Consider the following 56754-nt stretch of genomic DNA (forward strand, 5'->3'; position numbering starts at 1 on the left):
GGACCGCGCTCACAGCGGCCTAAGACCCCGAGTCAACAAAAGCCGGGGCAGTCCCCGGGATCTCGTTGGTGGAGGGCATGGACCATGACTAGTGGATCGGCATGTGGGCATGGCGCTGGCTCGCTAATTCACGGTGAGGGGCGAGTTCGCGTGCACCATCGCCGAGGTCAGTTCCGGTCGGATGCTTCGTCCGGCCTCCGCCAAGGAGGACTGGCCGCCCGCGAGCTGGGGCGGTTCCTGGAGCGCCGAATACCCGGGATGCCATCCGAGGAATGCGGGTCGGCCTGCCGAACCTGACAGGCCGACCCGCTCCCGGAGCCCGCGTGCTGAAGGGCGACCGCTGCCTATTCATGGGTCATCCGGCCCCGTAGCACTTGGCCGCCCAGTATCTGTACACACACACCCCGTCCTACTGCCGACAGCAGAACGACTCAACCCGAACGAACCGGAATGGCCGCCAAGAGAAAAGTCATCATCAGCTGCGCCGTGACAGGCGCGATCCACGCCCCGAGCATGTCCCAGTACCTGCCGGTGACGGCGGATAAAATCGCCAGGGCGTCCCTGGAAGCAGCTACCGCCGGCGCCGCCATCGTGCACCTGCACGCACGGGACCCGAAAACCGGCCGCCCCTCGCAGGATCCTGCGCTGTTTCCGCCATTTCTGGAGAAGATCAAAGCCAACAGCGATGTCGTCGTCAACCTCACCACCGGTGGCAGCCCGACTATGACCGTGCAGGAACGGATGCGGCCGGCCTGGAGTTCCAGCCGGAACTGGCCTCCCTGAACATGGGTTCCATGAACTTCGGTCTGTTCCCGATGCTGGCGCGCTTCCAGAATTTCAGCCACGACTGGGAACCCGAGTACCTGGAAGGCAGCCGTGACGTTATCTTCCGCAACACCTACCGAGACATCGAGGAGATTCTTACCCGCGGGACGGAAAACGGAACCAAGTTCGAATACGAATGCTACGACACCGGGCATCTCTATAACCTGGCCTACTTTCACGATCGGGGACTTGCGAAAGGCCCCCTTTTTGTCCAGTCCGTCTTCGGCATTCTCGGCGGTATCGGCGGCCACCCGGAAGACCTGATGCACATGCGGCGCACCGCCAACCGGTTGCTGGGCAGCGAATACGAATGGTCAATTCTCGGAGCCGGCAAGAACCAGGTTCCATTGGCGGCCATGGGATCCTCCGTGGGCTCCCACGTGCGGGTGGGACTTGAAGACTCACTCTGGCTCGGGCCAGGCGAACTCGCAACATCCAGTGCCGCCCAAGTGGCAAAGATGCGCATCATCCTTGAACAATCCGGCTTTGACATCGCAACGCCGGACGAATCACGCGAGATCCTTCAGCTCAAAGGCAAGGACAACGTCAACTTCTAGCCTCGATTTTTCATAATGGCGCGACTGTCTGTTTTTCGGCGGATCCACGGTTGGCAACTAGTTGATTTTTCCGTCGAAGCTGATGGCGAAGGCGTTGAGCGTCGGCTTCCATCGTGCGGCCCACCGTGCCCTGCCTTTGCCTGTCGGGTTCTGATCAGTCACACAGGGTTCATGGGCCATATGTGGCAATGTTCTCCGAGTTCTCCGACCCCGAGTGGGACATGCAAGGATCGATTCTGGAACCAGAGGGACTTCTGCCACCGGAGTTAGAGATCTGGTGCCGGTTGTGGCGACCTTCGGCCCGTACCTGTGCCGCCCGGGGGACAGGTACGGGGCTCCAAAGCCCACCCGGTCCCAAGCTGCATGAACGTGGCGGAGTTCCACGCCCGGTGCCGCTCAAGTCAGTTCTGGCCGACCAGCATCGGCAATGCTCGTCTCCCGAGTGCACTTCCTGTTGGTTTTCCAAGCATGCTGCCAGGCAGTTAACAACGGCTTGCGGAAGTCGGGGATGGTCCAGTCCTACTTCGCCGTATAAATAAGCCATGCGCCTGACGTCCCGGCCCAAGCCCGTAGCTTTGTTCTCATTGCGCAGTTTCTTCGAAGACTTTCGGACCGCCGATTGAATCAAGGGCCCGGCGCATGCGGGTTTGGCTCTCTATAAGCCAATCAACCATTTCCGGCCAGCGAGCGGTGTCGGTGACGTGGTAGTCCGCCGGCCCATCAACGATCCTGGCGGCTTTACAACCGTCCATAAGGTCCCATTCCGCGGCGCGGCCGAGGGCGGCTTCGAAAATGTCCCGGTGCGCCATGGCTGCTTCGAAGCGCCGGGCGTTGAGGGTCGCATCCGGGTCTTCAAAGTAGAACTGGGTGATCATGCCCGCCCGCGTAAACGCCATCGAGAGCACCACACCACGTGCTCCGGTGGACGTATTGGCCCAGCTTTGCGTGCTCCGGCGGGCGCGGGTCCACGTCGGGTGCTTGGTACGGATTCGCTCGAGTGCGAGCGTCCAGAACTCTGCGTAGATGGCTGCTTTGCCGCCTGCCTCAGACGACGCCGATGTCGCGCGTCGCACCTGCTTCTCCCAGTCATTCGGCTGGGCGACCAACTCAAAGCTCGGTGCTGGCTCCGATCCACCGATTCGTACCACTTTGATGACCACGCCGAAGAACCGGGTGTTCTCATCGGTCCGCTCATTCAGCCAGTCGATTGCCGCTCGATGCTCCGGCCGGAATCCGGTTGTAAGCCAAATGATCGTTGTCGGGTCGGTTCCGGCGGCATAGGTAAGGATCTGGCCCAAGTGAGTATGGTCTGAGAATTCCAACTGGTTCTCGACGATGACAACGTCACCGGTTGCTTCGTCATACCCTTTCAGGTCGAGACTGAAGTCGCCGACCGGATGCTCGGCCGTTTCCAGGATGAGCTCCATCCCCAGAAGTTCACTCAAAACGTCGACATTCTGCAGCAGCCATGGCGTGAAGTGATGCGCCTCGTGCGGCCAAACCTCACGCGGCTGGACCTGAACAATGCGACCAAGCTGCGCCAAAGGGTTCACCGTCACGCGACCTCTTCCATAGATGAGATTGATTTCTTCATGGATTCTCCCATTGAAAAAGGTGAATGATGCATCGAAAATCGTATGCCGGTGCCAGTGTCTGCACGGCACCGGATGTTCTGCCGCCACCCGGGTACCTGATGGCCGGGCGCAGACGCGGCCCGGACGAGAAAGACTGGCTCCTGGCTCCTGGCTCCTGGCTCCTGGCTCCTGGCTCCTGGTATTAGGTGACTCGTTTTGGCCCGGTTCCGACTGAGAACCGGTCCTTGCCGCAACTGCCTGACATGCCATTTCGCCCTCCGGCACTCCTTGAGGCATTCCGAGCGACCAGCCGTCCATCTACGGGTCTTTCGCTGTGTCCGGCGATGCCGTGTGCGATGGTAAGTGGACCATCCATCTGGGGAGATATCGTCATGCCAGCTGTGCCCGAGGACCTACACGGAAGATTCGACGAGTGGAACGCGAAGGGTCGCCCGCCGCAGGAGGCGGAAAGTTCGCTATTAGGAAGGTCGCATGTCAACGCTCATGGCTTATCACGTCTTCCTCAGCGAACGATGACACCGAGTCAACAGGAACTGGGGCAGTGCCCGAAGGTGGGCAGGCAAACATAGCATGCCTAGAATCCCGCGGACCCCGGGTCAGTCAGCAGAATGAGGCAGGCCGGTCTGTTCTCCTATCGAATAAAGGGGTGCACGAGTGTCGGCCTCCGCAGGAGAGCCGGCCGTGCGTGCTTCTCGTCTCAGCAAGCTGAAGACGGGTTTGGCAGTGTCGGCTCCTTTCGGATATAGCTCTTGAGTTGTAGAACCTGGGGGTTGTATTATGGTTTAGGTGTGGAACGTTGACGTGGAGCTGGTGGAGCCGTGGCTGCTCGGGCTCGATCAGGACTCGTACGAGCAGGTGATCGCTGCGTTGGAACTTCTCGCCGAGCGTGGTCCGCAGCTTGGCAGGCCGCTCGTCGATACGGTGGTTCGTTCACGGCATAAGAACATGAAGGAACTGCGGCCCGGATCCAGCGGGCGCTCGGAGTTGCGGATCCTGTTTGCCTTCGACCCTGAGCGGCACGCGATTTTGCTCGTTGCAGGCGACAAAGCCGGTAACTGGAGCAAGTGGTACAAAACAAACATCCCAATTGCAGATGAGCTGTTCGATGATCATCTGAGGATTCTGAAAGGAGGATCGTAATGGCAAAGACTATCGAGGAAATCTTGGCCAAGCGGCCTGTTGACCGGGGGGCTGTGGACGCCCACAAGAAGCTCCTGCTTGATGAGGTCCGGGCCTACCGGCTTCGCGAGCTCCGCGAGGCATCAGAGCTGACACAGGTCGAGCTGGCTGCGCGTCTGCACGTCAGCCAGAACAGGGTGTCCCGCATCGAGCACGGCGACATTGACCGCGCCCAGGTCGATACATTGCGGAAATACGTCGAAGCGGTCGGCGGCCGGCTTCGTGTCGAGGTTGAACTCGGCGACGAACGGATCCAGATCGCCTGACCCGGCAGCCCGTTCCGATTACGTTTGAACAGCTTGGTCGTGTTCGCGAGAGGGTTCAAAAGTGAGAACAGGGGGTGTGTTGACAGTGTCAACACTCTTGCCGTCGGATCGGGTCGTACATCGGCCGGACTGGCTCGTACTCGGCATGTTTTCAGGAGTTCCCTTTGTTTCCAAGGCCCGGAATGCAGTTCGAGTCCCACCTCGGGCACAGCATTCCCCCCGTCGGAGGGGTTTTTGCTTTAACGTGTGTACAAAGCTTGTGACCGCGTGCCTCTGACGCTTGGGGTGCGGGCTGTTGCCTGGCCGCCGCGGTGGCCTATGAAGGTGTGTGGGTGGCGGGTTTAGGGTCCTGGCTGGTGGACCTTCCGCCTGCTGTGGGTGGGGTTATGCGGTTCCTCGTTCCGGTTCGGTCTGGTTGGTCGTGGATGTCCAACACCTGTTCATGGTTCAGGGTTCCAGGTAAGACATGATGAAACCGACTTTGGCGCGGAAGCTTCTTGGAAAGCCGCTTCGAGTCCTAAGGGGGAGCTGTGCCTGTCGGTTTGTCCTGCCAAAGGGGGTGTGGACACTGTCCACAATTACGTCTGCTTTATGGAAGTGTGCGGTCCGCCCCTGAGTCTTCGACGAACATGCCGTCAATGCGCGGGCGGGCTCGAACTTCGGAACCGTGTGATGCCGCTTGATGACCCCAATTTTGACCGGCCTCCCCTTGAACAGCTCCATTGCGATAGTGCCTGTTGTCCAAACTCCGCCGGGAGGTGATAAATCCGAGCCTCGAGATAAGAGCATTGAAGCAGTAGGGAGACAGGCTTAGTGCACGGAATCGGTACGCACCGTTCGAGAAATCTCTTGATCATCTCCATGCCCTCGTCTTCAGGAATTGCTCTTTTGGAGAGTCGGGGCGGGGCAGAATGCGAAATGTGTTCCGGGAGGGTAGGGCGTGCTTGTGCCATCTGGCAGGGTGAGGTGCGCTGAGGTTCTCTCGGGCACGGTGAAATCGATACGGAACTCCTCGTTGGCGATCTCCCACGCGACCTGGATGCGGCCGTGGGGGGAGATGAAGTGGAAGCTGGCCGAGGTGATGCCTCCGCCGGGGTGGGGTTCTATGTCGAAGCGTTCCCATCCGGCTGAGCCGGGGGCCTGCCGGAGGCCTACGAGGTATTCGTGGAGGAAGCGGATGACGGCTCCCTTGCTGTAGTGGTTGAGCGATTCGTGCGCGATACCGTGCTCGTCGACGCCTTCCCAGTCTTCCCAGACGGTGGTGGCGCCGCGTTCGAGCATGCCGAGCCACGACGGTGTCCCGCGCCGGAGCAGCAGTCGGTAGGCGAGGTCGGTGTGGCCGTACGCTGCGAGGACGGGAAGGAGCAGGCCGCTGGAGAGGAATCCGGTGCCGAGTCTGTCGTCGGCGTGGTGGATGAGCTGGACCAGGCGTTCGGTGGCCGCTTCCCTGAGGGAATCGGGGATGAGACCGAAGGCCAGGGCCCGGACGTAGGCGCCCTGGGTGTCCTCGCGGGTGTGCCCCTCGGGTGTGAGGAACTCAGTCTGCCAGGCGTCTCTGACGGCGGCCGCGATCCTGCCATAGTGATCTGCTGCTGCATCCCGGCCGAGAATTCCGGCGATCCGGCTGAGTGTCTTGGTGGTGCGGTACAGGAAGGCGGTGCCGACCTCGCCACGGTCCGCGCTCATGTAGGCGTAGGGATTTTCGGCCATGGGGTCGATGAGGGACCCGTCTGCCCGGCGGCGTTTGGGCTCGAGCCATTCTCCGTAGTGGAAGGGGGCATCCCAGATGTACTGCTCGTGGGGGAGCGGTGTCTCTGGGCGGGCGATCCGGGACGGGTGGCGGGCCGTCTTGGCGAGATGGAGCGCGTAGTCGACCCAGCGGGTCATCGAGTCCCAGCTTTCCGCGAGAAGCTCCGTGTCTCCGTACGCTTCGTAGATGGCCCAGGGGACGAGCACTGTGGCATCGCCCCAGCCGGCGGATCCGCCCATGACGCGCGAGGGGTTGCCGGGATGGTGCCGGATCCGTGCCGAGTCGGGGGAGAAGGCTGCGGGGAGCCCGTCCTCGCACTGGTCATCGCGCACGGACTGGAGCCATTTGCGGGAGAAGCCGTGGACGTCGTAGAGCATGGCGGCGGTGGGGGCGAAGACTTGGTAGTCGCCGGTCCATCCGGAGCGTTCGCGGGTGGGGCAGTCGGTGGGGACGTCCACGATGTTGCTGCGGAAGCTCCAGAGGGCCGCTTCGTGGAGTCGTTCCAGGTCCGGGTCGCTGCACGTGAACCACGCGCGGCGTGCGAGGTCCGAGTGGACGACGACGACCGTGAAGTCATCGATGGAGAGCTCGCGTCCAGGGTGCGACACGCGGACATAGCGGAAGCCGTGGACTGTGTGCCGCGGTTCGAAGATGCCGGGGCCAACCCCGGCGATGACGCGGTCGGTCTGGCGGAATTCGAGCAGCCCGCCTTGTGGTGTTTTCATGTTCAGGTGGGTGGTCGTCAGGTCGCCGCCGGCGTCGAGGTGCTCGCCGAACTCGAGCACCGTCTCCGTTCCTTCGGGCCCCAAGCTGGTGAGCCTGACCCATCCGGAGAGGTTTTGGCCGGCGTCGAGGATCGAGACCCCGTCCCGAAGCCGGGTCAGGGCCGCCGGCTTGCGTTCCTCGACGCGGCGCACGGGCGGGGCCGGTGACCGGGAAGGGGTAGGTGACGTGACGACGCCGACCCGGACCGGGCCGGGTTCGGCGCGGTCCGGATCGATGCGGAAGTCAGTGGTCTGACCCGTCATGAGGTCCGCCCGCACGATGGGGCTGGGCAGGGTGATCCAGTCCCGGTCGGTCCCCAGGGTCATTCCCGCACCGGATCCGAGGTCGATTTCGAGTTGGGCGAGGGCGGCGGTGGTGTTGCCCCAGACGTTCCGGCGCTGGGCGCCGCTGTTCCTGCCGCGGACCCAGCCGTCGGAGAGGACGACGTCGATCCGGTTGCCACCGGGGATGAGGAGGTCCGCGACGTCATACTTCTGGGCGTACAGGGTTTCGTCGTAGCTGGTGGAACCGGGTGCCAGTTCGATGTCTCCCACCCGGATGCCGTTGAGGAACACCTCGTAGACGCCAAGGGCGGTTGCGTAGAGCGTCGCTGCGGCGGGACGGGCGGGAAGGTCGAATGACCTGCGGAGGATGTAGGCCCCGCGCTCGTCCTGGCCGGCGGCTTCTTCGGACTCGGCCGGCGAGATCCAGGCGGCCGTCCATTTGACGAGCGCTGTTCCGGCGGGGGCCGGCGCCAGGTCCGGCGGGGTGATGAGCGTGTTGCCCATGGGTGTTTCAGCTCTCTTGTCGGTTGGCATTTTGGGGTGGCAGGTCGTTGCTCAGCGCACGGATTTGATCTTCAGGAAGATGATGAGGCTTCCCAAGAGAGCCAGCGCGGCGCCGGTGAGGTAGAGGGCGGTGTAGTTCTTCTCGGCCCCGGCCGCCCCCAGGACGATGATGAAGGGCGCCAGGAGGGGTGCTATTGCGCTGGGGATCCGTTGTGCGAATCCGACGACGGCGAGGTAGCGTCCGGCCTGTGCCCGGTCCGGTAGTACGGCGAAGATGATGGCTTGGTCCACCGCGCTGAAGAGGGCGATTGCGCACTGCATGATGAGTGCGCCGACGAGCAGGGTGATGAAGGAATGGGCGTAGGCTTCGGTGATGCCGCCGGCGAGGAAGAGCAGGCCGCCGAGAAAAGCGAACAGCCTGCGTCGACGGAGCTTGTCGGAGAGGAACCCGCCGGTGAGGGCGCCTGCGGTGGCGGCGACGATGCCGAGCATGCCGATCAGGGCGACGGTTCCGGCGACTTCCTTGATGGGAAGGCCCAGGCGCTGGGCGTAGAAGAAGCTGCCGAAGGTGGTGTTGAAGTAAAGGCCCATGAAGAAGATGAAGCGGCCCAGCCAGTTCCAGCCGAAGTCCGGGTGCTTGCGGGGGCTGAAGGTGTAGCTGGTCAGGAGGGCCTCGACGGTGACGGTGCTGTTGTGGACGAGGCCCACGGAGCTGCCTTCGCGCTTGACGAGCGAGAAGAGAGCCACCAGTGCAAGACCCACGAGGCCGGGGACAAGGAAGACGAGCAGGGTGCTGGAGGAGACGGCGTAGGCGATGCCGATTCCGAGGACGGGGGCGATTTGGGCCGACAGCCCGCTGAACGCCGAAATCTTGCCGCGCTGTTCCTCGGGAATCCGGTCGGCCTGGAGGTTCAAGATGGCCTGGCCCGCGGCCGCCCAGCCGAAGAGTCCGAAGACCCAGCCGAGGCCGATGAGGAGCACGCTGGGTGCCAGGGAGATGCCGAGGAGTCCGAGGATGCCGAGGAGGGCTCCGCCGATCATGAAAGGGGTGCGGCGGCCGAGGCGGGAACGAAAACGGTCGCTCCAGACCCCGACGAGGGGACTCGCGGCGATGGAGATGAACTGTGCCGTTCCGGTGACGTAGCCGAGCAGCTCTTCGTGGCCTGGGGCGAGCTGGGATATGCGGACGGCAAGTGAGTAGGACATCGGGACGATGAACGCCATCGCGACGCCGAAATTCGCCAACGATATCAGCGTCAGGTAGCTGGCACTGGCCTTCTTCAGCGCCGGCGCCTCGATGTCCGGGATACCGGCGGGGGGTCCTTGCCGGGAACCTGCGTCCGTGAGGACCGCGGATTCCGCTTCTTTGGGTGGTAGGTCCCCGTAGCTGGGCTTGACCATGATGACTCCTTTGTCTGGGTACGATGTGCGCGACGTATTTTTTGCTGCGGCAGGGATTGGTGACTGGTGGGGTGGGGGCGGCGGCGATGCCGCCCCCACGGTGAGCTTGTGGCTGCTATGAGCGCTGGGCGCCTGCGGGCATGGACAGCGCCGGTTCCTGGGTGAAATCAGGTGCCGCGGTTTGGTGCTGCCCGTTTTGTGCGGTGATTGAGCCTGGCTTGCGGCCGTGGAGGCCCGTCCATCGCTCGCGGAGCGCGAACGCGGCGGTCTTGGGCCTGCGGTCCCGGGTGAAGATGCCCTTCTTGTTCCCGTCCACACGGTGGATCGCGGGGCCGGTGCCGAAGTCGGCGAAGTTCCAGACGTGTTCTCCGACGAATGAGGGGATCCGGTCAAAGACACGGTGGTTCATGGCGAGGAAGCCTGCTTGGAATTCCTCGGTCCACGGGGTGTCCAGGACGGAGTGGAGGCCGGCGATGGTGTCGGCGCCGTATTCGCTCATCATGATGGGCTTGCCGTGCTTCGCGGCCCAGCGGCGCAGATCGGCCTCGAGGAGCTTCTCGGCGGTCTCGAGATCGCCGGTGGCGACGTACCAGCCGTAGTAGCGGTTGAGGGAGATGACGTCGACGAGGTCCGCGAGGCGGTCGTTCTCGCTCGTGGCGAAGATGACCGCCGTCGTGGTCAGCGGGCGCGTCGGGTCGAGCTCCCGGGTGAGCTTGATGAGCGGTTCGAAGTATTCCCTTGCCCCGTCCTCGTTGGAGGAGGGTTCGTTGGCGACGCACCACATGACGACGCTGGGGTGGTTCTTGTCCCGGTCGATGAGCTCACGTAGATGCTGGGCGTGCGCGGCCTGGGTCTGGTCGTTGATTGTCTCCGGGGAGAACGTGGGCCGGGGCGGCTGTCCCGTCAGTCCGGCCTCCACGGCGAGGTTGAGTCCGACGGCGGCGGTCTCGTCGATGACCACGATCCCGTGCCGGTCCGCGAACTCGATGACTTCCTCGGCGTAGGGGTAGTGGGAGGTGCGGAAAGAGTTTGCGCCGGTCCAGTCAAGGAGGCGGAAGTCGTGGACGAGGTAGGCGTTGTCGTGGCCTTTGCCGCGGATGGCGGTGTCCTCGTGCTTGCCGAAGCCGGTGAAGTAGAACGGCTCGCCGTTGATGAGGAACTGTTCGCCCTGGACGGCGACCGTGCGGATCCCGACGGGGAGTTCGTAGGCGTCGACGACGTGCCACCCGTCATGGATCTCGACCTCCAGGCGGTAGAGGTATGCTGCTCCCGGCCTCCACAGCACGGCGTCCTCGACCCGGAGCGTGCCGGAGTGTCCTTCGCCTGTGGCGACCGTGTTCCCTGTCTCGTCGATGAGCCGCACACTTGCGGGGGCCGGTTCGCTGGTAGCCAGTCGGTAGCTCACTAGCCCGGTGCCGCCGTCGACGACGTCCGTGGTCACCGTTATATCGGTGAGGTGCGACCGGGGGGTGCTGTAGAGCCAGACGGAGCGGGCAAGGCCGGCGTAGTTGTAGAAGTCGTGGAAGTGCGTCTGCCTTTCCTGCCCGTCGGCGCCGACGGTCAGCTTCCCGGGCGGGATGGTGATGTTGGTGAGCCGGTTGTCGACGGCGACGGTGAGGCGGAATTCCGTCCCGGGGGCAATGAGCCCGGTCAGGTCCGCTTCGAAGGGCGTGTATCCGCCGACGTGCTCCGCAACCAGAGTGTCATCGACGTAGACGGCAGCGGCGTGGGTTGCGGCGTCGAAACGGAGCACAATGCGCTGGTCCGACCAGCCGCGGGGGACGCGGACCGTGCGTTGGTACCAGACCAGGCCGACATGGTCGCGGATCTTCTGCTCGGCGAACAGGTCGTTGTAGCTGGCGGGGACGGCCGCTTCCAATCGGGTTTCGAGCCGTGACTTCCACGGCTCCGGGCCGAGCGTGCCGTCGAGGGCGAACAGCCACAGGCCGTCGAGGTTGACGAGTTCACGGGTGGCGGTTGCCAGGGGCTTCAGCATTGAAGAACTCCTTGAGGGTCAGTGGGCGAGGGCGCTGAGCGCGCCGGCCCGGGCGACGGATCCGAGCCAGGCGAGGCTCGGCTTGGGGGTGCGGACGAACGTCTGCCGGTCGACGCTCACGAGTCCGAAGGTGGGCTCCCAGTGGCCCCACTCGTAGTTGTCCAGAAGCGTCCAGTGCAGGTATCCGCGGACATCGATGCCGTCCGCGATGGCCTCGGACACGTGCTGGAGCGCTTCGCCGGTGTAGGCGATGCGGCGTTCATCATCGGCCGTGGCGATGCCGTTCTCGGTGATGAGTATCGGGATCCCGCCGGTGACTTCGGCGGTGTGGCGGATCGCGATGCCGATCGCGTCCGGACGGTACGCGGTACCGACCAGGGTGTTTTCCGGGCTGGCCGGGTGCGGTTCGATGCCGTCTTCGTTGACCCATTGGCTGGAGTACGACTGGACGCCCACGAAGTCATCGCCGGCTGATCCGTGGAGGTAGAGGTCCTCCCAGACGTATTCAAGTTCCCGTTTCTTCTCTTCGGCTCCGGGGCGTGCGACGAACGCCCGGTTCGCGATCGTCCAACCGACCTTGGCGTCCGTGCGGGCGCGGACGATGTCGCGGGCGGCCCGGTGCGCCTCGACCAGGCGGGCGCCGATCTGCGTATCCGGCGGGGAAAGCTGTGGCCGGGGATCCTGATCCACCGTAGGACTCTGCCAATCCTGCTGGGCGTCGGGGGCGGCCGTCATCATCCGGCGCATGGTCGCCATCATGGCGAGCATGTTCGGTTCGTTCATCGTCACGACCCAGGGGACGCCGTCCAGGATCGTGGTGGCCTCGGTGACATAGGAGGCGAACCGTTCGATCGCCCTCTCGCCGAGCCATCCTCCCTCGTCGGCGAACCACTGCGGGGTGGTGAAATGGTTCAGGGTCACGACCGGGGTGAGCCCGAGTCCGAGGGCGCTGTCGATCATCCGGCGGTAGTGGGCGAGCTCGGCGCGGGAGAAACGGCCAGGGAGCGGCTCGATCCGGGCCCATTCGATGCCGAAACGGTACGCGGTCAGGCCTGCGTCTGCAAGGAGCTCCATGTCCTCGGCGTACCGGTGGTAGCTGTCGATGGCGTCGCCGCTGGGTTCCATCCCGGGGACGGTCTGCTCCTGGAGCCACCAGTCGCTGTTGATGTTGTTGCCCTCGATCTGGTGAGGCGCGGTGGAGGCGCCCCAGAGGAAGCCGGGTGGGAAGTCGTTCATGGCAGTCTCTTTCTCCGTGGCAAGGCCGCGGATTCGTTGTTCATGGATTCATGGTTCGGATGATGTGGATGAGGTGCAGCCGCGGGCGGAGCGTCGGGTCCGCCGTCGACTTTTTCGGGGCTATCAACGGATTTGGGGAGATGCTTCACACCGAACCGCAGGAAGTGTTTACGCGATTGCCGCGCCGCACTTTGGATCGTTTCAAACTAAGTCCGGGCTGATTGCCCGGCTAGGCGGCTGACCAACCGCCGTCGCTGGGCAGGATGGCTCCATTGATGTTGAGTGAGTCCTCGCTCAACAGCCAGGTGATCGCTGCGGCGAGCCTCTCCGCCTCCGCGACGGGGGAGCCGATGGCCTGCATCAAAGGGAAGATCCGGCTGGCGGCGAATTCGCTGAGGACCGCTGCTTCGATGTTCGTGGCGACCGCACCGGGCGCCACGGCGTTGGCCCGCACGCCTTGGGGACCGTACATGAATGCCGTGTTTTTGGTCAGTCCGATGACCGCGTGCTTCGATGCCGTGTAAGCGGCACCTGCGGCGGAACCGCGGAGGGCTGCTTCGGAAGCGACGTTCACAATCGAACCGCTTCCTGACTCGATCAGGAGCGGCAGGGCGGCCCGCGTCAGCCGCATCGGGGCCGTGACATTGACGCGTATCACCCTGTCCCACGTCTCGTCGTCAAGCTCGCCGACGGGAAGGAAACCATCCATGATCCCCGCGATGTTCGCCAGCCCGTCGAGACGGCCTTCGCAAGCATCGGCGATCGCGTCGACCGTTCGGCTGTCGGTGACGTCGCCGACGACGGTCCTGACGTCCGCTCCGGGGAGTGATGTCTTGAGGTCGTCGAGCCGATCGGCGACCACATCGGAGACGATGAGCCGGGCGCCCTCTTCGGCGAGCCGGACGGCGGTGGCTCGCCCGATGCCGGAGCCGGCGCCCGTGACGATGATGGTCTTTCCGGCGAACCGGTCTTCAGCGGTCATAGTGATTCCTTTGCGTCGTTGCAGTTGATCGCGGGTCCACGTGCCGGCGACACGGGGAACAGGTGTTGCGGTGCGTTGCTCAGATCGTCGCGATGAGATCTTCGATCTTCTTCTTCGTGTCCATGGCGGCTTCGCCGGTGAGGGCGCGGAATCCCTGGGCGACTTCGTTGGCGAAGTCGAACGAGGGGTCCACGAGCCACTGCGCCCGCAGGCCGCTCCAGAGCGCCATCATCTGCCGTCCCGTGCCCATCGGGTCGAGCCCGGGACGGGCACGCCCTTCGCTCTGGCGCCGTTTCACGGCCGCAGCGAAGGCGAGGACGGCGTTCTCGTTGTGCTTCTTCATGTACTCGTGCGCCGGGTGCTCCGGGTCCGGGGCTTCCGCCTCGAGGGTGAGGAGGAGGCGGACAGTGTTCCCCTCCAGAAGCACCAGGCGCGCCGTCCCCGCGGGATCCCAGTCACCGGAGACAAGCTCGGCCGCCACGGACTCGGCCGTCATGCGCGAACCGATTTCCTCGTCTGCGAGCTCCATGGCCGCGACCAAGACGTGGTCGCGGGTCGGGAAGTGGTACATCAGCGCGGTCTCACTCATTCCCGCCATCGATGCGACCTCCGCGGTGGTCAGGGCCTTGTGCCCCTTCCCGCGGATTATCTCCAGCGCGGCCCGGGCAACAGCCGCGCGCCGCTCTGCCGTCTTGGCGTAACGCCCTCGTGTCTTGGTGGCCTGTTCCATGTGACCCACGTTACGTGAATTCTGAAGAGGCCACAAGATATTTCTTCGATTAGGTTGAGACCATCGAAATTGCCATCGCATTGGCAGTTCAAAAGTTGTAGTCCTTCAATTTTTGCGCCCAAGATCTGTTGTGCGGCGAGATTCGAGGAGAAGATCATCGGTAACGCGTGGGTCGCGGTGTCGTGGTTGCGGACCCTGCCATTTTGACTGTCTGGTACCGGACCTCCGTCAAGTTTGGGTGTCGGTCTGATATCCGGACAGCGGCTGGGCCGATGGGTCCGATCATCTGAGGATTCCGAAAGGAGGATCGTAATGGCAAAGACAGTCGAAGAGATTTTGGCCAAGCGACCTGTTGACCGCGTTGCTGTGGAAGGGCACAAGAAGCACCTGCTCGATGAAGTCCGGGGCTTCTGGCTTCGGGAGCTCCGTGAGGCATCGGACCTGACGCAGGTCGAGCTGGCTGCGCGTCTGCGCGTGAGCCAGAACAGGGTGTCCCGCATCGAGCACGGTGACATTGACCGGGCCCAGGTCGATATGCTGCGGAAATACGTCGAAGCTCTCGGTGGGTGGCTTCGTGTCGAGGTTGAACTCGGCGACGAACGGATCCAGATCGCCTGACCCGGCAACCCGCTCCGGCATGTTTGAACAACCGACGTAGGAGGCCTTATACGAGGCGATGGGCCGCAAGGGCTAAATCGCAGCGTTCGCTCCGCGCAACGAGGGCCTACCCCTGCGACGGGATCCGGTGCACCGAGTCCTCGGACTGGCCGCGAGGGACCGTTCAGAAAGAGGACGGCATGGATGGCTGGGAGGGTATTCCCTTCAATCTTCGATCACCTGTTTGGGCCCTCCGAATCGGACAGAGGGGCGCTACCGGCCTCCCCAGGCGGCAATGGCGCGTTCGACATAGGTTGTGACGCTGGCGTGTATGTCGGTTTCGGGGTCGAGGAGCCATTGCAGGCCCATGCCGTCCATCACGGCAGTGAATAACCGCACTTCAATCTCAATCTGCGCGGGGGAGAGGTGAACAATGTCGCCAGCTTCGACCGCTTCCTGCAAATGCCCGGCGAGGGTTGCCAGGTTCGAGGTGTAGCGCTGGGTGATGAACGCGTGGCCCGGGTGGGCCGGACTGGAGGCTTCGGCCGCGATAGTGGTGAACAGTTCGAGCAGGCCGCGGTTGTCCCGGTGGGCGGCCATGACCTCTGGCAACCGCCGGAAGTAGTCCAATCCACTGACATCGATGAGGCCGTTCTCCACGGTCCGTCGGTCCCATTCCTCCAGCACGGCCGTGAGCAGGCCTTCCTTGCTGCCGAAATGCTGGATCAGGGTGGCGTGGTTGACGCCGGCCAGCTCGGCAATCGTGCGGAGGGATCCGCCGGCGAAGCCGTGTTCGCCGAAGACGTCCATCGCGATGCCGATGAGCTGCTCGCGTCGGCGGACGCCTGTGCGGTAGGGGCCCCGTGTTCTGGTCTCTGCGGCTTCTGGCATGTCACTACTTTCTCATGACCATTGCCGAAATGTAACCAGTCGGTTAGTGTTTAAGTTCCACACGGCTCGTAGCCGCACGGGACCTCCTGACGGAACGCCGCACGCGTCAGCCCAGTCCCGAGACTCGCAGATGGGAATCCTTTAGATGAAGTACTCCGTTCTCGGACCGACCGGCGTGCGTGTTTCCCGCATCTGCGTGGGCACGGCGACTTTCGGTGTGGCACCGAGCGCACACGAAGCCGATAGCGTCGTGGGAGCGGCTCTGGATCTGGGCATCAACTTCTTTGACACCGCTGATGTCTACGGCTCGACCTCGACGTTCGACCGGCCCGGCGCTCCGCCGGCGGCAGAGCGGGCGTCCGCCGAGGAGATCCTCGGCCGCTCCCTGGCCGGCCGGCGGGATGAGGTGGTGCTGGCGACCAAGTCGGGGGAGCGGAGGTTCGATCCGGATGCCGGTCTCTCGCGCCGGTACATCATCCAGCAGGTCGAGCAAAGCCTGCGCCGGCTGCGCACTGACCGCATCGACCTCTATTACGCGCATTTCCCTGATCCGAACACGCCCCTGGAGCAGACCCTTGCCGTCTACGACGATCTGATCCGGCAGGGGAAGCTGCGGTATGTCGCTTTGTCCAACCACCCGGCCTGGCAGATGGCCGAGGCCCTGTGGATCGCCGATGACCGCCGGCTGGTCTCCGCACCCGTGGCTGCGCAGGTGATGTACAGCCTCCTGGACCGCAGCGCCGAAAAGGAGCTCGCCGCCGCGTGCGTGAGGTTCGGTCTGTCGATCATTCCCTATGCGCCGCTGCACGGCGGTCTCCTTGCCGACCTGTCGGTCCTGGACCGGCCGATCGCCGGAGGCAAGCGCTACGGCGGGCCCGGATATCCCGACGCCGAGATCGCCGTCGCCCGCCAACTCGACCAACTGGCCCGCGGGTGGGGACTGGGGATGCAGCAGGTCTCGCTGGCCTGGCTGTTGTCGCGCCCGGCCGTGGCATCGGTGATCGTTGGAGCCGAGACCGCCGACGAGCTCCGCGCCAACGCCGCCGCAGCAGATGTCGAGCTCACCCAAGAACAGCTCAATACGGTCTCGGCGCTAACTGCCGAGACCCGGTCCTGACCGGAAGATACGAGGAACTTCGGTGAAGTACTCACGCCTCGGCCACACGAGTGTCAGGGTCTATCAATGACCGAGTTGTGCCGACTATTCGATGATGCCGGAATCAAAGGGGCTTCTTGAAGAAGGTCGCGGCGTCCTCATAAGCCAGCGCACTGTAGAACCCTCCTGCCCGCCGGCTCGCTAGAGAGACATAGGCAGCGCCTTGCTCCCGCCCCCACAACTCGGCCTCAGTCATCAAGGCCTGCCCCACCCCCTGTCGTCGCACTTGCCCGGCCACCATAACTTCTTCGACCCAGGCAGTAATACCTTCAAGCAATGGCAGGGCTTGGCCACTCGCTACGACAAACTCGCACTCACGTATCGCGGAGGAACGGTTCTCCGAGCAGTCAGCATCTGGCTAGCCGCTTTAGGAGACACGCCCTAGGCCACTTTCGGGGGCGCCGGCACAGTTCGGCTTCAGGATTTGGAACTGGGTCGTCCAGGAATATGGCTGAGGATAGATTTGGAGAAGCCACCGTCGACACAAATGTCTTGGCCGGTGACATAACCAGACAGCGGACTCACAAGAAATTCGATCACGTTCGCAATGTCGATGGGATCGCCAATTCTTCCCAGCGGGATAATATCTTCCCTTGCCTTCTTGATTTGGGGATCTTCATACATTTTTTCCGTCATCCGGGTGTGAGTCATGCCGGGGGAGACCACATTCACACGGATTCCGTCAGGGGCCCATTCCAACGCGAGTGTCTGCGCCAACATCGTCAACGCAGCCTTGCTGGGGCTGTAAGCACCTGATCCAGCATGGGGTTGTTGGCCGGACATGGAGGAGGTGAAACAGGCGGCGCCGTTGCTGTCCTTCAAGTGCGGGTAACTCGCTTTGGCAAGAAGCCACGCGCCGCGGAGGTTGACGGAGAACATTCCGTCCCAGTCCTCAAGGGACAAGTCACAGATGGCAGCAGGGCTGGCGATTCCGGCGTTTGCTACCAACGCATCCAGGCCACCGAACTCCGCTACCGCAGCCTCTACCAGTTGACTTGGCACGTCGGGATCCCCGAGATCACCTGCCAGTGCGATGGCGGTACCACCCATGGACTGGATTGAACGAACAACCTGCTCTTGGCTGCTGTTCGATTTGTGTCCACATACGGCAATCATCGGGTGCACACCCCGGGCCAGAGCGGCCTCCGCGATTCTCACGCAGGTAGACGCGCCTATGCCGGTGCTTCCGCCACTTACCAAAGCTCTCATTGCACACATTTCCTTTTACCTGGGTTTCATATGAAGTCATTCTTAACTGAAGAGGGCCCACGGGCTGTAGAGCCATCCGTCTACACCATAAAAGTGGCAGTGGAAACTGATTTCATTATCTTTAGACACACATCGACTAGCCCGTCGCAACCTCGACCCAGGGGCTAAGACCCCAGATCCCAGCCTTGATTCTTAAGATCCTGCATTGCCTTATCGAATTCCTGCACGGGGTTCTCTTCGCGAATGATTTCAAGGACTACGTTATTGACGCCGCAGGTTTCCCTTACGGCTGTGCCCAATCCATTCCAGTCGATCACTCCGGTGCCGATTGGATCATGGCCCCAGGTTTCGGTGCCCGTATCAGAAATATGGACAAGTCCAATTGCTTCGTGGTGGGAGAGCAAGCCGTTTACGGGGTCTTCTCCTATGTAGGCAGCGTTGGCGACGTCGTACACAATCTTCACTGCTTCGTCGTTGATAGTGCTTACAACGCCTGCCAGATCCTGGATGGTAGGCGTGAAGCAGTAGGGAGTGTTTTCAAAGAGCAGTCGTGTGCCGGCCTGCTTGGCCAGCGGAATCAGATTTTCCAGACTCTCGTACATCCACCCGTAGGTCTTTTCGAGTGAAGGTGAAATCATGGGGCGTCTTGTGCCGGGGGATATCACGACTTCGGGGACATCCCAGGCCGCAGCCACGTCAATCACCGATTTGATGTGCTCGATGCTTTTGCGACGCATGTTGGCGCCCGGGCTGGCCAAGTTGATGTCATATCCACCGGCGTTCAGTGACCTGATGGTTGCGCCGTACTCAACGAGCCTCGCGCGAGTTGCCGAACGCTCAGGGGCGGTTATCTCATCCGGCCAGCAATGTGGCGAGCTGATCGGAACTTCAAAAGTTCTGTACCCACTGTCGACCAATTCAGCTATGGCATCAATCGCCGTAGATGACCATAGATAGGAAAATGTGTTAATGATCATTTGGTTCACGTGAAGGCATCCTCTCTTCTGTTCTTCGCCTATTTGTAAACGCGCTACGAATTTTGGTCCCTGCCGAGGGATCGCAAGCGCGAGCCAGGCGGCTCGACGAGGCCCGGGGGACACGCCCCCTTTTGCTTGGTCGAGCCGCTACGGCGGCTTGGTACCAGCGTGCCTACTAGGAACGCCTAGCCTCGTCGGTGGCATGCGAAGGAGCCACCAGCAGGTGCTCGCCTTCAAGTACCTCAGCGTCAGCAAGCGCCACAGTGGCACGGCCGGTACGGCTGCCGGTCTCGGGCAAGGTGAAGTAAACGACGAGGCACAGGGCGACGACGACAATCATGTAGACCGCGACAAGCATGGGCTGTCCGGCGCCAACGAACGCAGCGGCGATCAGTGGCGCTGTGCCGCCGAAGACGGCGATGACGATCTGGTGTGCAAATCCGATCCCGGATACACGTACCGACGCCGGAAACAGCTCGGCCTGAATGGTCGGGTAGACGGCCTGCCAGATACCGAGAACTACCCATCCCGAGGCTGATACCAGAACGTAGACACCAAAGCCGGGCTGGTTGAGCAGGAGCAGGAGAGGGTAGAAGAGGACGATCATGCCGATGGCACCGACGATGGGGAAGATTTTGCGCCGGCCGAGCCGATCGGACAGCGCACCGCAGATCGGCACGATGACAACGAGCAAGGCCAACCCGATAACATTCCCGGTCAGCGTGGATGCCAGGTCCCGGCCGGTGGTCAGTTTGGCGTAGGTGGGAAGGAAGGTGGCCCAGGTGTAGTAGGCCACGGCCGGGGCAGAGAGTGCAGCCGCCTGCAGCAGCGCCTTGGGATGTTCGCGAAGCAGGTCCATCAGGCGGGCCGCTGCGGACTTTTGATCGACAAGGGCCGTTGCCTCAAACTCGGGGGTCTCTTCTGCCCGTGCCCTCAAGATCAGGCCAACGACGCCGAGGATGCCGCCCGCGATGAACGGGACGCGCCAACCCCAGGCGGCCAGGTCCGCTGGGGCAAAGGCTGATGTCACCATTGCTGCGGCGCCGGTAGCTGCGAGAGTCGCCAGGCCGCTCGCCGTATTGGAAAATGAACCGAACAGGCCCCTGCGGTTCGCGGGGGCGTGTTCGACCATGAAGGCGATGGCGCTCTGCGCCTCACTGCCGGCCGAGATTCCCTGGAGGATGCGTGCCACCAGGAAAAGAATCGGTGCGGCATAGCCGATGGTCGCAAACGAGGGTGTGAGGCCGATGATCAGGGCGCCGACCGCCATTCCGGAGATGGACAGCGTCAGGATGCGCCGCCGGCCGAAACGGTCGGCCAGTGGGGAGACGATGACTCCGCTGAGCGGGCGCACAACAAAACCTACTGCGTAGGTGAGCAGTGCTGCGACTAGGGATGCGAACGGGGAATCGCCTGGAAAAATCTGTCCCGAGAACACAGCCGCGAGCAGGCCGTAAATGTACCAGTCGTACCACTCCACGAAGTGGCCAATCGTTCCTGCCACCATATTCACGTTGCGGCGAGGACGCTTGGACACGTCGGGATACTCCGAAGGGTCCGGCCTGCCGACGGCTTCTTTTGAGGTCTTCATTGAACTCTCCATATTTTCACATTTGCTGCGGAGGGGTAATGGGGTGAGGGCGCTTAATGCTTGCCCGAAATTTGCTTTTACTGCGGCTCTCTAACTCGTCAGCACGACCAATGAGATCGGTTGCTGAGATCGGTTGCAATAACCTTACGAGTGATGAAAGTCGGTTGTCAACGTCTTGTTGAAGTGGTCGTTCCGAATCTGGGCCGCGCCGGCGTCTAGCAGGCGGCGACGCTATCTATGCTCTGGAAGCAGGCCTCCCGAACAGAAAGTAGGGCATCAGACCTGAGAAGGGCTGCTCTTGGACCTCGGGTCAAAGTGAAAGATGGCCAGGTCCGGCAGTCACGCATCTGCCGGGAGCGGTGTTTCGTTGTTGAAGTCCAGGTACTCCACCCCGGACCACGCGCATTCGAGGCTTCCGTAGGTGCACCAGTATTCGTCCCAGTGCGAGAGTTTCCATTGGTCTCGTTCCAGGCCGCGGCGGGTAAGCCGTTCCCGCAGAAGATTCTGGGGAACCCTTACCCGCACGACTGTGGTCTGGGAAGGTGGCCAGTGAAATTTCTCTGCTGCGCGGGTCAGGAAGTCGGGTACCTGAAAGTAGGCGCCGAATGGGGCATCGATCACTACCGACCGGCCGAGGCGCAGGTTCGCTCCAGTCACGTCCATGAGAGTGTCGTATTCGAGGGGCAGCAGGTTGTCGCGGTAGTAGTCGTTGGATTCCCGGTCGGTGGGGTCGTGTCCTGTTGCTTTCAGGGCGAACTCGACAAATCGTCCGCATACCCTGTCCTTGTCCAGGTAAGCGGCATCGTTCTCTCTTGCCGTTTTCTGGGCAACTGTCGTTTTACCTGAGCCGGCCGGGCCAATGACGATGAAGACGCTGGGGGCGGTCATCGGCGGGCCTCTGCCACCGCTGACAGGAACTCCTTGGCGGCTTTGGTGACGCGGTTGAAGTCGCCATCCGGCAGCCATGCTTTAGTCACGTAGCTGCCGACGCCGACACCTGCGACGCCGGCGGCAAACCATTCGCCTACGTTCTCAAGGGTCACGCCGCCTGCCGGCATGATCGGCAGATGGGCGAGTGGGGCGAGGACGGATTTGACGTAGGGGATGCCTCCGGCTTCCGTGGGGAAAAGCTTGAGGATGTCGGCACCCGCCTCGGCGGAGTTGACCAGCTCAGTTGGCGTGTAGGCGCCGCTGACGGTGGGTATCTGGTACCGGTTCGCTGTCCGGATCATTGCCGGGTTCAGTTGAGGGCTGACCAGGAAGTCGGCGCCGGCGCGGATGCACTCGTAGGCCGAGTGCTCGTCCAGTACCGTTCCGGCGCCGATGGCTACTCCGTTGGGCCCGTGCTTGGCGGCGAGCCTGCGGATCACATCGACCGCCCCTGGGATCGAGAGGGTGATTTCAAGGGCTCGGAAGCCTCCGGTGATGGCGGCTTCTGCCACGCGTTCAGCCACTTCAGCGTTCTGGAGGCGGACGATCAGGACGGCGCCGGATTCGTCGATGGTCTGCAGGGTGCGAAGTTTCTTGTACATGCTTGCCTTTCTTGCGCCCCGGCGTGTTGATGTTTCCTATTGCCCGGGCAATGTTGAAGTGTCGTTGACAAACTTTCCCACTATCCATAGTGTTATTGCAACCGATCTCAGCAACCGATCTCATACAAGGGGGTATTGCGGTTGACTCACGTACGCACAATCATTCTGGGTGCTTCCCATTGGCATGTTCCGCTTTGCGCGCCGGCCATTGCCGAAGAGCACGAGGTGATCGGAGTCGGTGACGACGACGTATCCCGCGTCCAGGTGCAGGACCTGGCGGAAGGATGGGGGGCGCCGGTTGAAGCCGACTGGCGGAAGCTGGTTGATCTCCCCGACGTCGGCCTCGCATATGTCTTCGGCCCCCATGACGGTATGGCCGAAAAGTGTCTTGCGTTGATCGAGCGCGGTATTCCGTTCGTTGTGGAGAAGCCGTTGGGCACTTCCCTTGAAGAGCTTTCCGCCGTGCGTCAAGCCGCCGAGGCAGCCGGCGTGCCTGCCACCGTCCCCCTGGTCCAGCGCGGTGGACCCACAGAGCAATGGCTTGCCAAGGCAGGCCGGCCCACGTACCAGCGAACCTCGTTCATTGCCGGCCCGCCAGCCCGGTATCTCGACAATGCCAATCCCTGGATGCTCGATCCTGTCAAGGCTGGCGGGGGTTGCCTGGCCAATCTGGGCCCACATTTTGTCGATCTGTTCCTTAGGGGCACGGGTGAGACCGTGGCCGGTGTGGACTCCCGGCTCTCATCGGTTCTTCACCACGAGGGTGTTGAGGATCATGCCAGCCTGATCATCACGACGCCAGAGGGACGCGAAGCCATCGTTGAGGTTGGCTACGCATTCCCTGAGTCGCCGCTTAAGCGCTACTGCAGCTTTACCTCGGTCGGTGAGGCAGGATTCGCATCCGTTGATTCGGACGGCACAGCTACGTTCACGGCACTGGACGGCACCACGGAGGTCGACAAGATCAATGTGGACAGCGACCCACTTTATGCTCCGTTCGTGCGGAGCGTCGCCCGGACGCTGGATGATGGATTCCTGGGCCTGACTACGTTGGCCCAGCTCGAAGACGTCATGCGCCCCATTTGGCAGGCCTATGACAACCAGCACGGAGGAAGAGAACATGTCTGACTTGAGTATCGACGTCGTTGCAAAAGCTGCTGGTGTCCATAGGTCAACGGTCTCCCGGGCTTTCTCACGCCCCGAGGCGGTGAAGAGCGAAACACGCGAGCACATCCTTCGGGTCGCCGAGGGACTCGGCTACACGATGAGTCCACTCGCCCAGGCGCTTCGCCGGAAAACCAGCACGTTCATCCCGCTGATCGTCCCTGACATCACCAACCCGTTCTTCGCTGAACTTGCCAAGACGATGACGCAGGCGGCGGACGAGCGCGGCTACCAGCTGCTGCTCTGCGTCACCAATGGTGACCCTGCCAAGACCGATGGATACTTCACCGCCATGCAGGCCATGTACGCCCCCTTCGGAATTGTGGCTCCATCGACAAAGGTCGATACCGAGGCCATGAAACGCTTCGACTTCGGCCATAAAGTCGTGGTGATCGACCGCGTGGAAGGTGACGACTCCGTTCCCACAGTCACCGTCGACAGTCGCCAGGGAATCAGGCTCGCACTGGACCACCTGCACGCGTTAGGGCACACCTCGATTGGCTACGTATCCGGCATTGCCGGGACGCACACCGCCCAGGACCGGATGGACGCCTATTTGGAGCTGTCCGCCGAGAGCGGCAACGCACCTGTCGTGCTGGACAGCGGGTCGGATCTGGATGCGGGCACGCGCGGTGCAGAACATTACCTGGAGATGGACAATCCTCCAACGGCAATCATCGCCGCCAATGACATGGTGGCCTTTGCGGTCATTTCGGCGCTCGGCCAACGTGGAGTACGGGTACCGGAAGACGTGTCGGTTATCGGGTTCGACGGTCTCGCTCTCGGCGCCCGGTTCAACCCTCCTTTGACGACGGTTCGCCAGCCGATCGCCGACATGGGACACATCGCCATTGAACTGGCTGAGAAGCAGAACGCGGATGGCTCCGTGGACCACATCGTCCTCGAACCTGAGCTTCTGGTCCGCCGCTCCACCTCTGGACCACGCAAATGACCAGGGCGCAGGAGTCAACGCTCCGGCGCCTGCCGGGCCTTCAGCACACAGACCACGTCGGCCTGACGGTTCCAAACCTTGACGAAGGCATCCGGTTCTTCGTCGAAGTCCTCGGAGCCGAAGAGCTCTACCGCTCCGAACGCGGGCCCGATGAAGAATTCATGCCCACAAACTTCGACGTCCCGGCAGATGCCAAGCTCACGCTCGCAATGTTGCGCCTGCCACCAAACCTCAACATCGAGCTTTTCGAATGGAGCAGCACTCAGCGGCGTGATACCCCGCCGCGGCACTGCGACGCCGGCGGCCACCACCTGTGCTTCGTCGTGGACGACGTCGACGAAGCGATCGCAGTGCTGCAGGCAACACCGGGAGTACGGGTGCTCGGAGAACGCAAAGAAGTTGCCGGCGACAGCCCGCGAGTAGCCGGCAACCGCTGGACCTACTTCATCACCCCATGGGGATTGCTGATGGAAATCGTGGACCGATCCCGCGTCGCAGCCCCGCCCCCGCTGGTCGGTCCCGCGGACTGGGCAACACCTCCAAACACTTCAGAAAGGACATAAACAAATGCGGCTAGCCGGTCACACACTAGGCACCCCGGACCACACGGTTCCCCAAGCACTTGATCTCTTCCGAGCCGCAGGGCTCGATGCAGCCGAAGTCATCTACCAGGATGACTACAAATCAGGGTTGCCATTAGGTGACCGGCGTGCTGCGGCGGAGGCAATGAAAGCGGCCGATACCGCAGGGATACCCATCGTAGGTCTGACGCCTTACACGACCGCCATCAACTCACTGGACGACGCGGAATGGCGCACAGCAGTTGATGAATTTCGTGGCGCCATAGAAACCGCACACGTGCTCGGCGCTGACCGGGTCCGTGTCTATGCCGGTTCCTGGCACCCTGGGGACAACGACCACGCGGCGCGTTGGGCAAAACTGCGTGAAGCATTGGAGACCCTGGCGCCCGAAGCTGGCCAGGCGGGCGTTCGCCTCTGCGTGGAAAACCACTTCGGCACCATGACCCAGACCGCGGCGGCCACCGCTGCCCTGGTCCGGGAAATTGACCATCCGGCGGTCCGCGTTCTCTATGACCAGGCGAACCTGACCTTCACGCACGACGAAACGTTCGAACAGGCCTTTGCTGTTCAAGGAGATCTGGTCGGTCACGTGCATGTGAAGGACCTGGTCTTTACGGATCCCAACGCAGCCTTCCGCGCCACGGAAACGGCCCGGGTCAACGCTTCCGAACGGGCTGTCAGGTCGCGCGTGGTCGGAGGCGGCGTCGTTCCATGGTCCGACATCCTCGCCGCGTTGCTGCAGCACGGCTACGACGACGTGCTGAGCATCGAGCTCGAGTACCGCTGGCATCCTCAAGACCTCCCCGCGCCCGAGGACGGATTCCGGGAATCCGCCGCCGTCCTTCGCGCCATGCTCTCTGACCTGACTGAAGTAAGGAACGCCTGATGAACACCAACCGTCTACGCGTCGGAGTTGTCGGCGCGGGCAATATCGCCACCATTGCCCAATTGCCCACCCTCGTGCAACGTGCCGACGTCGAATTGGCCGCCTTGGTGTCCCGCCGGGATGACCCAAGCAGCCTGGTCAGGCGCTGGGGATTCGGCGCCGCCTACAAGACCGTGGAGGACATGGTGGATTCGCAGGAGCTGGACGCAGTCTTCGTGCTGACGCCACGTTCCGAGCACGCCCACGCCGTCCAGCTATGCCTGAGACGTGATGTCGACGTGTTCTGCGAAAAACCCTTGGCTCCGGCAACCGATGAGGCAGAACGTCTGGCAGACCTCGCCGACGAGCGCGGCCGCATCCTGATGGTCGACTTCAACCGCCGCTACGCTCCGGTCTACACTGCCGGCCGGGAAGTTTTCGGTACCAAAGGCGCCACCTTCTGCGTCGCCCAGAAAAACCGCCCCGGCTCCGAATACCGTGCAACATTCGAAAATGCCATCCATATGGTCGATCTCCTCCGCTGGTACTGCGGCGGCGAACCCGAGCACGTCGCCGCCCACGCCGCTGGTGACGACCCCTGGGAAGAAGACGGCGTCGCAGCAACCATCCGCTTCAGCACCGGCAACACCGGGGTCCTCATGGCAGCCCGCACAGCAGGAGCCTGGAACGAAAAACTTGACGCCTATGGCGGCGGTAAGACCGTTGAAATCAGGGCACCCGAAACGGTCTCGACCACCGTCAAGGGAGTCACCACATCCCGGGAACTCAGCGCCGAGGCGTTTGGCTGGGCCACCGCGACAGACACTCTGGGCTTTTCTGCCGCCGTTCACCATTTCCTCGACCGGGTCGCCGACCGGGCGCAGCCGCTGACCTCAGGCCGTGAAGCTGTCCACACCCAACGCCTGCTCGACCGGATCCTCGCCGCATCGGGGCTCCCGACAGAGGAACAAGCCGGCCGGGAATGGGCCAGCCACGCAGTGCACGGAAGCTGAACAACCAAGCTCGCCCATCCCTCGGGTTAGGTCTTGCACCGAGAACTGTTGAAACCACGGCCTCCACAAGCCGCTGAGCATAGGGAGGCACAAAATAGCTCCAAACCGCCTCCACCAGAGCAACCCGAAAATCGGGGGAGCGGGACGACAACCGCTGCGCGGCCGGCTCACCCCTCTCGTTGGTATCCTGCTGGTCGCGTTCAGCGCCAGACAGGCGGTTTCGGCGGTATCCCCACTCCTTGGTCCAATAAGCGGTGACCTACCCCTCGACGCCGTGACGACCGGGATCCTTGGTATGCTGCCGACCGCCGGCTTCGCAGCGATGGGCTTCCTGGCTGTCCCTCTGATCCGCCGTACCCAGCCCGAACACCTGCTGCTGGTGTCAATCCTGCTGACAACACTCGGCCAGATCGGACGCGCACTGGGGTCGACTACCCTCGCCTTTTTGGTGTTCACCTGTGTCGCCATGATGGGGATCGGGGTGGTAAATGTGGTGATTCCGCCGCTGTTGATGAAGTATTTCCCCGATAAAATCGGGATCCTCCCTGCCCTCCACGTGACACTCCTCGCCGTCAGCACCGCCGTGGCCGCCCAAGCCGCCATACCCTTGGCGGGTATGTATGGCTGGCGGTTCTCCATCGGTATCTGGGCGGTAATCAGCGCCGCCGCAACGGTACCCTGGCTGACGGTCCTTGCGGGCAGGCGTACGGCTGCCCGCGTCAGGAAACCGCCAACCAGCGAAGTACCGCCGCCCCGCACCAGCGTGATCAAGCCCTGGAGATCATCGATTGGCTGGGGTACGGCACTAATCTTCGCGGGTTGCTCGAGCAACACGTTTGCTGCCCTTACATGGCTTCCGGTTGTTCTTATAGACAGAGGGATGAGTCCGGGAACCGCCGGGTTTATGTTGGCGCTCTATTCCATCCTCGGCCTGCCGGTCGGCCTTGGTGTGCCTTTTGCTGTGGTAAGGATGCCTCGCCCGCTACCCATCGCAATCCTGTTCGTCGTCACGTTCTCGGCCGGCTATGGAGGCATCATCTTTGCTCCGATAACTTCTGCCGCAGTGTGGGTAGCCATCGCCGGGCTTGGTCAGGGCGCATACTCCTTCGCGTTTACCATGATCAATAAGCGAGCACGAACACAAACCGGGTCGGGGGTACTGTCCGGGTTCGCCCAGGGAGTCGGCTACACCCTCGCAAGCCTCGGCCCATTCCTTTTTGGTCTCCTGCATCAGCCAGGGGACCACTGGCTACCCTCGTTCGGCATGCTCGGAGCCTGGCTCCTCGTGCTTACCGTGGGAGCCCTGATGATCAACAGACCGCGCGTGCTTGAAGATGCACTCCCGGGCGAGACCGCCAGGCACTCAACAGAGCAAGACACTGACGCGGTGCCCGGCTCCAGCTGCTCACAAAGTCGACATCATCTTCGCTGACAACCCAGAACGCCAGTACTCCAAAGCCTGAGCCAAATAATTCCTTGACAGACCCTTTTCGCCATCCTATGTTTATTGCAACCGATCTCAGCAACCGATCTCATTTCTACTGATATGAATGCAACCGATCTCAAAGGAGAGACGCAATGATCAAAAGTGCAGGTTCTTTGACTGCTGTTGCCCTGGCCGCGGCACTGCTGACAGGCTGCTCAAGCAGCAATCCGGGCGACGCCGGCAACAACAGTGAAGCCGGTCCCGTGACGTTGACGTACTGGGACTTCATGGACCCGAGCCAGAACAACCCCCGGTCCGCGGCGCTGAAGCAGAACATCGAGAACTTCGAGAAGGAAAATCCCAACATCCATGTCCAGCTTTCGACGGTTTCCTTCGGCGACATGATCAGCAGGCTCCCGCAGGCGGCAGCAGCGGGTCAGACGCCGGACGTTGTGAAGATGTACGCACCGGTGGTTCCACAGATGGCTGCCGCCCAGGTCTATCAGCCGCTTCCAGGGGAGGCCAAGCAGATCACCGACTGGCTGCGCCCGGTGGATAAGCTGGCGGACAAGGATGGAAAACAGGTAGCCGTGCCGTACGACTACCGCACCTGCACCCTCTATTACAACGACAAGATCCTCAAGCAGATCGGAGCGGCAGTACCCACGACATGGGACCAGGTCGCGGACGTAGCTGGAAAAGCAGCAGCCGCCGGTTATACGGGGTTTGGGACGGGATTCTCCGGCGTCGACAACTCGGCGATCATCTCGACCTTCTTTGATTGCTTCATGAGTCAGGTGGGGCAGGAAGTCTCAGGTCAGGACGGCAAAGCCACCTTCAACACTGAGAAGGGCAAGGAATTCGCCGACTTCCTTGTCAAGCTCAAAAAAGCCGGAGGCATGTCCAAGAGTGTGGTGGGGGACCAGTACTCCACAGTCAATGACGGTCTCCAAAACGGCACTGTGTCGATGGCCGTCCTTGGAACTGAACGCCTGTTGACCCTGCAGAAGGCGAACCCGGACATCAAGTCCTCCACCCTGCCCAAGACCTCAAACGGCTCGGATACCGGATCGACATTCGGCTGGACGCTTGGCATCGGTGCCGGGAGCAAGCATGCCCAGGCCGCTTGGAAGTTCATTGAGTACATGACCGGCCCGAAAGCCGGGGCAGTCATGGCAACCGGAGGTGACGTACCCACTCGCTCCGCGACCTTCAAGGATCCCTACTTCACCACTCTCGGGGCCAAGACCGTGCTGGACGTCAGTAAATTCGTCGAGCAGCACAGCGAGCCACACCCCTACCCGGACAACTGGATTGCTATCGCGGGGGGCCTCGCCGGCGCCGGCCAGGAGCTGTACCTCAACAACCGTTCAGCGGACGAGTTCATGAAGATTGCCCAGGACGCGGCCAACAAGTGAGCCTCGGTCCGGACTGGAATAACGACGGAACAGCCCTGGCCCCAGGAAAGCGAACCTCATGTCAGTGACACAAGTACAACGCACAGCGCGGAGTATCAAACCCCGAATCCGGACTTCCCGGAAAGACCGCGCTGTCTGGCTCTACGTCGTCCCGGTCGTAGCGGTCTTCCTCTTCGTCTTCGTCGGGCCCCTGGTCTTCACAGCCTGGACTGCCCTCCACGAAACCACGTACTACCAGATCAAAGAATTCTCCGGTCTGAATTCGTTCACGAAGCTCTTCTCAGACAAGGACCTTCCCAAACAGATCGGCACCACCCTTGCCTTCTCACTTGGTGCGCTGGCCATCGCCGTGCCGCTGGGGTTTGCCTCTGCAATGGTCTTGAACAAGATCATCCGCTTCAAGCGGACGGTCCGGAGCCTGTTCCTGCTTCCTTGGCTGATGTCCCAAGCCACCGTCGGCACACTGTGGCTGTGGTTCCTCAACCCCAACTACGGTCCGGGCACGGCCATCACTAAGGCTCTTGGTTTCGGACCCACGGACGTGTTCTCATCGCCTGGTTCGGCCCTTGTGGCCGTGACCCTCATCACCGCATGGTGGTCTTACCCCCAAGCCATGGTCCTCTTCCTCGGGGCTCTGCAGACCGTTCCCATGGAACTTTACGAGAGCCTTCGCGTCGACGGAGGGAATGCCTGGCAGGGGTTTGTGAACATCACGCTGCCCTTCCTCCGGAACACCATCGTCTCGGTCGTGGTCGTCCTGATGATGCTTTATGTGCAGATGGTGACCATCATCCTGGTCACCACGCGCGGCGGCCCGCTTGGCGGTACCGAAACGCTCTCCATGCGCGTATTCAACAAGACGTTCCAGAACTTCGACCTGTCGGGAGCTTCGGCAACGGCCATCCTGCTCTTCGCGATCAACATCGCCCTGACCCTGGTAGCAATCCGCTTCCGACGGAAGGACACCCTGTGACTGCCACTATCCCCGCCCGACGCCGACGCCCGGGGCAGATTCTGCAACGGTTACCCATTTGGGCCGTTATTACCGTGACCGCTGCCCTGGTGCTGCCACCCATCCTGTGGATCTTGTCGACGTCCCTGAAGACTGAAGCCAATACGGTGGCTTTCCCGCCGGTATGGATCCCCGACCCGGTCTCCTTCGGCAGCTACGGCGGGCTGTTTACCTCCGCCAATATTCGCTTCTTTGCGAACTCACTCATCTACGCCGTCGGGTCAATCGTCTTGGCCTTGGCTGTGTGCATACCTGCAGCGTATGTCGCCACCCGCTTCCGCGGCCGCCGAATGGAGGCCCTCATGACGGCAATCCTCGTGCTGTCCATGGTCCCTGGTGTCGTCGTTTTCATTGCGCTCTATTCGATGTTCGTCAAAACGTCCCTCATCAACACCTACCCTCTGCTGATCGTGGTCTACACGGGCATCATCTGCGGACAAACGATCCTGTTCCTGCGGAACTTCATCGAAAACATTCCGGTTGAGATCGAGGAAGCAGCGGCGATCGATGGCTGCAGCCGGCGCCAAATCCTCCTGCGGATCGTATTGCCCCTGATCCGTCCTGGTATAGCAGCCGTTGCAATCTTCATCTTCGTGTTCGTCTGGAACGACTTCCTTGTCGGAACCGTCCTCGCAACAACCGAGGACATGAAGACCGTGCAGAACGGCATCGTCCGCTACATCTCCACCGGCTTCGGCAACTTCTGGGCCTCCTTCGGCGCCTTCGTCATCGTCGCCTTCGTGCCCGTCCTGGGCATCTTCGCCATATTCCAACGCTGGTTCATCGCAGGCCTGACCTCGGGAGGCGTCAAATCATGACCGTAACGGAACAGGCTCCCCGGGTCGCCGTCGTTGGAGCAGCCGGCTGGGCCGGATCACGACACGCACGAGCATTCGCCGCAGCCGGTGCCAACGTCGTCTTCCTTGTTGACAAGGACCACCGCGCCTACCCACTCGCCCAGGAACTGGGCGCAGTGCTGCTACCCAGCACAGAGACACTCCGCCCCGAGGACCTGGACCTAGTCGTCGTTGCCCTCCCAACCACCATGCAACCGGACGTTTGCGCAGACCTTCTCAGCAGGGGATTGCGTGTCCTGACCGAAAAACCGGTAGCCGCAGACGCAGAGGGCGCCGCCGTCCTGGCCGCTGCATCCGGCGTCAGCGAACGCCTCATGGTCGGGTACACGCTCCACCAGCACCCCGCCGCACCGGTTGTCTCTCAATGGGTCAGGGACCACGACGTGGTCGCCGTGTCCGTCCGCTCCGTGGCCCATAAACAGAAGGTCGACTCGTGGCGCGCCGACCCGAAGGAGGGCGGCGTCGCCGTCATCAACGGCATTCACGCCATCGAACTAGTCTCCTCCTGGTTCGATGGCGACCCGAGAGTACTGGCCACCAGCGCCAGCAGCAGCCTGTACGGCTCGCCGGTACCAGAACACGTCGTCGCCACCCTCGAATTTCCTGAGGGCACGGTGTTTAACCTTCAGAGCTACTGGTCTCCCTGGCAGGAGTCTCAAGGTCTCAACCAAGGGGACTGGAGCCTCACCATCGATGTCCTGGCAAGCACCGGCCGGATGCTGTGGTCCAACGATTCCCTCCACGCGTGGGAACGGGACGGCAGCCAGTACGAGAAGACCTTCGATCCCTCGGACCTCTTCCTTCGCCAGGCCGAGTCGGCTCTGAGGTTCTGCTCGGGTGAAACCCCTGCAGTCACATTCGCCCAGGCACTCCGCGCCACCGAAATCGCCGATGCCCTCCTGGCAGCTGTAGCCTCCCGAGCTAAGGACGAGCTCGCCCCGTAGCATCATCAAACCTGACCACATGGCGACCGGCCGAACCGAGCAATCTCAACTAAGGAAATGAACATGAAACGATCACCTCACACTCCAGCCGCGGGGGGACCGCGGTGCACCCACATTCATGGAAGCGATATCAAATGAGCCTCAAAGACCAGGTGGTTCTGGTAACCGGATCCAGCGGCGGAATCGGCGACGCCGCTGTCAGCGCACTCAAAGCTGCAGGCGCCATCGTCGTTGGCGCTGACCGTTCCCCCAAAGAGGACCAGCCCTTGGAGGCGTTCTACCCCCTCGACATCACCTCGGAACAGCAATGCGCAGCCGCAATCCAGGACATCGCATCCAAACACGGCCGCATTGATGTCCTGATCCACGCAGCGGGAGTGCTCGGCCCCACCCCCGGCATTATGGAGACAACAACCGAAGAGTTCGACTCCATTCTGAGGATCAACGCCTCCGCGACCTTCACGATGGTGCGGGAAACAGCCAAATCGATGCTCGAGTCCGGCACCGCCGGCGCCATCGTGGTCCTGTCCTCCGTTGCGGCCAAGGAAGCACGCCTCAACTACCTGCCGTACAACGCGAGCAAGCTAGCGGTACTTCACATCATGTGGTCATTCGCCGAGCTGCTCGGGCCCAACGGCATCTCGGTTAACGCCATCGCACCAGGCCCGGTGAACACACCCATGTGGGCACAATTCGCGAAAGACTCCGGACCGGACGCGGCTGCCAACCGGGCGAAGCGGGCCGCACAACTGCCGATGCGCCGGTTCGCCGAACCCGACGAAGTCGCCCGCGCCATCCTCTTCCTCGCCGATCCCGACAACCGCTACATCACAGGCGTTTCCCTCGATGTGGCAGGCGGAGCACACCTGGGAATCGGAACCTGAAACCAACCGGCACGGGGCTTCTCACATGCCGTCGCCCAGCGCTGCTATGCCTATGCCCCCAACCCATCCAATATCAACGCTTCAAGGCTGGTCTCATCTCCTGGAAAGTAATTCAACAATCGGAGACGAGTAGGAAGGCCTTGACCCAAGGAGACACTTAATGCGACATCATCACACTGCCCTGCACGTAACGGATATGGAGCGCAGCGCGCGATTCTACGTGGATGGCCTTGGACTGACCCGCTTGGATGCGTGGACGTCGGGACCATACATCGGCGAACTTTACGGCCGTCCCAACGTAAAGGTCAAAGCCATGCTTCTCGCTACCGGTGACGGAGCCTTCCGGCTGGAACTTGCCCATGCCGAGCCTCTACTGCCCGCAGTCGACCCATCAGAGGCGCAGCCGGGCACAGCACACCTTGCCTTCACAGATATCGACGTACGGCAGGTTTACGCCAAGATGACAGCTCTTGGTTACGAGGCGGTATCCGAACCCGTTGCCCCGGCCTCAGGCCCGATTGCAGGCGGGTGGCTGGTCTACCTCCTCGATCCAGACGGAAATCGGGTGGAGCTCATTCAGGCGCCCGACTGGCAGGGAAGCGACAAGTCTTGAGCCATCGGGACCCAGAAGAACATGCCCGGAATCCTCGGACGCCAGGTGAGGATATCGGGCCGTAGACGATACGCAAGAAAACAGGGGCTACTTGACGGTTCGGACGAAAAGCCGCCGTCACGCATCAAACCTCTAGGCGCCCGCTCATGGTGCCGGTCCAAACCTTTGAAGGGAACCTCGTGAGTCCAGCAGCCCGATCCATGATTCCCGAGCAGAGGCACCAGGAAATCCTCCGCCTCCTGCGGCAGGAGGGCATTCTGAGTGTCCGCGGCCTCACGGCCTATATGAATGTCTCTCACATGACGGTCCGTCGTGACATCACTGCCCTGGAGTCCACTGGCCAAGTGAGCTCAGTCCGTGGTGGTGTTCGGCTCACAAAGCAGCACGGCCAGAAACCTGCAGGGGAACCCAAACTTCGGGCCCGACCCGGAGCCCCGCGCGAAAAGGCGATTGCCAAGCTCGCAGCCCAATCAATAAAGGATGACATGGTTGTCTTCCTCGACGCCGGCACCGCGTGTCGATCACTCGTGCCCTTCCTCGCCGCGCGCCGGCACCTTACCGTAGTAACCAACGACTTCCACATCGTCACAAGCTTGTTCGCCTACCCGAACATAGAAACCATCCACACTGGCGGAGCAGTGGACCCGGCGAGCGCTTCCAGTCAGGGGCCCCTCGCCACCGAAGCGCTCAAATTCGTCAACATTGATTTGTCCTTCCTCAGCAGCCGGACGTGGAACATTTCCAGGGGCCTCATGGCACCTTCCATGGACGAAATCGAGGTAAAACGGGCAGCCCTCAAAGCGTCGTCCTCGAGGTTCCTACTCGCGGACAGCACCACGTTCGGCACCGTCTCCCTTTTCAACGTTGCACCTTTGCAGATGCTCGATGCTGTCGTAACCGACGATCGACTACCACTAGACGTGCAAAACAATATCCGACAACTCGGGGTTACCGTCCGCTTGGCTACTTTCGGCGAAGGAGGCCCAAGTCCACTCGCGTACGCAACCGAAAGGGGGCCCGGTGGTAACGCGCGATCCTGAGCGGCAGGCGTCACAGGGCAACGGCGGTGCCGGTATCAGTCATGTTGTCCGAGCGCCCGGTTGGCGGGGGAAGATAAGCAGCGTGCTCGTGGCGGTGGCGAGGAGTTCACCGCTGGCGGTGCTGAGGCGCCCTTCGGTGAATATCACCCGCGGGCCGGATTTTACGACTGACCCCTCCGCACGAAGTTCACCCTTGTTGAGCGTGATTGGTCGCAGGTACTTGACCGCCAGATCGATAGAGGTGTAGCCGATCCCGACTTCCAAGGTACTGTGTGCTGCGCAGCCGAGCACCGTGTCGAGGAGCGTGCAGGCCAGGCCGCCGTGCACCATTCCGAGGGGGTTGTAGTGCGCTTCTCCCGGCCAGCACTGGAACTCGACGTGTCCGTACCTCGCATCGACGAGATCGAAATTCATGAGGGAAGCGATCGGCGGCGGCGCAATGCTGCCGTCGCGGAGGCCGGAAAAGTAGTCCAGACCCGACAGCCGTGGCAGCTGTTCGAGCGCGATTGCCGGATCAATCCAGGTGAAGGTTTCCGACCGTTCCGCTGGGTTGTTGGTTGACATGAGGTTTCCTCCTAATTTTTGGTGAGCCCGTAATCGCCTCGCTCGAGCCCATGGAACAACCACCGCGCGACTTCCCAGGGGAGGCCTTGGGGCATCTCAGCCCTTAGCCCAGAACCCGACGGCGGCCGAACGGGTACGTGCGTGTACACCGGCGAGGCTCGTGAGGGCGCAAAGGCCCGCTCACCGCCTACGGATGCGTTAGATCCGCTTCTGGGATTTTCGGGTTCGGCTGTGACTCGGCAGACTTGGTGCGGTTTACGCGGGCCACCGAGCGGAGCAACACCAGGCCGAAGCCCGCTGCCGCCCAAAGCGCGAGGACGCCAAGCGATGACCATGCGGCCGTTCCGTTGAAGTAGCCGTAGTCATTGACGGCTCGGACCGCTGCGCCGGGGGGAAGAATCGCTGAGACCGCTTGCCCCCACGAGGGCAGGATGTCGTAGCCGATGGTCGCTCCGCTGACGGCGTTGCCTACGATGGTTAGCGTGATGACTGCTAGGGCGATCCCCGCAGCTCCCAGCCAGGCGCCGAGCGCCTTGGTCGTGAACGCGACCGACGCGGAGAGCAGCGCGAGAGTTGCCGCGAGCAGCGGCCACGGGGCCGTCAGGGCTCCGAGGATGGGGCCGGCGATTGTTGCCCCGACGACGCCGATCAGTACGGCGAATCCGCCCATGGCATACAGGCGGTGGCGCAGCCTGATCTTGTCAGCGGCCCCGGTGAGACCTTGCGCCAGAACAAATGACGAGAGTGTGACGCCGAATACGACGTAGAAGGCAGATAGCCCTCGGCTGTCGTACTGCGCCAGCGGCACGAGGTCTTTCTCCTGCAGGGTAAGCCCGGCATGGTCCGCTACGCCATGGACCAGAGCGCGGGCCGCTCCGCTCTCGCTGAGGCCCTTTGCGCCGGCGTAGTCGAACTGCAACGTGGTTGGCGCGGTCAGGGCCACCGCCGCAACCGCGTCGCCATTTTGAACCATCTGGGTGCCTGCGCTGAGCGAGGTGACCTCGGTCACCGTGACGGCGTCGCCCAGTCCCTTTTGAGTTGCCGTGGCGAGCGGTTCGCCCACTACAGCCAGCGGCAAGTGCAACGGTGCGGGGCTGCGCTGAATGCCGACGTAGATGGCGATGAAGGCCGTACCAATGATGAGCCCGGTAAGAACCAGGGCTATCCACGCGCTGTGCTGAGTTCCGGGAGCGGCATTCCCGGCCCGGGCTGGATGGGGAAATGACATCTTCAGGGCTTCCTCGACTAGAATGGTTTGAATATCAAACCGAGGCAATCGTACAGGAGGCGGTTTGAAAAACAAACCATCGAAAGACTCACTCGCCGTTGCTCTTGGCGCGATCGATGACCGGTGGTCGCTCCACATCGTTCGCGCGCTGGCGTTCGGCGCGTCGCGGTACACCGAAATATTGCGTGCCGTGGGAGCGCCAAGGGACATCCTTGCATCGCGTTTGAAAAAGCTCACGGAGTCCGGGATCGTCCAACAGCGGTTGTCGGAAAGCAGCGGGGGCTCCGGGTATGAACTCACCCAAAAAGGAAGGGATTTGGGCCAGGTCATCTTGGTTCTGAAGCGCTGGGGTGACGCATACCGGGACGCGGACGTTCCGGTAGTCGAGTTTGTGCATGATGCGTGCGGCGAAATGTTTGTGGCTGAGGTGCGCTGCGAAGCTTGCGGAAGGCCTGTCAAGTCAGGAGAGCTCTCTGTCCGCCACCCGGAGGAGGCCTGCTAGCCGGCCAGCGATCGGACGCGGGGTGCCCGCCCGATCGCCGCCGAACACACCACGCCACGCAGCCGGAATTCACGGCTTGTGAGCGCCGAAACAAGCGGCTGGTGAGGCGAGCTCGAAGGCCTTGATCTCACCCTCCAATTTCATCGAGAAAAACGGGACGTCGTGCAAGAATCCGTCCAGTGGGGACCTGCCGGTCTGGGGATCCCGACGATTCGCGCTCGAATGGAGTGACAGCGTACGGCTGAATTGTTGACGGCTTCCTTCGCAGCGTTCGGCCTCTTATGGCCTTTGGGGCACTCTTTCCCGCAGGACCCGGTGGGCACTGCAGCACGGTGCCGCCATTAGGACAAGGACGTGACGCCCAGTTTCCGCACCGTGGCTGTGCCGCCTTCGACGTACACGTCGGTGCCCAGGTTCCCGGACCGGGGGAACACCAGATCGCTCAGCACAACCCTGCCGTCTTGGGCGAAGACCTCCACCGAGCACTGGTCGATGATTACTTTTAGCCGAAGCGCGCCGCCGTCGAGCTTCACTGGTGCGGACTCAGCCGACGAGAACTTATCGTGGAAGGCGGTGTTTCCGGAGTTGCGGCGGTCCAGTGTGAGCCGGCTCGTCAGGGCATCGAAGCTAAGGACCGTTGCGGCGCTCCCGTCCGGTGCGCCGAGAAGCCTGAACGCAATGTGCCGTGCCGTGCCGGGCAGGATCTCGGCCTCGATCAGCTGGGCTGATCCGGGCGTCGCGTCGGGCAGTTGCAGCAGGGAGTTGTGAAGTAGTTCCATGTTCTGGATGGTGCGGGCCGGCTCCCCGGAGTCCAAGGTCAGCACGGGGCGCTGCACCAGGCGCGGGAAACCGTCCACCGTCGCGAGCTCGATCTCGCGGGCAAGCGACATACTGGAGCGCCACGGAGTCGTGGGCAAGGAGTTGGCGTAGTCCCAGTTGTTCATCCAGCCGATCATGATGCGGCGGTTCTCCGGGGCGTTGCTGAAGGAGACGGCGGCGTAGTAGTCACGTCCCCAGTCGAGCCACAGACAGTGTCTGAGATCTACGTTCCCGTCGGCATCGGTTGGAACGAGCGAATCAGGGTCGGCGGTGAACTGCACGCCGTCGAAGTCGCCGACGAAGTATTGCCCTCCGGAGCCGCCGGCCACGGCGCCCGGGTTGATATTGACCACCAGGACCCATTTGACGTTGTTCGGGTCTCCGTCGACGGGGAGCGGGAAGAGGTCGGGGCATTCCCATTCGCCGTCGCTGGCGTTGGCTGGGCCGAAGGTGCTCAGGTATTCCCAGTCCTTGAGGTCGGCCGAGCGGTAAAGCACAACCTGCTGGTGCTGGGCCTCCACCGCCACCATGATCCAGCGGGAACCGGCCGGTCCCTCGTAGCGGAACACCTTGGGGTCCCGGAAATGGGCCGAGCCGCGGCCAAGCACGGGGTTGCCTGCGTATTTGCTCCAGGTCATGCCGGCGTCCGTTGAGAACGCGAGAGACTGGGCTTGTGTCCCTTGGTGCACCGAGCCTTCCTTGAAGGCGCTCGTGTAGATGGCCACCAAGGCCGGATCTTCTGCTGTGCCGAATCCCGACGTATTGCCGTGGTCCACCACGATGCTGCCGGAAAAGACGTCTTCTTCCTCGTTGCAGGCGATGGCAACCGGGTGTTCGGTCCAGTGCAGAAGGTCGGTTGAGGTGGCGTGTCCCCAGGACATGTTGCCCCAGACGTTGTCGAAGGGGTTGTTTTGGTAGAAGAGGTGGTAGACGCCCTGGTGCCACACGAGTCCGTTGGGGTCGTTCAGCCACGTGTTCTTGGCTGTGTAGTGAAGTATTGGCCGCATGGTGGGGGCGGTTTCTTCGGCGCGGCCCCCGGCAAGGTGCGCTGTGGTTTCAGTCATCGGAGTTCTTTCGGGACGTCTGGGCCACTTCCAGGGATCGGATCAGTTCCGCCCGCGTTGGCGGGTTCGCTCCGTGCCGTCCGACCGTTATGGCCGCAGCGAGCGAGGCGGCGGTTCCCAGCCGGGTGAGTTTGCCGTAGCCGAAATCGTCCTCGGGGTCCTCGATGAGGCCGGCGATAAGCGATGACATGTAGGAGTCGCCTGCGCCGACAGTATCCTTGACGAGCACTGGTGGTGCCGGCACTTCGATCTCGGCAGCATTCGAGCGCAGATAGGATCCGGATGCGCCATCGGTGATGATTGCAAGTTCCGTCCCGAGATCAAGCAGCCGTCGCGCGACGTCGTCAGGAGACGTGCGCGGGTAAAGCCACCGGGCATCGTCCGAACTGAGCTTCACAACGGTAGCCAGGGCAACTGTGTGTTCGAAAGTCCTGAGCGCTTCAGTGTGGCTGTGGAGCAGTGTCGGGCGGATGTTGGGGTCGTACGTGATCAAGCAGCGGCGGGAGAACTGATCGAGCAAGGACCGGACTTGGGTTGCTCCGGGCTCCGTGAAGGAGGCCAGCGACCCCGTATGCAGCACCTTCGGGAGGAAAGTGGGGCTGATGTGGGGGAGGTTCCATTCGAAGTCGAATTCGTACTCTGCGGAACCGCTGCTGTCCAGAAGCGCCCTGGCTGTGGACGTGCGGTTGAGGTGTTCGGCTCCCGGGAACAGGCGTACTCCTGCGGTGTCGAGGTGTTGTTGGATGCTCCTGCTGCGTTCATCCCTGCCCAGTGCGGTGAGAAATGCGGTGCTGACGCCTAGCCGGCCGAGTCCGAACGCGACGTTCATCCCTGATCCACCGGGGAACTCGACGGCCCCTGCAGCGGTGTCAATGATGTCGATTAGGGCCTCGCCGACGACGACGACATCCGTTTCAGGGCATGGGGGAACTGGGGTGCTGTGCATTCAAGGTCCTTGGAGGTTTGGGCGCGTCTGTTTCTGGACGCGCTCGAGGTCAGGTGTTGGGGCGTGTAGGTGAGTCCGGTGCTGCTCTGCTCGAAGCGTCCTGATGTTTTGGGGAGGCGACGGAATCGCGAAGGACCAGGGGACAGGGGAGAAGGGTCGGGTGAGCGGCGAATAGCTGCAGGTCGGTTTTTCCCTCGATGGCGTCGATCAGGTTTTCGGTGGCCCAGGCGCCCATTTCGTAGTGCGGAAGGGCGACGGTTGTCAGTGCGGGGTAAATGTTTTCGGCAATAAGTTGTTGGTTATCGAAACCGACGATGGAAATGTCGTCCGGAATCCTGAGGCCGAGTTCCCCGGCGGCCCGGTACGCGCCCATGGCCATGCGGTCGTTGTAGCAGAATATAGCGGTGGGCCGGTTTGGGGTTTTCAGCAGGCGCAGGGCCGCCTGATGGCCGCCGGGCACCTCCGACGGCTCGGACTGGACGAGTTCTTCGTGATAGGGCAGCCCGGCACCTGCGAGTGTGTCCTTGAATGCCTTGAGCCGGGAGTGGGTGGCGGGGACGTCGTCGGTGTTGTTGAGCATGCCGATGCGGGTGTGTCCGGCGTCGATCAGGGTTTGTACGGCCGACCTGGCACCGGCGATTTCGTCGGGGATGACGGAGGAAACCGTGTGGCTGATGTCTTCGGAGTCCACCAGGACGGCGGGGAGTCCGATGAGGTTCTTGGGGACGGCCAGTTTGCGGTGATACATGGTGGCGTAGAGGATGCCGTCTACCTGCCGGTCCAACAGATCCGCCACATCACTTTCCCTGGAATCCTGGGAGCTGGTGCTGGTGGAGTTGATGATCATGATGCGGTATCCGCGAGCACGTGCAGTCTCCTCGGCCCCCAAAATGATCCGGCCGGCGTGCGGGGTGGTGGCGATTTCCTCGCTGATGAACCCGATCATGCCCGAACGTTGGGTGCGCAGCGCCTGCGCCAGCCGGTTCGGGCCGTATCCGAGACGCCGGGCCGCTTCGTGGACCCGTTCCCTCGTCTCCGCCCCCACCCGGGCGTAGACAACATCATTGAGGACGTGGGAGACCGTTGTGACCGAGACGCCGGCTGCGGCTGCCACGTCCTTGATTCCAACCGACTTGTTCATTGGTCTCCCACGTCCTTATGTTGATGCTGATTCTATGTCCGGGTACTTGCTGGGTACGTTTTATTCGTCCCGGAGGCCCGATGGCGATCCCCGGGGGGTCTCGCCGGGCCTGAGCGGGCTACTGAACCACAAGTGGTTCGGGCGCCGCCTGGAAACCGACCGTGGGTGTGGCCCTGAAGGCGTTGACAGCCCTGTCCGCGATAACTTGGGCGTCACTTCCGGAATCAAGGATGGTATTCCGGGCTGATGCGGGATCGACCATGACGGCCGTCACGGCGAGTCCGTCCGAAGCCTCGGTCGTCAACAGGGCGTCCACCTGAGCTTCGAAAGCCGATCCGCTGGACGTGGCGTGAACGTCCATCGCCACCACGTGGTTGTTGGAAACGAAGTTGCCGACCCCCGCCATCAGCCGGATGATGACGGGCGTCGCACCTGCGGGCCGGATGCTCTGTGAGTCGATGATCTCGGAGAAGTGGTTCCCGATGACAGAGTTGTTGCTGCCGCTGACACAGAGAAGCCCGTTGAGGTCGTCCAATCCGTTGTCGACTCCCAGGAAGGGTGTCCAGGGCTCGTGGTCACGCAGGAAGTGATTCGTGGCCACGAGGTTTTCCGAACTGTTCGCTGCGAGAACCACCATGCCAGGGTAGAACGAATGCAAACGGTTGTTGGTGACGCTTGAACGCGTGACGCCGTCCAGATGGACACTGCTCGCACCGCGGGGGAAGACGTTGTTCGCGGTTATCAGGAGCCCGCCATGGTTCTCGGCGCAGATCGAGTGACCTTTGGGCCCTGCTCCGACCAGGTTGTCGGTGATCTTCGATGCCTGTCCCCACCCGCGCAGCTCGATGCAGCTTCCGCATTCGGCGATGAAGTTGTCGTGAACGGAAAGCGCGTCCGCGTTGTAGATGGTGAGGGCGTTCTCAAGGTAGACGAACCCCATGCCGGTTACGCGGAATGAGTCATTGGCGTTCGCGACATAGATGCCGGTCTTGCCGTTGACGTAGGTGTTCTCCGGATGCATTCCCGAGCCGTCCGGGGTGAAGTGCAACCCGTCGATGCAGAAGTTGGAGAACTCGACCGAGCTGATCCGTGGGCTTCCGCTTCGTTCAACGTAGAAGGCGGCTCCCTTGGATTCCTCTCCGTCTCCGCCGGGGGGAAGGTCGACGAGAATGCGGCTCCCCCCGGGCCATAGCTCATGCAGGTCGGGCCATTCGTCTTCGGGGACGTTGAACCGGATGCTCGATGACGTAAAGCCGTGTCCGGAGCCGTGGATCCTGAGGAAGCTGACGTCGATCAGCACCTGCGTACGCAGGCGGTAGTCTCCGGGCGGAATGTAGATCACCGCGCCTGGCTTTCCTCCATTGTTCGCATCGGTGGCGGTCTGCCGGTCCTTGATATCGGCGATGATGCTGTTGATTACTTCACCGACGTCCTCGGACGGATTGCCGACGGGCCACGTCGTCACGTCGTAATGGTTGTTGCTTGACATTGGTTCTTCCCTTTGTGCTGTGGCTTCTCAGCCCTTGACGGCGCCGAGGGTCATGCCTGCGACGATCTTGCGCTGCAAGAGAAGGGTGAGAAGGATGACGGGGATCGAGTAGACGGCGGCGAGGGCTGTCATGGATCCCCAGTCCAGTCCGAACTGGGTCTGGAAGTTTGCGATGACCACGGGTGTGGTCTGGGACCGGACGGCGGTCATGAGTAGCGCGAACAGGAATTCGTTCCAGGAGGCGAGGAAGGCGAAGATCGCTGTCACGGCGATGCCTCCGGAGACCACCGGGATGACCACCCGCCACAGGGCTCCGAGCCGGCTGCAGCCATCCACGGTAGCTGCTTCTTCCAGGTCCTGTGGGACGGCCTCGAAGAAGCTGGACATGAGCCAGATGGAGAGCGGCAGCGAGATGGTTGTGTGCGCGATGGACAGTGCGATCGGAGTGTCGGCCAGTCCGACCGAGGCCATCATGGTCGCCAGCGGGATGCCGATGGCGACCGGGGGGACCATGCGGGTGACGAGTGCGGCCATGATGAACACCCTGCCACTGGCTGTTTTGTAGCGTGTGATGCCGTAGGCCGCCGGGACGGCCAGGATGAGCGACAGCAGGGTGCTGATGACGGCGGTCTGGATGCTGTTGATGAACGACGCCGGCACTCCATTGCGGCCCAGGGCGTTGATGTAGTTATCCAGCGTCCATTCCTTGGGGAGGATGGTCGGCGGCACGGCAATGGTGTCGATCGGCGTCTTGAAGGACGTGAACAGCAGGTACAGGAACGGGAAGCCGTAGAGGACGAGCGCCGCGGCGAGGAGGATCCACAGGATGGTCCTGGTGCTGCGCTTGCCGGCTTCGAGTCCTTCGCGATTGACGGCTCGGCGCTTGCGGCCTCCGCTGGCCGACGCCGGTTCCGTGGTGGTCTGAGGCGCAGTCGCTGTTCGGCTTGGCATAATGCTCTCCGTTTGGTGCGGTGCCGGCGCATTGCGGTATGCGGTGCCGGCGTGGCGTGGCCGGTCGGGAACGGCGGCGGCCAGCATGGCGCCGTCGTCGGGGGTCTGGGCCGAGCTCATCAGGTGTCCTTTCCTGGCCGCCAGATGGTGGTTACGGCTACGAAGGCGATGGCGAGCATCGCCAGCAGGTAGATGGTGCCCATGGCGCTTGCGAGGCCTGGGTCGCCGAAGCGGATCATCGTGCGGTAGATGAGCAGGCTCATGGTTTCGGAGGCGGATTGTGGTCCGCCGTTGGTCTGGATGAGGATGGTGTCAAAGGCCCGGGCTGCGTCGATGCCGCGGACCACCAGCGCCACGGCGATGACAGGCCGGAGCAGCGGAAGGATGATCCGGAACAGCAGCGACGGTGCGCGGGCGCCGTCGAGCCTGGCCGCCTCGATGAGGTCTCCCGGGATGTTCTGCAGGCCCGCGAACAGCACCAGGCACATGAACGATGTCGTGAGCCAGATGTCCGGGACGGCGACGGAGAACAGGACGATGTCCGGGTTCGACAGCCAGCCGATCTGGTTTGGGTTCTGCAGGATGCCGGCCTGGCTGAGCAGGGTGCCGAGCAAGCCGAAGTTGTCGATCATGAGGAACTTCCACAGCAGGCCGGCCACGATCGGGGCAATCATGAGCGGATACAGGAACATGGTCCGCCAGACCTGGGATTTCCGGCCCAGGGTCGTGAACAGGAGGGCCATGCCCAGACCCAGGGTGAACTCGAGGGTCACCACCATCAGGGTGTAGGCGAGGGTCCGCCATCCTGCACCGATGAAGGCCTCTGAGGTGAAGGCCCGGACGTAGTTGTCCAGGCCCACGAAGTCACGGGGGCCCCCGACGATCGGGGAGATTTTGAAGAAGCTGTCCGTGACCAACCGGAACAACGGGTAGGCAACAAAGACTGCGAGGAACAACGCCGCCGGGGTCATCAGGTAGAGGGCGAAGCGGCGATCAGGGATGCGCACGGGATTCTCTTCCGCTGGTTGGGGCCGCGGCCGGCAACGCCATGGGCTGCTGCCGGCCGCGGAGTCTTATTTAAGGAGGGCCTGGATCTTGGACTTGGCGTCCGCGAGCAAGGTCGTGCTGTCTCCGCCGGCGACGGCCTTCTGGAGCATCGGAACCAGTACGGTGTCGACGATCTGCTGCCACTTTGCTGTTGCCGGACGGGTTGCCGTCGCGGGAGCGTTGAGTGTTTCGATCAGCGGTTTGAAGCTCTCGTAGCCGGGCTGGTCCTGGTACTTCTGGAAGGCGGAGACCCGTGCTGCCAGGCCAAGGCTTGACTGGATGGCCAGGTCATTGTGGTCGAAGGCGCACTTGACGAACTTCTTCGCGGCGTCCGTGTTCTTGGTGGCCTTGGGTACCGAGAGGTACCAGGGGCCCGGAACACCGGCAACACCGGCGGACCCGCCGATCATCGGGGCTGTTCCGACCTTGCCGTAGACGGGAGAGTCCTTGGGGATCTGCCGGTACGCGTGGGCCCAGAACTGGGTCATGGCTGTCTTGCCCTGGTTGAAGAGGTTCTGGGCGGCGGCCCAGTCGACCTGGGCCGCGCCGGCCGGGGCGTCCTTGACGAGGCTGGTGTAGAAATCCAGCGCTTGTTTGTGGGCCGCGTTGTCAATCACGACGTTGTTGCTGCTGTCCAGGACCATGGGCGATCCGGCCTGCAGCACGTGGGTGAGGTACTCGGTTTCAACGCCGCCCTTGACGTCCGTGCCATACATGCCGTCCTTGGTGAAGAAGGCGGAGATGTCCTGGTACTGCTGCCAGGTCTTCGGCGCGGCGAGATCGTAGCCGTACTTGGCCTTGAAGTCGGCCTTGTTCTTGGCGTCCTCAAAGAGGTCCTTGCGGTAGAGGACTATCTCGGCGTTGGTCCACGCCGGCATTCCAATGAAATGGCCATCGACGTTGGCTTCCTTGACCAGTGAAGGGAAGATGTCCTTCTTTGCCTCGTCAGTGAAGAGCTCATCGATGGGCTGCAGGGCGTCCTTGAAACTGGGCAGCCACACGGAGTCAAGAGCCGCAACATCGAAGGAGACAGTGCCGGAGGAGAACTCGCTGGAGAGACGGTTGAAGAGGCCATCGTAGGGGAGTTCGACGAAGTTGACGTTGACCCCGGTGTCCTTCTTGCACTGGTCGGCGATGGGCTGCAGTTCTGCATGGCCGCCTGCCTCCACGAGGACGTTGATGGAACTGCCGGCGGCGCCCCCGGACGTCGCCGGGCCCCCTGCGCCGCATGCGGTTGCGGCCAGGATTACCGCGGCTGAAAGGCTGCCGAGGGCGGCAAGCCTGGAGATTGTTTTTCGAGAGGACATCGCTGTCGACTCCCTTTCTCGGGAACGGAATACGAAGACGGGATAAGATGAAAAACCGTTTTGCCAAAACGACTTGGCAACAGATTACGCGCAGGGCGCGGCGGGTGTCAAGGGTCACAAATCATTGGTAGACGCCGTCGGATGTGCCAAAAACTTCCGTCCGAATTTTGGCGTTGACAGCCGTCATGCCGGGCTCCTAGTGTCATCTCTGGTTAGCCCAAACGGTTTGGCACATGAGTTGTGACATTAGTCCACGTGGGACATTAGCCGTTTCCCGGGAACAAGAGCGTGATGCCGCCGAGGCGGATGACAAGGACAGTCAAGCCTTTGGCGGCCGGCCCGGCAACGCCCGATTCTGAGCAGCAGTCTTATCTCATACAGAGGAGAAACCCGTGGTAACTGGAAAGAATCTAGAAAATGCGAATCCAAGCCGCCGCCGTCTGATCGGTGCCGGAGCAGCCGGAACGCTTGCGGCTGCATTGACTTTCGGAACAACACAGAATGCTAATGCGGCCGACGGCCAGCAAGGCGCACCCCTCAATTCGCCCAACACGTACGACGTCACCACCTGGAGGATCAAGGCCCATCCGGAGGTCACCGCGCAATCCGACATCGGGGCGGTCATCAACGACATCATCGCCGACATCAAGCAGCGGCAGACGTCCCCGGACGCGCGTCCCGGAGCCGCGATCATCATCCCTCCGGGCGACTACGACCTGCACACCCAGGTCGTCGTCGATGTGAGCTACCTGACCATCGCCGGCTTCGGGCATGGCTTCTTCTCCCGAAGCATCCTCGACAACTCGAACCCGACCGGATGGCAGAACCTCCAGCCCGGAGCCAGCCACATCCGCGTCCTGACCTCTCCGAGCGCGCCCCAGGCATTCCTCGTCAAGCGGGCGGGGGATCCGCGTCTTTCAGGAATCGTGTTCCGGGACTTCTGCCTCGACGGAGTCGGTTTCACCCCCGGCAAGAACAGCTACCACAACGGCAAGACCGGAATCGAAGTCGCCTCCGATAACGACTCCTTCCACATCACCGGCATGGGATTCGTCTACCTCGAACACGCCCTGATCGTGCGCGGCGCGGACGCACTCCGCGTCAACGACAACATGATCGCCGAATGTGGCAACTGCGTCGAGCTCACCGGGGCCGGGCAGGCGACAATTGTCAGCGGCAATCACATGGGCGCCGGTCCTGACGGGGTCACGCTCCTGGCCGAGAACCACGAAGGCCTCCTAGTCACGGGCAACAACCTCTTCCCCCGAGGCCGCAGCCTCATCGAATTCACGGGCTGCAACCGGTGCTCGGTCACTTCGAACAGGCTCCAAGGCTTCTACCCGGGCATGCTCCGCCTGCTGAACGGCTGCAAGGAAAACCTCATCACGGCCAACCACATCCGCCGGACCAACGAGGGGTACCCGCCGTTCATCGGCCGCGGCAACGGCCTCGACGACCTCTACGGCGTAGTCCACATCGCGGGAGACAATAACCTCATCTCGGACAACCTCTTCGCCTACAACGTCCCGCCCGCCAACATCGCCCCCGCCGGCGCCCAACCAACGCAGATCCTGATCGCCGGAGGGGACGCCAACGTCGTCGCGCTCAACCACGTGGTCAGCGACGTCGCTTCTCAGCACGTCGTTCTCGACGCCTCAACTACCCACTCGAAAGTGCTCGACAGCGGGACAGCCTCCCAGATCACCTCCTACAGTTCAGACACTGCTATCCGGCCGACCCCCTGACAGATCAACGCGCCAGGAGCGTGTCCCGAAGCCGGGTCTCCGTCCTCGCGGCGCGCTCCCACGCATTGATCTGCCCTGCCGGCCGCTGCCGTCAAGGCAGAAATGTCACCTCGTCGATCATCCGGCCGAGGTCTCGCCAGACACGCCGGTGCTGGCCCGATCTAGCCGCCCGTGAGGCAAGCCAGGCGTGCTCGGGGCAACGAACCTACCGAAGACCCGGATCAGGGCATGCCGGAGAAACCCTCCAGCATGTCCCGACTTCCGGAAAGGAGCGTAATGAATTACGGAAACCATGCCGCCACCGCGCCAAGGGGTACGCGCGTCGTTATGACCGGTGCCGGCGGGAACATCGGCCGTGGCCTCGCCCCACGACTCCTAGCCGCTGGATACCAGTTGACCCTGTCCGACCTTAAACCCGTCGACGGCCTGGCTACGGAAGCACGCTTCGACGCGGCGGACGTCCGGACCGGAGAGGGCCTCCACGCCGCGATGGTCGACGCCGACATTCTCGTGCACCTGCCGGCCCTGCACGGCATCCACGTCGCCGATCACACTGAAACGGAATTCTGGGACCTCAATGTAAATGGCACATTCCGCACCCTGCAGGCGGCCGTCGCCGCCGGCGTGGGGAAAGTGGTCTGGCTTTCCTCGCAGGCTTGGCATGACTCGAGCGACGTCTACGGATTCACGAAAGTCATCGGCGAGCAGCTTTTGGACTATCACCGGAGGTGTCACGGCATATCATATGTTGCGGTCCGCCCTGCTTCGCTGGTGCCCTGGACGGACTGGGCCCGTGACTATGGTCGCGGCCTGCTCTACGAGCGCGTAGATCGCAATGACGTGCTCGACGCAATCGTGTTGTCGACGGACTATGTGGCAGCAAACGACGGCGGGCTGGTGTTGGATGCCCTTCATCCGGACGCAGTCCCGGCCGCAGACCTGGCCGAGTGGAAACTTGACCCAATCGGCACCGCAGACCGTCTTTTCCCCGGGGCGCGGTCCGTCGTCGAGCGGTTCGGCCTGGACATCTCAGCGCCCCCCGTGAAGCCAAGCAAACTCGGCTGGACCGAGACAGGCTACGCGCCGAGCCGTGACTTCGGAGCGTGGATCAATCAGGTCACCGGACTCGGCGACGATCAGGTTGAAGCACGAACCAGCGACTACTGAACGTGATCCAGTCGAGGGTGGTACACGGACACACTGGCCTTGCAAGTCCAGGCGGCCATTGCCGCCGGAAACTTAACCACCGAGCAGGTGGACATCGCCCAAAGGCGCCGACATTCCTGCAGGGGCTTCGCCGACCAGTGCTGCTGATTTAGGGCGATTCGTGTGCCAAGGTGCTATGGCCAGAGGCCAGAGGTTTGCCTCGCCGACCGCAAACGTAACGAGTGGCTGCCGTCCTGATCGAGTTTGCCGGCCGCGTCAGCGGGGTATGAGCAGGCTGATTTGTGTCCTGATGTCCCGCTCCAGTGCTTCGGTTTCCAATCCGGCGTTTACGCTTGCGGCCATGCTGACAAACATGATCGCGGAGACAATGCGCGCAGTCGTCGCGGCGTCACCCGTGCCGGCCGGTTTGTCCCTGTCGAGTATGGCGGCAATGGCTTCCTCGGTTTGCGCAACGATGGATAGAGCAGCGCTGTGCTGTGGCTCGGTGGGGTCGCCGAAGACCATTTCCCGCAGGTAGAAGCGTCCGTTGTCGATCTGGGTTCGGTTGCACTCCACGATCGGCCGCACGATGGCCATCACCGCACCCAGGGCATCCGGGGTGTTTTCAGCATCCGCCCGGCCCCGCTGGAGCGCTTCTGCGTAGTGGGCGTTCTGAACGAGGAGGAGGAGTTCTCCCTTGGTTTTGGCGTAGAGGAATAGGGTTCCGGTGCCGATGTCGGCCTTGTCGGCGATCTGCTGGGTGGTGACGTCCTCGACCCCGTATTCGGCGAACAGCTCACTGGCTGCGGCGGTAATGCGGTCCAGCTTCTCCTGCTTGTTCCGCTCGCGCCGTCCGAGCGGCTGGGACGTGACAGGCATGGGTTCCTCCGGAGATAAACTGACTCGACTCAATAATGAGTATACCGGCGCTGCCTAAACCGGCCCTCCGGTCAGCGCCCCTGCTCTTCGTAGTGGGGGAGGATCCCGCCACGCTTGACATACGTCAGTGCTGCTTAAACGTCATAGGCATGGATGGCATAGGCCCCCGGCTTCAGCTGATGGCTGAAGAAGTGAAGTGCTTTTCCAGGTGTGGTCCGGTGGTTGGTGGTGAGGTGCCCATTGATGACTTCTGGTCGCGCGCGGTGGTGGTCAGGGGGCGAGGAATTCGACGACGGCGGGTGCGAACCGGGTGTGGTGCTGGAAGATGCCGCCGTGGCCGGAGTCGGGGTAGATGATCAGTTCGGATCCCTTGATGCGCCGGTGCAGGTCTTCGGAGAGCACGGAGGGCACCATGCGGTCGTTGTCGCCGTTGGCGATAAGAGTGGGGTGCGTGAGGGTGGACAGGTCCGACGGGGCGGAGCGGCCGAACGCCTGGATGGCCTTCAGCTGCGTCTGGAATGCACGGGTGCTGATTGGTTTGTCGCGGTCGATGGTTCGCTCCTGCAGGCGTTTGATGAAGGCTTTCGCAGCGGGTTTGCCGGTGGCGTTGCGGTTGAAGAACAGGAATTCCTTGGGGTCGGACCGGGTCAGGGTTGCCCGGAGGATGTCCCGGTAGGTGGTGCCGACGACCTTGTCGATGTCTTTGCCCCCGCGCGGACCGGTTCCGGTCAGGACGAGTTTGCGGACACGGTCGGGATGTTTGAGGGCAAGGTCCTGGGCGATCATGCCGCCCAGTGAGAAGGAGAAGACGTCTATCTTGTCGAACCCAAGGGCCTTGATGAAGGTGTAAGCGTCGTCGGCCATTGCCTCGATGTTGTCCGGAACCCGTCCGGTGGAGGCGCCGACGCCGGGCTGGTCGAAGGTAATGACGTGGCGGTTCTTGGCAATGGGGTCGATGATACGGGGGTCCCAGTTATCAAGGGTGGCTGCCAGATGCACGAAGAACACGACGGGGATGCCGCCCTTGGGCCCCAGCTCGCGGTAGGCGTAGCTGACGCCTCCGGCGGTGACAGTGCGGGCAGGTGCCTTCGCGTACGAGGTGATGACTGGTTCGTTCGGGGCGTCGGTGTTGTCCATGACGGGTGTTCTCCTGGATTCTTTGCGTGAAGAGTCGCTGGCGGCGGGTCAGTTGGTGAGGGTGAGCACTGCTTTGCCCCGGAAGCCCCCTGCGGCCAGGGATTGCAGTGCCTCCGGAGCCTGGCCGAAGGTGAAGACCTTCCCTACGATGGGGCGCAGCACGCCGGCGTCAACGAGGGCGCTGATCTGGCGTAGTTGGTCGCCGCTGGCTCGCATGAAGAGGAACTCATAGCTGACGCCGAGCTTCCTGGCTTGCCTCCGGATCTTGCTGCTGAGCCCGGTGATCGCCAGGCGCAGTATGGGGTTCAGGCCTGCTTTGCGGGCGAATGCCGGATCGGGCGGGCCGGCGATCCCTATCGCCTTCCCGCCGGGCTTGAGGATGCGCAGTGATTTCTGCAGGTTCTCGCCTCCGAGGCTGTCCAGCACCAGGTCGTATCCGCTCAGGAGCTGCTCGAAGTCCTGGGTGCGGTAGTCGATGACGATGTCAGCGCCGAGGTCCCGCAGGAACCCGGCGTTGGAGCTGCTGGCTGTGGTTGCGACGGTCGCGCCGAGATGCTTGGCCAGCTGGATGGCGATGGAACCGACTCCGCCGGCGCCGGCATGAATGAGTACTTTCTGACCTGGCTGCACCTGGCCCTGCTCGACGAGGGCCTGCCACGCGGTAAGAGCCACGAGAGGCAGCGAACCGGCCTCCTCCATGGTGGCCGAGACGGGCTTGAGTGCAAGGTCTTCCTCCGCGACGGCAATACGTTCGGCAAATGTGCCGATACGGTCCTGGTTGGGGCGGGCGTAGACCTCATCGCCGGGCTTGAACCTCTTCACTCTTTCCCCGACGCGCAGCACGGTGCCGGCGAGGTCGTTGCCGAGGATCAGCTGGAGCTTGTAGGGAAGGATCTGTTTGAACTCACCCAGGCGGATCTTCTCGTCCAGCTGGTTCAGGCCGGCAGCCTGCACCTGCACGAGCACGTCCCGTTCGCCGACGGCGGGTTCAGCAACCTCGGCTTCGCGCAGCGGTTCCTTGTACTTGTTGATCACGAATGCCCGCATGCCGCGATGCTCCTTCTGGGTGGATGTTCTTGTAGTCGGCGCCGGTGGCGACAGTACCTTCGTCGTGGGGCGACGTCCGGTTAAAGTGACTACAATCAATTATGACTGCACTCAGTTAATTGTCAAGCGGTAATGGAAAGCGCCGTGGCGACGTGTTGGATTCATCACCACGGCGCTGCTGCTGTTTCTAGGACTTGCTGCGCGCAAGTTGGGGGTAGAGCGCCTCGATGGGGGCGCTGAGTCCGGCCTTGAGCTGGATGGACGTCTCGTCGGCGAGGACCTCGTACTCGCCGGCTTCGAGGGCATCCAATACCGTGGTGACCAGATCGGCCGGGTCCATTTTCGGGTCGGTGGCATGCGCAGCCATTGCCGTGTCGACGTAGCCGACGTGGACGCCCACCACGTGTACCCCTTCGGGGGCGAGCTCCAGGCGCAGTGAGTTGGTGGCCGACCAGAGGGCGGCCTTGGTGGCACTGTAGATGCCGCCGACGGCGTACCAGCTCATGGCGGAGTGGATGTCGATGATTGCGGATTCGGCCTTCGCTGACAGGATCGGTGCGAAGGCGCGGGCGAGGAATAGCGGGCCAAGGAAGTTCGTCTCCACGTTGCTCCGGATTTCCGCGTCGGTGTGGGTAAGGATGCCAGGGGTTGCAACGCCGGCCCCGGCGTTGTTGATCAACACCGTGACATCGCCCGCAGCCTCGACTGCGGCCCGTATTGATTCCGGGTCCGTGACGTCGAGGGTAAGGGGGACGATGCGCTCGTCCTCCCAGGTGCGCGGGGTGCGGGCGGTGGCGTAAACCTTGCTGGCGCCGCGGGCGAGGGCGCCGTGGACGAAGTGGGTTCCAATGCCGCCGTTTGCGCCGGTGACGAGGACGACTGCTCCATTGAGTGAGTGCATTTCACGAACTTTCTGTGTTGATTTCCGTCCGCGCCGGTCGGCGTGGATGGTTGCGGGATTAGGCGTGGGCAAGGGCCGGGTAGTCGGTGTACCCGGCCGCCCCGCCGCCGTAGAGAGTGCTGGGATCCACCTCGTTCAGGGGGGGCGTTTGAGCGCAGACGCTCAACGATGTCGGGATTGGCCAGTGCGAAACGGCCCAGTGGGGCAACGTCCGCAAGGCCGGCCGCGACGTCGTCGGCTATCTGCTCACGGTTGCGTCCGTAGCGGACCGCGAGCGCCGCCGTCGGCCCCGTACCCGTTAGCGCCGTGGATTTCAACTCCGTCGGCGCCGGCTGCGATGGCCGAAGCTGCCGCGAGGCGGAAGTCAGCCACGGTGGCCTGGATATCCTCCGCGCTCAGCTCTCGCGGTGACGGCGTCTTCTGGGGTCCGGTCGGCGTTAAAATATTCTGATCTGCGGAGATCGCCGAGGGCGCCATGGGCTGACGGTGGTGAGGAGTGTTGTCCGGGTGGGACATGCGGCCCGCATGCATGAGCTGGATGAACACCGCCCCGCCCCGGGCGTGAACTGCTTCGGTGACGCTTCGCCAGCCCTCGACATGCTCGGCGGTGTAGATCCCGGTTGCCACAGTGAAGAAAGGGTCATTGGTTAGTCCTTTTGCGTTCGATGTTTCAGAGCAATCACCGTCATCCAGCCGATGTTCGGCCGCCGTGGACGCTAAGACCTGCTGATGCGGCTACGGGGTAGTGATTACACTCATAACTGAGTATGCTCAGATAATATTCCCCTGAGAATGCGACCGGGACAAGCCTTGTACAACCTCACAGCGTGCTCGGGAGGCCACCTTGTGTCGTTCGGGGAAGGGCGGACCGATTGAACTGCCCGGGGGCAATTTGTTGGGCTTGGGATATCGGGCGGCACGACCGAACAGGATGAAATCGTTCTCGCTCTTACCTTGAATCGATGGCGCGGATGTGCTGGTGCCATTCATGCACCGTCTTAGTAGGTCCGGCACGGTCAACAGGAAGTATGGGTTCCAGATGCGCGACGTCAACCTGCTCGCCTTGGCCTTAGTGCGTCCCGCCACGGCGGTCATGGGCGCCGAAGCTTATTCCCAGCTGGCCCTGAAGGCGGCGCTGCTAGAGTCCCTGACCGGGTTTCCCCTAATCATCGACGGCACCAAATGCATCGCGTGGATTCTGAGGGTCTTGCTGCTGCGGATCAACGGTTACCGGCACGGCTTCAGCACGACGATGTCTTCGACATTGTCGTGCGACTGGCCACCGGCGACACCGATTTGCAGTGCAGCGCCATCCTTATCGAGAAACATCTGCTTCGACGAGAGGTCCGATGGAAGATGTCCCAGGTTGATGTTCGGAATTCCCGATGGGCAGTCGGCGGGGTGCCTTGTTGCGTCCGTCACCCCTGCCAATTCCCGGCCAAGCCCCGAATGTGAACGTTCCAAAGCTGCGCCCGAAGGTGGCGCCGCAGGCCGTTTGGGCCGTTTGGGCCGAGCATGGACGACGATGCCGGCGCCTTGAGCACGACCTTTGCCCCCTGGAGCACGCCTGCCAGGCTGCACGGGTTCCTGAATGTAGGCTCCCTGGATGGGGTAGGGCCTGTGTGGTGTCAGGGCCCTGGCGTCGTCGGTGTGCGGCGGTTGCGTGATCTGAGTTGGATGATGCGTACTGCACCGGCTACGGCAACCAGGGCCCCGCCTCCGACCGCGGCGATGAGCAGGGCAATGCCCAGGGAGATCGTCCCGTCCAGGCCGAAGAACCTGACCCTGGCGGCGTCCTGGTTCTGCACGATGAACGCGATGAGCAGGATCAGGAGCACGAGGGCGGCGATGGTGGCGGTCCAGGCCATCCCGGCACGCGTGAGCACCGGCCGGCGTCCTGCCGGCTGGCCCGCGCCCGGTGCGGGCGGATGGGAAGGCTCCGCTGCCGGCCGTGGTTCTGCATTCATGGAGGACTCCTTTGTCCTTTGACGCTCAGCTTCAGCCTTCTCCGGGCTGTATTGTGTCGAAGAACCGGTGCTCCGGCGGGGCGGGCGTTTCTTCGGCCCGGGCCCGGAGGAAGTCGAGGTCTTCGGGGGAGAGCGGCGCCTGGTCGTGCTGGTCCGAGTCCGCGGTGATTCCGGTTTCCTGATGGATCGTCTCCGTGATCGTGCGCGGTAGAACCACGCACCCGGGGTTCTCGGTGAGCCATTGCCGGGTTTCGGGGCTGAGGCTGTCCCAGTGGTCCCTGAGGTTTATCTCCATGGTGATCCCTTACTGGTTGAATCCGGAGGCAAAGGACCCGGGCCGGTCCGGTACCGGGGACGTGTTCAGCGTACGCCCGGCGAACGCTGAAAGACAGGTAACAGGGGGAGTGTCGTATAGGCTGACCGACTGGCCGCCGCTAATGGAGATGCGATGAGGAACCCCGCGCGAGTCGGAAGCGACTCCAGCGAGGGGATTCCCGGCGGCTTCGCAAACGCGGACTCACAGAGTGCAGACTTTAGGCATGAAGATTACTGCGGGCTTTAGTGTATGAAGATTGCTGCGGGACGACGGGCAGCGCGAACGCAATGGCTGGCTTTGACGGACACGATGTCGGCGGAGAGCAGCGCCTACGGCGAGGCGGTCAGGGCAGTCCGGGCGGGCGAGCTGGACGCGGATGAGGCCGCGGAGCTACTGATCGATCTGATGACGGACGGGGAGATCCTCGGCCTGCTCGACGGCGACTCTCCCGGGCTGCTGCTCCCGCTCATCCCGATACTGCTCAATAGGGTGCCGTTCGTGGCCGGGGCGGTCTCGCGGTTGGGCATACCGGGCATCCGTTTCAGCGACGGTGGTCGCGGCGTCGTGATCGGCGCCTCCACCGCCTTCCCTGTGACAATTGCGCGGGCCGCGACCTGGGATCCGTCGCTGGAGGAACGGGTCGGGCTTGCGATCGGTCTAGAGACCAGGGCTCGGGGAGCAAACTACTCCGCGTCCGTGTGCGTAAACCTGCTTCGCCACCCCGCGTGGGGTCGGGCTCAGGAGTGCTACGGGGAGGATCCGGTGCTGACCGCCCGGATGGGAGCTGCCATCACCCGGGGCGTGCGCGTGAACGCGATGGCGTGCGTAAAGCACTTCGCGCTCAACTCGATGGAGAACGAGCGCTTCGAGGTCGACGTGTCGGTCGACGAACACGCCCTGCACGAGGTGTACTTGCCCCACTTCAGGGCGGTCGTGGAAGCCGGCGCGGACTCTGTAATGAGTTCCTACAACCGGGTGCGAGGCGAGTACATGGACGTCAATCGCGCCCTGCTCACGGACGTGTTGAGACAGGAGTGGGGCTTCTCCGGGTTCGTGACGAGCGACTGGGTGTTCGGCACCCATGACGCGTTCCTCAGCCTCCAGGCAGGAATGGACGTAGAGATGCCGCTGCGACTGCTGCGCGCCCGTGAACTGCCGGCCGCGCTGCGTAACGGTGACCTGGCCCGGGCGACAGTGCTGCAGTCTGCACGCCGGATCCTGCGCACGTGCGTGCAGCACGCCGCGGCCCGGGAGATGGAGGCCCCTACCCGCGCCGTCATCGCCTCCCCGGCGCACCGGGCTCTCGCCCACCGGGTCGCCGCGGAGTCGATCGTACTGCTGAAGAACGAAACCGTGGGCGCGGCGCCGCTACTGCCCTTGGCTCCCACCACCGGACATCTTGCGGTGATCGGACGACTCGCGGCACGAGCGAACCTCGGCGATCATGGCTCGTCACGCGTTCGGCCTCCCTCTACGGTCTCGCCGCTGCAGGGGCTGCGTGAGGCGCTTCCCGGGGTGCGGATCACGACCAGCTCCGGTCGGAACGAGCGCGCCGCGGCCGCGTTGGCAGCCGCCGCGGAGACGGCGATCGTCGTCGTCGGCCTGGACCAGCACGACGAAGGTGAGTCCGTCGTTACTGGCGGCGTGGACGTGGGCGTCCTCGGTCGGGCCTTTGCCTCAGGCCCTCTCCGTCGGGTGCTCATCGGCCTCGCGCACCTCGCGTCGCGCTTCGTCCGGGGCGGCGACCGCAGCTCCCTTGAGCTGCG

The 56754-nt window shown here is 62.7% G+C and carries 54 protein-coding genes (1 of these 54 only partly in view); 23 read left to right on the plus strand and 31 right to left on the minus strand.

The features are described 5' to 3' along the window. Positions 1 to 450 precede the first annotated feature (450 nt). Together QRN51_RS23435 and QRN51_RS20440 are read left to right on the plus strand one after the other, a co-directional pair. Entirely contained in the window at positions 451 to 783 is a 333-nt protein-coding gene (locus QRN51_RS23435) for a 3-keto-5-aminohexanoate cleavage protein (protein WP_350225008.1), read from the plus strand. A gap of 11 nt (positions 784 to 794) precedes the next feature. After that, complete coding sequence (locus QRN51_RS20440) at positions 795 to 1382, plus strand: beta-keto acid cleavage family enzyme (protein WP_350225009.1); 588 nt, start codon at positions 795 to 797, stop codon at positions 1380 to 1382. Between the two features lie 581 nt (positions 1383 to 1963). Here QRN51_RS20440 and QRN51_RS20445 read toward each other — a convergent pair. After that, on the minus strand, positions 1964 to 3064 hold the full coding sequence (locus QRN51_RS20445) for a DUF4268 domain-containing protein (protein ID WP_284991665.1): 1101 nt from the start codon (positions 3062 to 3064) through the stop codon (positions 1964 to 1966). 714 nt (positions 3065 to 3778) lie between these two features. Here QRN51_RS20445 and QRN51_RS20450 point away from each other — a divergent pair. Both QRN51_RS20450 and QRN51_RS20455 read left to right on the plus strand, forming a co-directional pair. Next, positions 3779 to 4117: a type II toxin-antitoxin system RelE/ParE family toxin gene (locus tag QRN51_RS20450; protein ID WP_284991666.1), complete on the plus strand. Its 339-nt coding sequence runs from the start codon at positions 3779 to 3781 to the stop codon at positions 4115 to 4117. Then, complete coding sequence (locus tag QRN51_RS20455; protein ID WP_284991667.1) at positions 4117 to 4422, plus strand: helix-turn-helix domain-containing protein; 306 nt, start codon at positions 4117 to 4119, stop codon at positions 4420 to 4422. Before QRN51_RS20450 ends, QRN51_RS20455 begins: the two co-directional genes overlap by 1 nt. A gap of 873 nt (positions 4423 to 5295) precedes the next feature. On the opposite strand, the gene QRN51_RS20460 is transcribed toward QRN51_RS20455, so the two are convergent. The 6 genes from QRN51_RS20460 to QRN51_RS20485 form a co-directional block, all read right to left on the minus strand. Beyond that, positions 5296 to 7725, minus strand: a complete 2430-nt coding sequence (locus QRN51_RS20460; RefSeq protein WP_284991668.1) for an alpha-L-rhamnosidase — start codon at positions 7723 to 7725, stop codon at positions 5296 to 5298. Positions 7726 to 7776: 51 nt separating this feature from the next. After that, complete coding sequence (locus QRN51_RS20465; RefSeq protein ID WP_284991669.1) at positions 7777 to 9126, minus strand: MFS transporter; 1350 nt, start codon at positions 9124 to 9126, stop codon at positions 7777 to 7779. 115 nt (positions 9127 to 9241) lie between these two features. Continuing rightward, complete coding sequence (gene uidA, locus QRN51_RS20470) at positions 9242 to 11122, minus strand: beta-glucuronidase (RefSeq protein WP_284991670.1); 1881 nt, start codon at positions 11120 to 11122, stop codon at positions 9242 to 9244. 18 nt (positions 11123 to 11140) lie between these two features. After that, the gene (locus tag QRN51_RS20475; protein ID WP_284991671.1) at positions 11141 to 12358 is read right to left on the minus strand and encodes a glycoside hydrolase family 1 protein; all 1218 of its coding nucleotides are present in this window, start codon (positions 12356 to 12358) and stop codon (positions 11141 to 11143) included. Between the two features lie 229 nt (positions 12359 to 12587). Then, positions 12588 to 13340, minus strand: coding sequence for an SDR family NAD(P)-dependent oxidoreductase (locus tag QRN51_RS20480; RefSeq protein WP_284991672.1), 753 nt, complete (start codon positions 13338 to 13340; stop codon positions 12588 to 12590). Positions 13341 to 13419: 79 nt separating this feature from the next. After that, positions 13420 to 14070: a TetR family transcriptional regulator gene (locus tag QRN51_RS20485; RefSeq protein ID WP_284991673.1), complete on the minus strand. Its 651-nt coding sequence runs from the start codon at positions 14068 to 14070 to the stop codon at positions 13420 to 13422. Positions 14071 to 14382: 312 nt separating this feature from the next. On the opposite strand from QRN51_RS20485, the gene QRN51_RS20490 reads away from it, so the two are divergent. Then, positions 14383 to 14688, plus strand: coding sequence for a helix-turn-helix domain-containing protein (locus tag QRN51_RS20490; protein WP_284991674.1), 306 nt, complete (start codon positions 14383 to 14385; stop codon positions 14686 to 14688). Between the two features lie 252 nt (positions 14689 to 14940). Here the strand turns inward: QRN51_RS20490 and QRN51_RS20495 are convergent, their stop codons facing one another. Continuing rightward, a complete protein-coding gene (locus tag QRN51_RS20495; protein WP_284991675.1) occupies positions 14941 to 15558 on the minus strand; it encodes a TetR/AcrR family transcriptional regulator in 618 nt (205 codons plus the stop codon). A 145-nt stretch (positions 15559 to 15703) separates the two neighbouring features. Between QRN51_RS20495 and QRN51_RS20500 the strand changes: the two genes are divergently transcribed. Next, the gene (locus QRN51_RS20500) at positions 15704 to 16675 is read left to right on the plus strand and encodes an aldo/keto reductase (RefSeq protein ID WP_284991676.1); all 972 of its coding nucleotides are present in this window, start codon (positions 15704 to 15706) and stop codon (positions 16673 to 16675) included. A 103-nt stretch (positions 16676 to 16778) separates the two neighbouring features. Here the strand turns inward: QRN51_RS20500 and QRN51_RS20505 are convergent, their stop codons facing one another. The 6 genes from QRN51_RS20505 to QRN51_RS20535 all read right to left on the minus strand — a co-directional run bounded on the left by QRN51_RS20505 (position 16779) and on the right by QRN51_RS20535 (position 22023). Then, positions 16779 to 17036 (minus strand): GNAT family N-acetyltransferase, encoded by a 258-nt coding sequence (locus QRN51_RS20505; RefSeq protein ID WP_502870888.1) that lies wholly within the window; start codon positions 17034 to 17036, stop codon positions 16779 to 16781. 95 nt (positions 17037 to 17131) lie between these two features. After that, positions 17132 to 17923, minus strand: coding sequence for an SDR family NAD(P)-dependent oxidoreductase (locus QRN51_RS20515; protein WP_284991678.1), 792 nt, complete (start codon positions 17921 to 17923; stop codon positions 17132 to 17134). Positions 17924 to 18087: 164 nt separating this feature from the next. Next, on the minus strand, positions 18088 to 18900 hold the full coding sequence (locus QRN51_RS20520; RefSeq protein ID WP_059389060.1) for a sugar phosphate isomerase/epimerase family protein: 813 nt from the start codon (positions 18898 to 18900) through the stop codon (positions 18088 to 18090). 175 nt (positions 18901 to 19075) lie between these two features. Further along, positions 19076 to 20491, minus strand: a complete 1416-nt coding sequence (locus tag QRN51_RS20525) for an MFS transporter (protein WP_284991679.1) — start codon at positions 20489 to 20491, stop codon at positions 19076 to 19078. A 339-nt stretch (positions 20492 to 20830) separates the two neighbouring features. Then, a complete protein-coding gene (locus QRN51_RS20530) occupies positions 20831 to 21379 on the minus strand; it encodes a P-loop nucleotide/nucleoside kinase family protein (RefSeq protein ID WP_284991680.1) in 549 nt (182 codons plus the stop codon). Continuing rightward, the gene (locus QRN51_RS20535) at positions 21376 to 22023 is read right to left on the minus strand and encodes a bifunctional 4-hydroxy-2-oxoglutarate aldolase/2-dehydro-3-deoxy-phosphogluconate aldolase (RefSeq protein ID WP_284991681.1); all 648 of its coding nucleotides are present in this window, start codon (positions 22021 to 22023) and stop codon (positions 21376 to 21378) included. Before QRN51_RS20535 ends, QRN51_RS20530 begins: the two co-directional genes overlap by 4 nt. A gap of 141 nt (positions 22024 to 22164) precedes the next feature. Between QRN51_RS20535 and QRN51_RS20540 the strand changes: the two genes are divergently transcribed. From QRN51_RS20540 to QRN51_RS20600, 13 genes are all read left to right on the plus strand, one after another. Continuing rightward, positions 22165 to 23151 (plus strand): Gfo/Idh/MocA family protein, encoded by a 987-nt coding sequence (locus QRN51_RS20540; RefSeq protein ID WP_284991682.1) that lies wholly within the window; start codon positions 22165 to 22167, stop codon positions 23149 to 23151. After that, on the plus strand, positions 23144 to 24139 hold the full coding sequence (locus QRN51_RS20545; protein ID WP_059389053.1) for a LacI family DNA-binding transcriptional regulator: 996 nt from the start codon (positions 23144 to 23146) through the stop codon (positions 24137 to 24139). The genes QRN51_RS20540 and QRN51_RS20545 overlap by 8 nt, the downstream gene beginning before the upstream one ends. Beyond that, positions 24136 to 24702 (plus strand): VOC family protein, encoded by a 567-nt coding sequence (locus QRN51_RS20550; protein ID WP_284991683.1) that lies wholly within the window; start codon positions 24136 to 24138, stop codon positions 24700 to 24702. The genes QRN51_RS20545 and QRN51_RS20550 overlap by 4 nt, the downstream gene beginning before the upstream one ends. Before the next feature lie 4 nt (positions 24703 to 24706). After that, entirely contained in the window at positions 24707 to 25606 is a 900-nt protein-coding gene (locus tag QRN51_RS20555) for a sugar phosphate isomerase/epimerase family protein (protein ID WP_284991684.1), read from the plus strand. Then, a complete protein-coding gene (locus tag QRN51_RS20560; RefSeq protein WP_284991685.1) occupies positions 25606 to 26598 on the plus strand; it encodes a Gfo/Idh/MocA family protein in 993 nt (330 codons plus the stop codon). The genes QRN51_RS20555 and QRN51_RS20560 overlap by 1 nt, the downstream gene beginning before the upstream one ends. 190 nt (positions 26599 to 26788) lie before the next feature. Beyond that, positions 26789 to 28030, plus strand: a complete 1242-nt coding sequence (locus QRN51_RS20565; protein WP_284991725.1) for an MFS transporter — start codon at positions 26789 to 26791, stop codon at positions 28028 to 28030. A gap of 146 nt (positions 28031 to 28176) precedes the next feature. Then, entirely contained in the window at positions 28177 to 29442 is a 1266-nt protein-coding gene (locus QRN51_RS20570; protein WP_059389049.1) for an ABC transporter substrate-binding protein, read from the plus strand. 58 nt (positions 29443 to 29500) lie between these two features. Then, on the plus strand, positions 29501 to 30415 hold the full coding sequence (locus QRN51_RS20575) for a carbohydrate ABC transporter permease (protein WP_084784521.1): 915 nt from the start codon (positions 29501 to 29503) through the stop codon (positions 30413 to 30415). Continuing rightward, positions 30412 to 31272 (plus strand): carbohydrate ABC transporter permease, encoded by an 861-nt coding sequence (locus tag QRN51_RS20580; RefSeq protein ID WP_148667593.1) that lies wholly within the window; start codon positions 30412 to 30414, stop codon positions 31270 to 31272. The genes QRN51_RS20575 and QRN51_RS20580 overlap by 4 nt, the downstream gene beginning before the upstream one ends. Next, on the plus strand, positions 31269 to 32255 hold the full coding sequence (locus QRN51_RS20585) for a Gfo/Idh/MocA family protein (RefSeq protein ID WP_284991686.1): 987 nt from the start codon (positions 31269 to 31271) through the stop codon (positions 32253 to 32255). The genes QRN51_RS20580 and QRN51_RS20585 overlap by 4 nt, the downstream gene beginning before the upstream one ends. Before the next feature lie 134 nt (positions 32256 to 32389). Beyond that, positions 32390 to 33139 (plus strand): SDR family NAD(P)-dependent oxidoreductase, encoded by a 750-nt coding sequence (locus QRN51_RS20590; protein ID WP_284991687.1) that lies wholly within the window; start codon positions 32390 to 32392, stop codon positions 33137 to 33139. A 160-nt stretch (positions 33140 to 33299) separates the two neighbouring features. Continuing rightward, positions 33300 to 33752, plus strand: a complete 453-nt coding sequence (locus QRN51_RS20595) for a VOC family protein (RefSeq protein WP_059389046.1) — start codon at positions 33300 to 33302, stop codon at positions 33750 to 33752. Positions 33753 to 33931: 179 nt separating this feature from the next. Beyond that, a complete protein-coding gene (locus QRN51_RS20600; RefSeq protein WP_284991688.1) occupies positions 33932 to 34792 on the plus strand; it encodes a DeoR/GlpR family DNA-binding transcription regulator in 861 nt (286 codons plus the stop codon). A 39-nt stretch (positions 34793 to 34831) separates the two neighbouring features. On the opposite strand, the gene QRN51_RS20605 is transcribed toward QRN51_RS20600, so the two are convergent. Together QRN51_RS20605 and QRN51_RS20610 are read right to left on the minus strand one after the other, a co-directional pair. Next, on the minus strand, positions 34832 to 35356 hold the full coding sequence (locus tag QRN51_RS20605) for a PaaI family thioesterase (protein ID WP_059389045.1): 525 nt from the start codon (positions 35354 to 35356) through the stop codon (positions 34832 to 34834). A gap of 187 nt (positions 35357 to 35543) precedes the next feature. Continuing rightward, positions 35544 to 36584, minus strand: coding sequence for a hypothetical protein (locus tag QRN51_RS20610; RefSeq protein WP_284991689.1), 1041 nt, complete (start codon positions 36582 to 36584; stop codon positions 35544 to 35546). A 64-nt stretch (positions 36585 to 36648) separates the two neighbouring features. On the opposite strand from QRN51_RS20610, the gene QRN51_RS23440 reads away from it, so the two are divergent. After that, positions 36649 to 37086, plus strand: coding sequence for a winged helix-turn-helix transcriptional regulator (locus QRN51_RS23440; RefSeq protein ID WP_059389043.1), 438 nt, complete (start codon positions 36649 to 36651; stop codon positions 37084 to 37086). Between the two features lie 341 nt (positions 37087 to 37427). Here the strand turns inward: QRN51_RS23440 and QRN51_RS20615 are convergent, their stop codons facing one another. The 7 genes from QRN51_RS20615 to QRN51_RS20645 all read right to left on the minus strand — a co-directional run bounded on the left by QRN51_RS20615 (position 37428) and on the right by QRN51_RS20645 (position 45850). Next, positions 37428 to 38969: a glycoside hydrolase family 32 protein gene (locus QRN51_RS20615; RefSeq protein ID WP_284991690.1), complete on the minus strand. Its 1542-nt coding sequence runs from the start codon at positions 38967 to 38969 to the stop codon at positions 37428 to 37430. Continuing rightward, positions 38962 to 39915, minus strand: a complete 954-nt coding sequence (locus QRN51_RS20620; RefSeq protein WP_284991691.1) for a carbohydrate kinase family protein — start codon at positions 39913 to 39915, stop codon at positions 38962 to 38964. The genes QRN51_RS20615 and QRN51_RS20620 overlap by 8 nt, the downstream gene beginning before the upstream one ends. Before the next feature lie 49 nt (positions 39916 to 39964). Further along, entirely contained in the window at positions 39965 to 41056 is a 1092-nt protein-coding gene (locus QRN51_RS20625) for a LacI family DNA-binding transcriptional regulator (RefSeq protein WP_284991692.1), read from the minus strand. 118 nt (positions 41057 to 41174) lie between these two features. Then, complete coding sequence (locus QRN51_RS20630; protein ID WP_284991693.1) at positions 41175 to 42545, minus strand: NosD domain-containing protein; 1371 nt, start codon at positions 42543 to 42545, stop codon at positions 41175 to 41177. 27 nt (positions 42546 to 42572) lie between these two features. Next, positions 42573 to 43496 (minus strand): carbohydrate ABC transporter permease, encoded by a 924-nt coding sequence (locus tag QRN51_RS20635; RefSeq protein ID WP_284991726.1) that lies wholly within the window; start codon positions 43494 to 43496, stop codon positions 42573 to 42575. A gap of 119 nt (positions 43497 to 43615) precedes the next feature. Continuing rightward, positions 43616 to 44503: a carbohydrate ABC transporter permease gene (locus tag QRN51_RS20640; protein ID WP_284991694.1), complete on the minus strand. Its 888-nt coding sequence runs from the start codon at positions 44501 to 44503 to the stop codon at positions 43616 to 43618. A 66-nt stretch (positions 44504 to 44569) separates the two neighbouring features. Beyond that, positions 44570 to 45850 carry an ABC transporter substrate-binding protein gene (locus QRN51_RS20645; RefSeq protein ID WP_284991695.1) on the minus strand — a complete coding sequence of 427 codons (1281 nt, stop codon included), beginning with the start codon at positions 45848 to 45850 and terminating at the stop codon, positions 44570 to 44572. A 392-nt stretch (positions 45851 to 46242) separates the two neighbouring features. On the opposite strand from QRN51_RS20645, the gene QRN51_RS20650 reads away from it, so the two are divergent. Beyond that, the gene (locus tag QRN51_RS20650) at positions 46243 to 47595 is read left to right on the plus strand and encodes a NosD domain-containing protein (RefSeq protein WP_284991696.1); all 1353 of its coding nucleotides are present in this window, start codon (positions 46243 to 46245) and stop codon (positions 47593 to 47595) included. A 276-nt stretch (positions 47596 to 47871) separates the two neighbouring features. After that, a complete protein-coding gene (locus tag QRN51_RS20655; protein WP_284991697.1) occupies positions 47872 to 48762 on the plus strand; it encodes an NAD-dependent epimerase/dehydratase family protein in 891 nt (296 codons plus the stop codon). Positions 48763 to 49017: 255 nt separating this feature from the next. On the opposite strand, the gene QRN51_RS20660 is transcribed toward QRN51_RS20655, so the two are convergent. The 8 genes from QRN51_RS20660 to QRN51_RS20695 all read right to left on the minus strand — a co-directional run bounded on the left by QRN51_RS20660 (position 49018) and on the right by QRN51_RS20695 (position 54967). Beyond that, entirely contained in the window at positions 49018 to 49620 is a 603-nt protein-coding gene (locus QRN51_RS20660) for a TetR/AcrR family transcriptional regulator (protein ID WP_284991698.1), read from the minus strand. Positions 49621 to 49890: 270 nt separating this feature from the next. After that, positions 49891 to 50757: an alpha/beta fold hydrolase gene (locus QRN51_RS20665; RefSeq protein WP_059389037.1), complete on the minus strand. Its 867-nt coding sequence runs from the start codon at positions 50755 to 50757 to the stop codon at positions 49891 to 49893. 48 nt (positions 50758 to 50805) lie between these two features. After that, a complete protein-coding gene (locus tag QRN51_RS20670; RefSeq protein WP_059389036.1) occupies positions 50806 to 51804 on the minus strand; it encodes an NADP-dependent oxidoreductase in 999 nt (332 codons plus the stop codon). Positions 51805 to 51991: 187 nt separating this feature from the next. After that, positions 51992 to 52705, minus strand: a complete 714-nt coding sequence (locus QRN51_RS20675; RefSeq protein WP_284991699.1) for an SDR family oxidoreductase — start codon at positions 52703 to 52705, stop codon at positions 51992 to 51994. A gap of 246 nt (positions 52706 to 52951) precedes the next feature. Further along, entirely contained in the window at positions 52952 to 53332 is a 381-nt protein-coding gene (locus tag QRN51_RS20680; RefSeq protein ID WP_284991700.1) for an oxidoreductase, read from the minus strand. Positions 53333 to 53932: 600 nt separating this feature from the next. After that, entirely contained in the window at positions 53933 to 54127 is a 195-nt protein-coding gene (locus tag QRN51_RS20685) for a hypothetical protein (protein ID WP_284991701.1), read from the minus strand. A gap of 206 nt (positions 54128 to 54333) precedes the next feature. Then, a complete protein-coding gene (locus QRN51_RS20690; RefSeq protein WP_350225010.1) occupies positions 54334 to 54672 on the minus strand; it encodes a LapA family protein in 339 nt (112 codons plus the stop codon). A 31-nt stretch (positions 54673 to 54703) separates the two neighbouring features. After that, entirely contained in the window at positions 54704 to 54967 is a 264-nt protein-coding gene (locus tag QRN51_RS20695) for a hypothetical protein (protein WP_284991702.1), read from the minus strand. 270 nt (positions 54968 to 55237) lie between these two features. Here QRN51_RS20695 and QRN51_RS20700 point away from each other — a divergent pair, with 270 nt between their 5' ends. After that, positions 55238 to 56754, plus strand: partial view of a beta-glucosidase family protein gene (locus QRN51_RS20700; protein WP_284991703.1) — the 5' portion only. 739 nt of this gene lie beyond the right edge of the window; 1517 of the gene's 2256 nt are visible here — the first part of the coding sequence; its start codon is at positions 55238 to 55240; its stop codon lies beyond the right edge, outside the window.

It is taken from the genome of Arthrobacter sp. efr-133-TYG-120, assembly GCF_030209785.1.
GTDB lineage: Bacteria > Actinomycetota > Actinomycetes > Actinomycetales > Micrococcaceae > Arthrobacter.

What these genes read in the sequence shown, in the direction of transcription:
- QRN51_RS20550 (WP_284991683.1), top strand. Translation starts at nt 24,136, where the DNA reads ATGACCAGGGCGCAGGAGTCAACGCTCCGGCGCCTGCCGGGCCTTCAG.
- QRN51_RS20475 (WP_284991671.1), bottom strand. Translation starts at nt 12,358, where the DNA reads ATGAACGACTTCCCACCCGGCTTCCTCTGGGGCGCCTCCACCGCGCCT.
- QRN51_RS20525 (WP_284991679.1), bottom strand. Translation starts at nt 20,491, where the DNA reads ATGAAGACCTCAAAAGAAGCCGTCGGCAGGCCGGACCCTTCGGAGTAT.
- QRN51_RS20585 (WP_284991686.1), top strand. Translation starts at nt 31,269, where the DNA reads ATGACCGTAACGGAACAGGCTCCCCGGGTCGCCGTCGTTGGAGCAGCC.
- QRN51_RS20485 (WP_284991673.1), bottom strand. Translation starts at nt 14,070, where the DNA reads ATGGAACAGGCCACCAAGACACGAGGGCGTTACGCCAAGACGGCAGAG.
- QRN51_RS20520 (WP_059389060.1), bottom strand. Translation starts at nt 18,900, where the DNA reads ATGATCATTAACACATTTTCCTATCTATGGTCATCTACGGCGATTGAT.
- QRN51_RS20690 (WP_350225010.1), bottom strand. Translation starts at nt 54,672, where the DNA reads ATGAATGCAGAACCACGGCCGGCAGCGGAGCCTTCCCATCCGCCCGCA.
- QRN51_RS20660 (WP_284991698.1), bottom strand. Translation starts at nt 49,620, where the DNA reads ATGCCTGTCACGTCCCAGCCGCTCGGACGGCGCGAGCGGAACAAGCAG.
- QRN51_RS20605 (WP_059389045.1), bottom strand. Translation starts at nt 35,356, where the DNA reads ATGTCAACCAACAACCCAGCGGAACGGTCGGAAACCTTCACCTGGATT.
- QRN51_RS20515 (WP_284991678.1), bottom strand. Translation starts at nt 17,923, where the DNA reads ATGAGAGCTTTGGTAAGTGGCGGAAGCACCGGCATAGGCGCGTCTACC.
- QRN51_RS20595 (WP_059389046.1), top strand. Translation starts at nt 33,300, where the DNA reads ATGCGACATCATCACACTGCCCTGCACGTAACGGATATGGAGCGCAGC.
- QRN51_RS20495 (WP_284991675.1), bottom strand. Translation starts at nt 15,558, where the DNA reads ATGCCAGAAGCCGCAGAGACCAGAACACGGGGCCCCTACCGCACAGGC.
- QRN51_RS20610 (WP_284991689.1), bottom strand. Translation starts at nt 36,584, where the DNA reads ATGTCATTTCCCCATCCAGCCCGGGCCGGGAATGCCGCTCCCGGAACT.
- QRN51_RS20480 (WP_284991672.1), bottom strand. Translation starts at nt 13,340, where the DNA reads ATGACCGCTGAAGACCGGTTCGCCGGAAAGACCATCATCGTCACGGGC.
- QRN51_RS20455 (WP_284991667.1), top strand. Translation starts at nt 4,117, where the DNA reads ATGGCAAAGACTATCGAGGAAATCTTGGCCAAGCGGCCTGTTGACCGG.
- QRN51_RS20695 (WP_284991702.1), bottom strand. Translation starts at nt 54,967, where the DNA reads ATGGAGATAAACCTCAGGGACCACTGGGACAGCCTCAGCCCCGAAACC.
- uidA (WP_284991670.1), bottom strand. Translation starts at nt 11,122, where the DNA reads ATGCTGAAGCCCCTGGCAACCGCCACCCGTGAACTCGTCAACCTCGAC.
- QRN51_RS20530 (WP_284991680.1), bottom strand. Translation starts at nt 21,379, where the DNA reads ATGACCGCCCCCAGCGTCTTCATCGTCATTGGCCCGGCCGGCTCAGGT.
- QRN51_RS23435 (WP_350225008.1), top strand. Translation starts at nt 451, where the DNA reads ATGGCCGCCAAGAGAAAAGTCATCATCAGCTGCGCCGTGACAGGCGCG.
- QRN51_RS20535 (WP_284991681.1), bottom strand. Translation starts at nt 22,023, where the DNA reads ATGTACAAGAAACTTCGCACCCTGCAGACCATCGACGAATCCGGCGCC.
- QRN51_RS20655 (WP_284991697.1), top strand. Translation starts at nt 47,872, where the DNA reads ATGAATTACGGAAACCATGCCGCCACCGCGCCAAGGGGTACGCGCGTC.
- QRN51_RS20440 (WP_350225009.1), top strand. Translation starts at nt 795, where the DNA reads ATGAACTTCGGTCTGTTCCCGATGCTGGCGCGCTTCCAGAATTTCAGC.
- QRN51_RS20555 (WP_284991684.1), top strand. Translation starts at nt 24,707, where the DNA reads ATGCGGCTAGCCGGTCACACACTAGGCACCCCGGACCACACGGTTCCC.
- QRN51_RS20615 (WP_284991690.1), bottom strand. Translation starts at nt 38,969, where the DNA reads ATGACTGAAACCACAGCGCACCTTGCCGGGGGCCGCGCCGAAGAAACC.
- QRN51_RS20570 (WP_059389049.1), top strand. Translation starts at nt 28,177, where the DNA reads ATGATCAAAAGTGCAGGTTCTTTGACTGCTGTTGCCCTGGCCGCGGCA.
- QRN51_RS20500 (WP_284991676.1), top strand. Translation starts at nt 15,704, where the DNA reads ATGAAGTACTCCGTTCTCGGACCGACCGGCGTGCGTGTTTCCCGCATC.
- QRN51_RS20575 (WP_084784521.1), top strand. Translation starts at nt 29,501, where the DNA reads ATGTCAGTGACACAAGTACAACGCACAGCGCGGAGTATCAAACCCCGA.
- QRN51_RS20465 (WP_284991669.1), bottom strand. Translation starts at nt 9,126, where the DNA reads ATGGTCAAGCCCAGCTACGGGGACCTACCACCCAAAGAAGCGGAATCC.
- QRN51_RS20460 (WP_284991668.1), bottom strand. Translation starts at nt 7,725, where the DNA reads ATGGGCAACACGCTCATCACCCCGCCGGACCTGGCGCCGGCCCCCGCC.
- QRN51_RS20670 (WP_059389036.1), bottom strand. Translation starts at nt 51,804, where the DNA reads ATGCGGGCATTCGTGATCAACAAGTACAAGGAACCGCTGCGCGAAGCC.
- QRN51_RS20560 (WP_284991685.1), top strand. Translation starts at nt 25,606, where the DNA reads ATGAACACCAACCGTCTACGCGTCGGAGTTGTCGGCGCGGGCAATATC.
- QRN51_RS20545 (WP_059389053.1), top strand. Translation starts at nt 23,144, where the DNA reads ATGTCTGACTTGAGTATCGACGTCGTTGCAAAAGCTGCTGGTGTCCAT.
- QRN51_RS20490 (WP_284991674.1), top strand. Translation starts at nt 14,383, where the DNA reads ATGGCAAAGACAGTCGAAGAGATTTTGGCCAAGCGACCTGTTGACCGC.
- QRN51_RS20620 (WP_284991691.1), bottom strand. Translation starts at nt 39,915, where the DNA reads ATGCACAGCACCCCAGTTCCCCCATGCCCTGAAACGGATGTCGTCGTC.
- QRN51_RS20635 (WP_284991726.1), bottom strand. Translation starts at nt 43,496, where the DNA reads ATGCCAAGCCGAACAGCGACTGCGCCTCAGACCACCACGGAACCGGCG.
- QRN51_RS20630 (WP_284991693.1), bottom strand. Translation starts at nt 42,545, where the DNA reads ATGTCAAGCAACAACCATTACGACGTGACGACGTGGCCCGTCGGCAAT.
- QRN51_RS20625 (WP_284991692.1), bottom strand. Translation starts at nt 41,056, where the DNA reads ATGAACAAGTCGGTTGGAATCAAGGACGTGGCAGCCGCAGCCGGCGTC.
- QRN51_RS20645 (WP_284991695.1), bottom strand. Translation starts at nt 45,850, where the DNA reads ATGTCCTCTCGAAAAACAATCTCCAGGCTTGCCGCCCTCGGCAGCCTT.
- QRN51_RS20590 (WP_284991687.1), top strand. Translation starts at nt 32,390, where the DNA reads ATGAGCCTCAAAGACCAGGTGGTTCTGGTAACCGGATCCAGCGGCGGA.
- QRN51_RS20675 (WP_284991699.1), bottom strand. Translation starts at nt 52,705, where the DNA reads ATGCACTCACTCAATGGAGCAGTCGTCCTCGTCACCGGCGCAAACGGC.
- QRN51_RS20665 (WP_059389037.1), bottom strand. Translation starts at nt 50,757, where the DNA reads ATGGACAACACCGACGCCCCGAACGAACCAGTCATCACCTCGTACGCG.